Origin of the sequence: Kitasatospora sp. NPDC058190 (assembly GCF_042883685.1) — a bacterium.
Taxonomy (GTDB): domain Bacteria; phylum Actinomycetota; class Actinomycetes; order Streptomycetales; family Streptomycetaceae; genus Kitasatospora.
The window spans coordinates 57,012-112,105 of record NZ_JBHVVI010000018.1; the positions used below are offsets into that span (position 1 = coordinate 57,012).

Consider the following 55,094-nt stretch of genomic DNA (forward strand, 5'->3'; position numbering starts at 1 on the left):
GAAAGCCGCCGGACGCGGCGAGGCGTGACGCCTACCCTGGGGTGCTACTGGCGGACGCGCTCCGGGAGGCACAGTGCTGGACGTTCTGGTGACGACGGCAGCCGGTGCACTCTCCGCGAGCGCGGGCGTCCTGGTCGGCGGCATCGTCACGCGCCGCGCCCAGGACCGCCAGTGGTCACGCGACCAGCAGCTCGCCGCCTATCAGGAACTGCTCGGGCACTACGCCAGGTTCACCATGGAACTCCGGCGCGCCCACGGCGATCGGCGCGGCTGGGACTACGACTGGGGCGAGTGGAGCGCGGCCCTGATGCGCGCAAGCCTGATCGCCCCCGCCGAAGTCGCCGCCGAGATCGACAGGTTCGGCCACGCCGTCAACACCTTCCTCGACCAGGTGGCACGCACCCGGGACCCGCTGACCACCCCGCTCCACCCGGACGAGTTCGAACAGGCCCGGCAGGCACCCGCCGGAGCACAGGTGCGACTGGTCAACGCGATCCGCCGGTCACTGTCCGGTGATCGGCACGGCATCCCGTTCGCCATCGGGGGCTAGGAACAGACCGGCGGAGGCGCTCGGCGCCATCTGCCGGGAGTTCGGGGTGGCCGCTCCCCCACCGGACTGAACCGGGCCCATGTCAGTGCCGGTTGCGACGATGGCCGGCATGAGTGACTCCAGCCGGGCCATCGCCGATTACTGGAACGCGGCTTCGTCGGGTTTCGACGAGGAGCCGGATCACGGGTTGCGGTCGGCGCCGACGCGGGAGGCGTGGGCGCGGCGGGTCCGGGGGTGGTTGCCGTCGGATCCTTCGGATGTGCTTGATGTCGGGTGCGGGACGGGCTCGTTGGCTGAGCTGGTCGCGGCGGACGGGCATCGGGTGACCGGGGTGGATCTGGCGCCGCGGATGGTGGAGCAGGCCAAGGCGAAGCTCGCGGCGGCCCGGATGGCGGGGCGGTTCCTGGTGGGTGACGCGGCCGCGCCCCCGTTCCGGGCCGGCAGTTTCGACGTGCTGCTCTGCCGCCATCTGATCTGGACGCTCCCCGACCCCGAGCAGGCCCTGCGCTCCTGGGTGGCACTGCTGCGGCCCGGCGGGCGGCTGGTGCTGGTCGAGGGGCGGTGGCGCGAGGCGGGCGAGCAGACGGCGCCGTACGTCGCCGGCGCGGAGCACCTGCCGTGGGACGGCGGGGTCGGGTCGGAGGAACTCGCGGGGGCGGTAAGCCCGTTGGCGGCGGACGTGCGCGTCGAGCCGCTCAGCGGGGAGGCCGCCCTGTGGGGTGGCCCGGTCAACGACGAGCGCTACGCACTCATCGCACAGCTCTGACCTCCTCGGGCTCACGGCCCGACCACCTCGCCGTAGTCATCGCCGGGGAGCGGCCTGCCGAGTTCCGCCGCCGACCCGGGATCCGCCGCACCCCCGCGGCGGCGCGCCGTCGACGAGCACGCGGCGCGGCTCAGCGCGCGTCGCCGCTCCGCCGAGGTCGGCGACCAACTCCGCCGGTTCGTCGGCCGAGAGATGCCCGACCCCGGCGAAGGCAGCCTCAGGACGCGCCACTGCCGAAAGTCCCGTTGAGCGGGTTGGCGCGGAAGCAGGCGGCGCAGCGGAGGCGGGTGTAGATCGCCACCGTGCCCATGCAGACGTCCTCGCGGCCGTCCAGCGGCGACTTCGAATCGGCCGGCTTCCCGCAGTCCAGGCACGGACGGTGGGGGCGGGCGGCCACGGAGCAGGCACGGCAGACCAGGTGGGTCGGATGCTCGGCGTGCACGACGACAGGCTGCGGGCCGCCGTGCAACAGGTGGTCGCACCAGGTGCAGGACTCGTCCTGCTGCGCCGCCAGCATCCGGTCCCGGGTCTCCCGCTGCCACCTGGCCGCGTTCTGCAGCGGCACCTTCACCGGCGGACCCCACCCGGCGGCGGCGAGCCACTGGGCGCCCTCGGCGCCGGCCGCCCGCAACTGGTCGTCGACGGCGATGTCCCTGGGGGTCTTGCGCTTCATCGGGCTTCTCCTCCGGTACGGCGTCCCGATGGGATAACGCGGCCGGGCGGGTAGTGGACACGCGAACTACCGCACCGCTACGGACGCACGCCGTGCACCAGGGTGGGGACCATCGCCCGCCGGGCGGGGAACGCGACGGCAGGGGGCACCGACGGCGGCTCAGTCGAGGAGGGGTTCGGTGTCGCCGTGGGCGGCGAGGAGCTTGCGCAGCAGGGTGTCGAGCTGGGCGCGCTCGTCGGCGTCGAGGGCGGTGAGGATGCGTTCCTCGTTCCGGAGGTGGCCGGGCAGGGTGGCGTCGATGAGCTCCTTGCCGGCCGGGGTGAGGCGGACCAGGACGGCGCGGCGGTCGCCCGGGCAGGGCTTGCGTTCGACCAGGCCCTTGGCGGAGAGCTTGTCGACGCGGTTGGTGATGGCGCCGGAGGTGACCATGGCGGACTTGAGCAGGGCGCGGGCGTTGAGCTCGTAGGGCTCGCCGGAGCGGCGAAGGGTGGCCAGGACGTCGAACTCGGAGGAGTCCAGGCCGCAGCTGGCGAAGTACTCGCGCAGGGCGTTGTCGACCCGGACGTTCAGCCGCCGGAGTCGGCCGATCAGGGCCATGGCCTCCAGGTCCAGGCCGGGGTCGACCCTCCTCCACTGCTCGGCGATGTCGTCGACGGTGTCGCGCTGCTGCATGGTGCTCCGCCTCTCTGCGGCCGGTCGCTGTCGCAGTTATCTTAACATTCACATACTTGACGTTCACCGATCTCCGGGCGTAGAAATATCTCAACGTTCAGATAGTCAACGTTGAGGGGGACGCCATGGACCGCAAGCGCGCCACGATCGCCGCCACCGCCGCACTCGCCCCGGCCGCCTGGGGCACCACCTACCTGGTCACCACCCAGCTGCTCCCCGAAGGCCGCCCACTGCTGCTCGCCGCCCTGCGGGCGCTGCCGGCCGGGCTGCTCCTGCTGCTGATCGGCCGCAAACTGCCCAAGGGGCGCTGGTGGGGCCGCGCGGCGGTGCTCGGGATGCTCAACATCGGGCTGTTCTTCCCGCTGATGTTCGTCGGCGCGTACCGGCTGCCCGGCGGGGTCGCGGCCACCATCGGGGCGATCCAGCCGCTGCTGGTCGCCGGGTTCTCGATCGGCGTGCTCCGGGTACGGCCCGGGCGCCGGGCGCTGCTCGCCGGGCTGGCCGGAGTCGGCGGGGTGGCGCTGCTGGTGCTCAAGAGCGGGGCGGAGCTGGACGGCCTCGGGATCGCCGCGATGGTCGCGGGTGTCGCGCTGATGGCCATGGGCACCGTCCTCACCCGGCGCTGGGGCCGCCCGGAGGGCGCCACCATGGTCGACCTCACCGCCTGGCAGCTCCTCGCCGGATCGGTCTTCCTGGTCCCGCTCGCGGCACTGGTCGAGGGCGCGCCGCCGGCCCTGAGCGCCTCCAACCTGGCGGGCTTCGCCTACCTGGGGCTGTTCAGCACCGCGCTCGGGTACGTGCTGTGGTTCCGCGGCATCGAGCGCCTGGGCGCCGGGCCGGCCTCCTTCCTGGGGCTGATCAACCCGGTGGTGGCGACGGTCGGCGGCCTGGTCGTCCTCGGCCAGACCCTCACCCCGTGGCAGGTCCTGGGCCTGGTGCTGGCGCTCGGCGCCATGCTCGTCGGCCAGTCCCCGGCCCGACGGGCCGCCACGGCGGGCCGGGCGCCCGACTCGGTGCCCGCGGCCCGGGCGGCAGCGCCCCAGGTGGCAGGCGCCCGCTGACGGCCCCGCCCCTCAGCCCCGCCGGTCACGCGACCGGCGGGGCTGAGGCATGGGGCGCGGGGCGGCTCAGCCGGTGGCGCGGACGTAGATGTCGGCGGAGCCCGGCAGGCCGCCGGGGATGGTGGCGACGTAGATCCGGCGGACGCCGGCCGGGTGGACGGGGACGGCGGACGGGGTCCAACCGGGGGTCCGGGTAGCCGTCCAGGTGGGCGTGGACGGCGGGGCCGGGGTCGGGGAGGGGCCGCCCTCCCCGGCCCCGACCTTGGCGTCCGGCTCGGCCGAGGGTTCAGAGGGTGTGGAGGGCTCGGAGGGTTCATCGGACGCGTCGTCCGCGTCGGCGTCGGCGTCGGCACTCGCGTCGGCGGAGCCGCCGTCCGGCGGCTGCGCCGCGATGGCGATCGGGGCGGAGGTGGTCTCGGACGGGGACGCGACCACCGACGGAGCCGCGGAAGGGGACGCCGAAGGCTCCTCCTCCGGCGACTCCGGTGACTCCGGCGACTCCGGTGACTCCGGTGACTCCGGTGACTCCGGCAGCTCCGGCGCCTCCGCCGGCTCGTCCCCGCCCAGCGCCGCCGCCAGGTCCGGCGGCAGCGGAGCGGCCGGCCCGGGCGCCGGGAGGTCGTACGCCCGCAGGAAGTCGCCCAGCCCCGGGTCCTTGCCGCCCCCGAGCCGGTAGTGCAGGTACGCGACCGGCGCGCCGTCCGACGTCCGGGTGTAGACCGTGCTGACCGGCACGTAGTACCGCCCCGCGCCCGGGTGCTGGGAGGGGTGGAGGCCGGCCAGGCGCTCGGCGCGGTCGCGGTCGGTCTCCCGGCCGACCTGCCCGACGGTGAGCGCGTTGACGCCGCGCACCACGAGGGCGGCGGCGACGGACACGCCGAGCACCAGTCCGACGGCGACGGTGCGCCGCAGGACCGGGCGGCCGTGCAGGGCGGGCCAGGAGTCGGTCACCATCCGCTCGGGTGGGATGCCGTCCACGCTTTCTCGCTCCCCCTCGATCAGGACGTCCGATCGGAACATTCGACCAGGACGTCACACTCTGCTCGACGTGGGACCGTAGCCCAGAGTTCCTCAGCCCAGGTAGGCGGGGGCGACCGCGGCCTTGGTGACCAGCCGGGCGCTGCCGGAGCCGTCCGCCGGGACGGTCCACAGGTCGGCGCCGTAGTCCCCGGGCAGGGCGTAGAGCAGGGTGCCGTTGTCGGACCAGAGCGCCTGGTCGTCGATGTTGCGCTGCTCGGCGGTGGCGGTCTCGGTCATCGTGCCCAGGTCGAGGACGTAGAGCCGCCACGGGGAGTCGGCGGGCAGGCCGGGGACGCGCTTCTTGTACGCGATGCGGGTGCCGTCCGGGGAGAGCGAGGGGCACTCGACGTTGTCGTGCAGGGTGGTGAGGGTGCGGGCGGCGAGGTCGCCGCGGGCGAGGTGGGTCTGCCCGCCGGTGGCCACGGTGGCGTAGAAGGTGTTGTCGTCCGCGAAGGTGACGCCCCAGATGTTGATGTCGTGCGCCTGGTACGGGTGGCCGTCCTTGATGACGGTGAAGTCCTCCAGGTTCTCCCGCAGGTTCCAGTCCCGCACGTCCACGATCGAACTGCGGGTGGAGAAGTTGGTGCCCGCGTAGGAGTCGCCGCTGACGAAGACCGTCCAGGCGGCGAGGTGCCCGGACGGCGAGACCCGGGAGCGGGTGGGGATCCCGGCCGCGGGGAAGGAGCGCAGCTCGTGCAGGTGGTCGTCCAGGACGACGGCCCGGTAGGTGTCCTCCAGCGCGCCGTGCTGGGCCTGCAGGCAGATGCCGGTGCCTGCGGCGGCGTGGAAGCGCAGGCACTGGACGCCGGAGGCGGTGCGGGGGCCGTCCGGCCGGTCGGCGGGGACGGTGGTGATCTCGTCCCGGTGCGGGCCCCAGGCCATACTGCGGAACAGCAACTGACGCCCGCTGCCGGGCGCGTGCAGGGACACCTTCCCCGGGTTGACGACCGGTCCGCCGGCCTGGGTGCGGTCGCGCTCGGCGGTGCGGTCGGCCGCGTAGAGCACGGCTCCGGTGCCGACCGCGCCGAGCACCAGGACGGCGACCAGCAGCACGATCACTCTGGTGCGGTTCTGCAGGTTCACACGCTCTCCTCGTTCACGCGGTCTCCTCGGCGGCAACGGGTTCGGACGTACGCAGCACCACCGCGGCGCCACCCACGCACAGCGCCAGCGCCCCGGCCGACCAGGCCAGGGCGGTCGCACCGCCCACCACGCTCCACAGCGCGCCGAACAGCAGCGAGCAGGCGAACCGGGCGAGCGCCTGCCCGGTGCCGACCAGGGCCAGTCCGGCGCCGCGCTGTTCGGCGGGCACCGTGTCGGCCGCGGCGGCGGCGAGCACCCCGTCGGTGGCGGCGTAGAAGGAGCCGTGCAGCACCAGCACGCAGATCACCGCGGGCAGCCCGCGCAGCGGCGACAGCAGCAGCCCGTACGCGAGCAGCAGCACCCCGTGCCCGAGCAGGAAGAGCCGGCGGCGGCCGATCCGGTCGGCGAGCGAGCCGAACGGGACGGCCAGCAGCAGGAAGGCGGCGGCGGTGCCGAGCGGCAGCAGCGGGAACAGGCTGACGGACAGGCCGAGTCGGCGCTGGATCAGCAGGTAGAGGAAGGAGTCGCTGACGGTGGTGAGCCCGAGCAGCACGGCGCACAGGGTGAGCCGGCGCAGCCCGGGCAGGCGCAGCAGGGTGAGGCTGTCCCGCAGCGAGGGGGCCGACATCGACGGTGCGTCACCTTGCTGCCGGTTCGGCACGAACAGCAGCAGGATCAGCACGCCCAGCGCGGCGACGCAGGAGCTGACCGTGAACACCGCGTCGTAGCCGTGCCGTTCGCCGCCGTCGGCGAGCAGCGGGCCGCCCACGAGGCGCAGCACCAGGAAGGCGGTGAGCGGGCCGAGCAGGGCGCCGGCCGTGTCCATCGCCCGGTGCACGCCGAACGCCCGTCCGCGGTGGGCGGGTTCGGTGGCGAGCGAGATCATCGCGTCCCGCGGCGCGGTGCGCAGGCCCTTGCCGGTGCGGTCCACGGCGATGACGGCGCCGATCAGCGGCACGGTGTGGACGAACAGCAGCAGCGGCCGGCACAGCGCGGACAGCCCGTAGCCGACGGCCGCGACGGCCTTGTGACGGGCGGCCCCGTCGCGGCCGCGGCGGTCGGCGAGGTGGCCGCCGACGAGGCGCACGAGGGCGCTGAAACCGTTCTGGATGCCGTCGAGCAGCCCGAAGCCGAGCGGGGAGAGGCCGAGTCCGGTGAGCAGGTAGAGCGGCAGGACGGCACTGACCATCTCGGAGGAGATGTCGGTGACCATGCTGACGGCGCCGAGGGCGAGGACCGCCCCCGGCACGGCGCGCAGGGCGGCGCCCCGCCGCACCGGGCCGGTGGCCGGTGCGACGGGGGCCTTGGAGCTGCGGGAGTCCGCGACGTACACGGGCGTCAGTTCCAGATGCCCGCGATGTCCGCGGCACCGGCGGAGTTGCCGGCGTGGGCGTTGACCCCGGCCAGGTCCTCCAGGGTGTGCAGCACGTCGTAGTGGTTGTAGGTGGTGGCGGTGGAGCTGCCCGGGGCGACGTGGGCGCCGTAGACCAGGGTCGGGATGCGGTTGCCGGCCAGTCGGTTGTCCTCGTCGAAGGTCACCACCAGCAGGCTGTTGTTGCTCTTGGCCCACTGGGCGTACGCGTCGAGGTTGGTCTGCAGCCAGGAGTCGCCGGTGCCCACCGAACAGTCGTGCATGTCGTCGCACAGGTCCGGGATGACGAAGGAGACCTTGGGCAGGGTGGTGAAGTCGGTCGGGAACGCGTCCATGCCGTAGGCGGTGGAGGTGGGCACGTTGCCGAAGCCGAACCACGGGTTGTGCTTCTGGGCGTAGTTGCCGCTGCTGCAGTCGGTGGCACCGGGGGCGGGCAGGCCCTCGTTGTAGCTGGCCCAGGTCTGGTTGGCGGCGAGCAGCTCGGAGGCCAGGTTCGGCTCCTGCAGCGCGCCGACGTCCACGCAGCTGTCGTCGACGACGCCCTGGGCACTGCCGGAGAACAGCATGTAGTAGTTGGGCTGGCTGGGGTGGGTGAGCGCGTACGACTGGGTCAGCGTCGCGCCGCCGGCCGCCAGGGTGCCGTTGATGTACGGCGCCTTCGAGCTGCCGATGACCTGCGAGTACGCGTGGTTCTCCAGCATGACGACGACCACGTGGTCGGGCGACGGCAGGCCGGCGGCGGTGTCGGCGGCCGCGCTGCCGCCCGCGGCCCACAGGCCGAGCGAGCCGGCGACCAGGCCGAGGCCGGTGGCGAGGGCGGTGAGCGGACGGAGCTTGCGACGACGGGCGGGGCGCGGGCCGGCGGTGGGGGTGCCGGGGGTGCGGAGTCGTGCGAAGGCCATGGGGTCCTCCGTGTGTCGGGGCTTCCGGGGCGGGAGCGCCGAGAACAGTAGGATCGCGGCATGTCGTGTACCGCACAAGAGAAGTGAAGAACAGGCGAACAGCTGCGACGCGGTCCCCGTACGAAGCAACGGAGTCCGCGTCGGATCTCACACACGCCGCGATTGACCCGTTTCAGCCGCACGTGGTGGGATCGCGGGGGCCCGTCAACGTGGGGCCGGGGACGGCAAGGAGTGCGGTACGTGATCGGACTGGTCGCCATCTACGGGCCGGGCCGCCCGCTGACCGGCGAGTTGCAGGCCCTGTGGCCGGAGAGCAGCCATGCCTACTGGGCCTCGCGCGGCAACTGCTTCCAGGCGCCGGACGCGATGCGCTTCGCCCTCCGCCAGCACCGTCAGGTGATCGCCTTCGGCTCGCTCCCCACCGTCGTCGGACTGCTGACCGGCGGTCTGGTCCACCTCCCGCGCGGCGCCGACCTGCTCTGCGTGGACCCGGAGCGGCGCTGGGTGATCCCGCTGACCCACGGGGACGGCGCCGAGGAGCTGGCCCGGGAGGTGGCGGCCGCGCTCGGCGTCACCCCGGTGCTCACCTCGCCCCTGCCGCGAGCCGAGCCCCACGTGCCCGCCGCGCCCGCTCCGTCCCCGACCGTGCGGGCCGGTGCACCCGAGGACGCCCCGATCCTGCGGATCACCGACCAGGAGGACCCGGGCGACGGCGACCTGCTGGTCCGCCCGCGCACCCTGGTCGTCGGCATCGGCGCGGGCAGCGGCACCGGACCGGACGAGGCGATGCGGCTGCTGCTGGACACCCTCGAGGAGGCCGGGCTGGCCCGCGCCGCGGTGGCCCGGCTGGCCACCGTGACGGGCAAGGCGGACCATCCGGCGGTGCGCTGGGCGGCGCACTGCCTCGGCGACGTACCGGTGGACGAACACCCGGCGGCGGAACTGGCCCGACTGCCGGTGCCGACCCCGTCCGAGGCCGTCGGGGCCGCCGTCGGCACCGCGAGCGTCGCCGAGGCGGCCGCGCTGGCCAGTGCGCCCGGCGGTCAACTCGTCGTCACCAAGCGGAAGTCGGCGACGGCGACGGTGGCGATCGCCCGGGCGGCGGTGCGCGGACGGCTCGCGCTGATCGACCTCGGGCCGCAGGCGCACGACCGGCCGGGGGTGCACGACCGGGTGACGCCGGGCGCGCTGGGCGAACTGCGGCGCGCCTCCGCGGTGGTGGGCACGCCGGAGGCGGTCGAGGCGGTGGCCGGGCTGCTCCGGCCGGGGACCCGGCAGGTCGCGGTGCCGGAGCCCGGGACGGTACGGAACGCCCGCGGAGTGGTCCTGGACTGGGCCGGAGTCGCGACGGACGGCACCGGACAGGTGGTCGACCGCACCGGGGCGGCCGTCACGCTGGCCGCCCACGGGCACGCCGTCGTGCTGGTCGCCCTTGGAGACGGTACCGGGCTCGCCGTGCCGCCCGGCCCGTACGACGTTGTCCGAGCGCCCGGCCTGCCCGTCGAACAGTCAGGAGCCTCCGCATGACCGCCCCCGAACCCGACCTGCGCCACCACGGCGACGCCGAGGTGCGCGCCGACGGGCGCGACCTGGTCGACCTCGCGGTCAACGTCCGCACCGGCACGCCCCCGGCCTGGCTGCGCGAGCACCTGGCCGCCACCCTCGGCGACCTCGCCGCCTACCCCGACCAGAGCGCCGCCCGCGCCGCGGTGGCCGCCCGGCACGGGCGCCCGGTCGGGGAGGTGCTGCTCACCTCGGGGGCGGCGGAGGCCTTCGTGCTGCTCGCCCGCGTGGTGACGGCGCGCCACATCGCCGTGGTGCACCCGCAGTTCACCGAACCGGAGGCGGCGCTGCGGGACGCCGGGCACCGGGTGCACCGGGTGCTGCTCACCGCCGAGGACGGCTTCCGGCTCACCGCCGTCCCCGAGGAGGCGGACCTGGTCGTCCTCGGCAACCCGACCAACCCGACCTCCGTGCTGCACCCCGCCGAGGCCGTCGCCGCGCTCGCCCGCCCCGGGCGCACCCTGGTGGTGGACGAGGCCTTCATGGACACCGTCCCGGGCGAGCGGGAGTCCCTGGCCCCGGTCCGGGACCTGCCCGGCCGGGTCGTCGTCCTGCGCAGCCTCACCAAGACCTGGGGCCTGGCCGGGCTGCGGATCGGCTACGTGCTCGGACCGGCGCCGCTGATCGCCGCCCTCGGTGCCGCCCAGCCGCTCTGGCCGGTCTCCACCCCGGCCCTGGCCGCCGCCGAGATCTGCAGCGGCCCGGCGGCACTCGCCGAGGCGGAGCGTGCGGCCGCGGAACTGGCCCTCTGGCGCGCGCACCTGGTGAAGGGCCTGGCCGCCTTCCCGGCGCTGCGGATCCACGGCGAACCGGCCGCCTCCTTCGTCCTGGTCCGGCTGCCGGGCGCGACGGCCGTGCGCGAGCGGCTGCGCGAGCACGGCTTCGCCGTCCGACGCGGGGACACCTTCCCCGGGCTCGGCCAGGACTGGCTGCGGATCGCCGTCCGGGACGAGGAGACCACCGACCGCTTCCTCAACGCCCTGGACAAGGTGCTCAGTTCACCCTGACGCCGGCGCCGGTCAACCTGACGGCGTCGCCGGTCTCGATCCGGCCGGGCACCAGCACCTGGGCGTACACCCCGGCGCAGGGCAGCTCCGGCATGCCCTGCAACGGGACCAGCCGGTTCCGCTCGGCCGGAATCCGCAGCGCCCCGGTGCGGCGGGGCAGCGGGCCGTGCCGCAGGGTCGGGACGGCGCAGCGCGGGGTGGGCACCACGACCCGCAGTCGCAGCGTCGGGCCGATCGTCAACTCCCTCCCCACCCAGGCGTTCTCGACGAATCCCTCGCCCTCGGCGCGGATCACCAGGTTCGGCCGGTAGCGCTCGGCCTCGGCGTTGACGGCCGCCAGCGTCGAGCTGGTGATCAGGTGCAGCGGGGCGAAGTCGAAGAAGCCGCCCTCCGGCGCTGCCCGCCCCAACTCGCTGACGGTGAACGACACTTCCGCCTCGATGCCGCGCGCGAGCACCTCCTCCGGCACGGCCCGCTCGACCGTCGCGCCGGGCGGGCGCTCGGTGATCAGGGCGAGCTTGCGGCCGAACGTCTCGGACAGCTCCGTCTCGTCGGCGCCACGCCCGTCCGGGCCGGTGATCGCCACTTCGCCGTCCGCCGTGGCCGCCGCCGAGTACCGGAGCAGGCCCGCCCACAGCCGCGGGTGCTTGGCGCTCGCCACCCGCCCGGTCGCCAGGTCGAGCAGCGCCCGCTCCCGGTCCCCGGCCAGGCCCCGCCGGTCCACCTCGGCCGCCGAGAGCTCCTCCCCCAGCAGTGACTTCACCGGGTAGCGGCGCAGCCGCTCGACGATGCCGATCAGCACGCGTCCTCCGCCCACTCCCGCAGCGCCGCGAAGTGCAGCTCCCGCAGGCCGGCCCGGGGGTCGACCCACAGCGGCAGCGCCGGGGCCGGGTGGTTCGCCTCGATCCACTCGATGTCCTGCGGGCCGAGCTCGTCGTCCAGCCAGACGAACGGCCGCCCGGCCGCCCAGGCCACCAGCTCCCTGGTCTTCCAGTGCAGCCCGTCCGGATCCTCCCGGAACACCTCCGTCCAGGGTATGTACGGGAGTTCGGGCAGCCCGATGCGCGGCCCGATGAAGGTGTTCGCCTCGTCCATCCAGGTCGTCGCCCACGCCAGCTCGTACGGCAGCGCCAGCAACTCCGCCCCGTGCGCCGGGTTCAGCCACACCCGCAGCGGCTTCACCCGCCCTCTCGGCGTCGGCGCATTCCGCGCCACCCACGACTCGGGCAGCAGTCGGTGGGTGCCGTAGCCCTCGGGACGGCGGGTGTTCGGCGCGGCGTAGGGATTGAGCGGTCCGTCCACGTCGAGGAGGAGCAGCGGCTGCTGGGTCATGCCATGAATTGTCCGGCGACGACCGGGGATTGACCAGCGATTTGCCCTACCGCAGCCTGTCTACGCGGACGGTCGCTGCGGCCGGTGGACGGACAGGTCCGGGACGTTCACCACGATCGCCTCCTGCGTCGAGCGGGCGATCACGACCACGGCCTCCTCGGCCGGGTCCGGGTTCTCCTCACGGTGGGGGATGTTCGGCGGGACGAAGACGTAGTCGCCCGGAGCGGTGCGGATGCGCTCCTCCTCGCCGTTCTCGCCGAGGAAGACGAACTCGGGGTGACCGCTCACCACGTAGATCGCCGACTCCGAGTCGCCGTGATGGTGGTTGCCCGAGGACACCCCCGGCCCGACGTGCGTCTGCCCCATCCACAACCGCTCGGCACCGACGCTCTGCCCGCTGATCGCCGCCAGCCGGAGCATCCCCGAACTCTGGGTGGTGCCGGCGTGCAGCGCCCCGGCCGGAACGTGGTGCACCCGGGCGGCCGGGGGAAGGTCGGGGTGGAAGGCGTCGGTCACTGTCGGCTCCACGGCTCGCGGGCGGCCACCGGCAACGGAACGCCCTCTCCCGATCAGTATCCTCGGGGCCGATCCCCCGCGACACCCCGACCGCGATCACGAGCCGCACCAACTCGTGCCGGCATCACGGGGATACGGCCGACTCCGTCACCGGACCGAGGAGATCGCCGCAACGCCGTGCCGACCGCGCCGGCCACCTCGCCGAGGTCGAGGCCGAGGGCTGCCGGAACACCCGCAGGCCCTCCCCCGAGCGGGGGAGGGCCTGCGGGTGTGGGGGTTTCAGGGGCGGATCAGACCTGGCCGGCCTTCTCCAGAGCCTCGCAGCAGGTGTTGATCAGGAGGCGGGTGACGACGTAGGGGTCGATGTTGGCGTTCGGGCGACGGTCCTCGATGTAGCCCTTCTTCTCCACCTCGACCTGCCACGGGATGCGGACCGAGGCGCCGCGGTCGGAGACGCCGTAGCTGTAGACGTTCCACGGGGCGGTCTCGTGCTTGCCGGTCAGGCGGGACTGGATGTCGTCACCGTACTGGTTGACGTGCTCCAGCACCTTCTCCTGGGAGGCGCCGAGGGACTCGCAGGCGGTGATGATGGCGTCGTAGCCCTCGCGCATCGCCTTGGTGGAGAAGTTGGTGTGCGCACCCGCGCCGTTCCAGTCGCCACGGGCCGGCTTGGCGTCCAGGGTGGCGTCGATGCCGAACTCCTCGGCGGTGCGGTACAGCAGGTAGCGGGCGATCCACAGGTCGTCCGAGACGGTCAGCGCGTCGACCGGGCCGATCTGGAACTCCCACTGGCCGGGCATGACCTCGGCGTTGATGCCGCAGATGGCCAGGCCGGCGTCGATGCAGCGGTCGAGGTGCAGCTCGACGATCTCGCGGCCGAAGACCTCCTCGGCGCCGACGCCGCAGTAGTAGCCGCCCTGCGGGGCCGGGAAGCCACCCTCCGGGAAGCCGAGCGGGCGGGAGCCCTTGAAGAAGGTGTACTCCTGCTCGATGCCGAAGATCGACTCCTGCGCGGTGTACTTCTCCTCGACCTCACGCAGCAGGGCGCGGGTGTTGGACTCGTGCGGGGTACCGTCCGTCTCCAGGACCTCGCAGAGGACCAGGATGTTGTCACCGCCGCGGATCGGGTCCTTGACGACCTTCACCGGCTCCAGCACGCGGTCCGAGGCGTGGCCCTCGGCCTGGTTGGTCGAGGAACCGTCGAAGCCCCAGGTGGGGATCTTGTCGGCGTTGGGCAGGACGCGAGTCTTGGAACGGAGCTTCGCGGTCGGCTTGGTGCCGTCGATCCAGATGTACTCGGCCTTGATAGCCACGGCGTGTCCCTCGCAATGCTGGGTGGTGGATGCCCGCGTAGCGTCGCAAGCCGCCGTTTCCCGGTTGTTCCTCTCATGTAACGCGCATGTGAACCAACCGTCCGCGTTGGCACGGTCACAGTGCGGGAGTGCCGGGTGCGGCACTCCCGCCCTCAAGGGTGCCGGTGGGCCCGCTGCGGGCCTCGGTGCCCACCGGCCCGGCGCCGACCTCAGTGCCGACGGGCGTGCGCGGCCCGGCGGCGCCGGGTGGCCCAGAGCGCGGCCGCCCCGCCCGCGACCAGGGCGGCGGCCCCGGCGGCCAGCGGGCCGGTGGCACTGCTGCCGCCGGTGGTGGCGAGCTTCTGCGGCTTCTCCACCGCCGCCTGCGGCACGGCGGCCCGCGAGGTGGTGGCGTCGGCCACCGGCTGGGCGGCGGGCGCGCTGGTGGGCGCGGCACTCGGGGTGTCCGTGGCGGAGGGGGTGGCCGACGGTGCGGTGGGCTTCTCGCAGCTCACCGAGGCGACGGTGATCTTCCCGGTGACCTTGGCGACGTTCAGGTTCAGCGGGTTCACCTCCACCTGCACCTCCAGTGCCGAGGCGGCGGCGGTGCTCGTGGTGGTGGTCTTCTTGGAGAACTCCACCGACACGCTGCCGACCATCGGCACGTCGACCTTGGTCGGGCCGTACAGCCCGACGGTGACCGGCTTGCCCAGCACGCTCAGCTTGGCGGGCGCGACCACGTTCGCGGTCGGCTGCCCGTCGACCGGGCAGGTCACCTCGGCGCTCATCGCCTCCAGGCCGAGCAGCGCGGTGGCGGGCAGACCGGGGGCGTGCACGTCGGCGTTGACCAGCTTGACGGAGGCGGCGGTGCCCTTGGCGTCGGCGCGGGTGACGGACTTGCCGATGTCGGCCTTGACCAGCTCGACCGGGCCGGCCTGGTCGACCCCGTCCACCTTGGCGGTGAGCACCGATCCTCCCCCAGCCTCCGGCCGGGGGGACCCCCAGCTCTGCTCCGGCGTCTCCACCTTGTTGAGCGCGATGTTCACCGGGACGTCCACCGCCTTGTTCAACAGGCTGACGTCCAGGTCGAGTTCGGCGGTGACGGCGCGCGCCTTCCCGGGGGAGGGCGTGGCGGCCGGGGTCGGAGCGGCCTGAACGGGCCCGGCGGTGAGCAGTGTGCTCACCACCACGGCGGCGGATGCGGAAACGATTCGGCGAGAAGACATGGCGATACCCCCACACAGCTGAAACGATGAGCCGCCAGTCTTCTCGAACTATCCGTCACATGAGCAACACGGAACGTCATTTCACCCGTTGGAGTGAGTTTGACGCTCCGCGCCGACCACGGTCTGCTACGGCGGCAACTCCCCGGTGTTCAGCTCAGCGGCACGATCTCCGGGGCGCCGAGCCGTACCGCGTCCGCCGTCAGGTCGTCCGGCTGGTGCTGCGCCTCGCGCTCGGCCTCGACCCGCTTGAGGTAGTGGTCGACCTCGCGCTCGATCTGTTCCGGGCCCCAGCCGAGCGGGCCGGCCATCAGCTCGGCGACCAAGCGCGCGGAGTCCACGCCGCGGTCCCAGGTCTCGATCGAGATCCGGGTGCGCCGGGCCAGCACGTCGTCCAGGTGTCGGGCACCCTCGTGCGTGGCCGCGTAGACGACCTCGACCCGCAGGTAGTCGTCGGCGCTCGGCAGCGGCTCGCCGAGCGAGCGGTCCTCGGCGACCATCGCGAGCAGCTCGTGCACGAGCGAGCCGTACCGGCGCAGCAGGTGCTCGACCCGGGCGACGTGCAGGCCGGACTGCTCGGCAAGGGTGTGCCGGGCGTTCCAGATCGCGTGGTAGCCATCGGCGCCGATCAGCGGGACGTCCTGGGTGGTGCTCGGCGGGACCTTCTCGTCCAGGTTGCGCGCCGCCTCGTCCACCGCGTCCTTGGCCATCACCCGGTACGTCGTGAACTTGCCGCCCGCGACCACGACCAGACCTGGGACGGGGTGCGCGACCAGGTGCTCGCGGGAGAGCTTGCTGGTCTCGGCGGCCTCGCCCGCCAGCAGCGGCCGCAGCCCCGCGTAGACGCCCTCGACGTCCTCCGGCGTGAGCGGGGTCACCAGCACCTTGTTGACGTGTTCCAGCAGGTAGCTGACGTCGCTGGAGCTGACTGCCGGGTGGGCCTTGTCCAGGTCCCACGCGGTGTCGGTGGTGCCGACGATCCAGTGCCGGCCCCACGGGATGACGAAGAGCACGCTCTTCTCGGTGCGCAGGATCAGCCCGGTGCGGGAGTTGATCCGGTCGCGCGGCACCAGCAGGTGAACGCCCTTGGAGGCCCGGACGTGGAACTGGCCGCGGGTGCCGGCCATGCTCTGCGTGTCGTCGGTCCACACGCCGGTGGAGTTGATCACCTGCTTCGCCCGGACCTCGAACTCCTGCCCGCTCTCCAGGTCCCGGACCACCGCGCCGACGACCCGCTCGCCCTGCCGCAGGAACCTGGTGACCCGGCTGCGGTTGGCCACCAGCGCACCGTAACAGGCCGCCGTACGCACGATGTCGACGGTGATCCGGGCGTCGTCCACCTGCGCGTCCCAGTACTGGACGGCGCCGACCAGGGCGTCCGAGCGCAACGCCGGCGCCTCGCGCAGCGCCTGCCGCTTGAGCAGGTGCCGGTGGTGCGGCAGGCCGCGCGCGGTGCCGGAGGTGATCCCCATCGTGTCGTAGAGCAGCACGCCGGCGCCGACGTACGGCCGCTCCCAGATCCGGTGGGTCAGCGGGTAGAGGAACGGCACTGGGCGGACCAGGTGCGGGGCGAGCCGCTGGAGCAGCAGGCCGCGCTCCTTGAGAGCCTCGGCGACCAGGCGGAAGTCGAGCATCTCCAGGTAGCGCAGGCCGCCGTGGATCAGCTTGCTGGAGCGGCTGGAGGTGCCGGACGCCCAGTCGCGGGCCTCCACGAGTCCGACGCTCAGGCCCCGGGTGACCGCGTCGAGCGCCGAGCCCGCGCCGACCACGCCACCCCCGACCACCAGCACGTCGAGCTCGCGCTCAGCCATCCGGGCGAGCGCCTCGGCCCGGGCCTGCGGGGAAAGCGACACCGGCTTCACCATGGGTCAGCCCTTCTCTCTCGTTCAGGTGCTACTTGCTCTCGCGGAAGTGCTACTTGACGTCGACCCAGTCGAGGGTGCGCTGCACGGCCTTCTGCTCGTGGTCCCCTGGTCCACCGCTCCGACGAACTCTGGCATGGCTGCCGCCTCTGCTTCCGGGCTTCCGTTCCGCTTCCGCGTCCGCGTCCGCCGGGTGGGGCTGGTACTGCCGGCCGGTACGCCCACGACTCAGCCGATCGGATTGATCGGCTCGATCGGAGCCCGGCCGGGCTCCTCGGGCCCCTCGGCCCCGAGATGGGGAGTGACCAGGTAGCGGTACGCGACACCGCCGACCAGACAGCCGATCAGCGGGCCGACGATCGGCACCCAGAAGTACAGATGGCCGTACTGGTCCCGCCAGGCGTGCGAGTATCCGGTGAGGTAGCTGGCCAGGCGCGGTCCGAAGTCGCGGGCCGGGTTGATCGCGTAGCCCGCGTTGGTGCCCCAGGCCATGCCGATTCCCACCACGATGAGGCCGACGACGAGCGGGCCCAGGTTGGCTTCGGGCGGCGTGTTGAGCACGTCGCCCACCGCGAGCACCAGGAAGACCAGGACGGCGGTGCCGATGACCTGGTCGCGCAGCGCACCCCAGTCGCTGACCGGAGCCGTGCCGTTGCCCGGGAGGGTGGAGAAGACGCCCTGGGTCTTGAGGGTGTGGCCGGGATCGACCTTGTTGAGCACCTCGGTGTAGTTCCAGCGCACCAGCAGCGCCGCGACGAACGCCCCGGCGGTCTGTGCCAGCACGTACGGCAGCACCTTGCGCCACTCGAATCCCTTGAAGACGGCGAGCGCGACGGTGACCGCCGGATTGAGGTGGGCTCCGCTGATCCGAGCGGCCGTATAGATACCGAACGTGACACCGAGGCCCCAGCCCCAGGAGATGCTGTCGTGATTGCCGATGCCACCGGCGACCACCTGAGCCACCACGCCGACACCGAAGAGGATCAGGATCATCGTGCCGGCGAACTCCGCGCTGAGTTCGCCGAGCAGTCTTCGGGTGGAACCGTGCGTGGCCCTGCTCGCGCTCGACGCCTTTCCCGTGTTCTCCGCCATGGCATCCGATTCCCGTCGACCGGGGGCGCCCGTGAAGGCTGTACGCGACCCAGCCTCCGCGAGAACCGGCACGGTGGCCTGCGGAGACGGCCGTTCGAGCCACAGACGCTCGGGCCTGCCCCTACGGGGGGTGGCGACACGGACGATCGGGGCGCATCATCAGCTGCTGATCGCTCCTCATTCGACAGCGCACCGACGGCGATGACGTCGAGCCTGCTGGCGCGCCCCGCCCGATGGGACGGCCCGACTCCACCGGCCTAAGGAAGTCGCCAGTCCACCGGCTGCGCCCCCTGCCGCACCAGCAGCTCGTTCGCCCGGCTGAACGGCCGGGAGCCGAAGAAGCCGCCGTTCGCCGAGTACGGGCTCGGGTGCGCCGACTCGATCGCCGGGATCTCCCCCAGCAGCGGCCGCAGGTTACGGGCGTCGCGCCCCCACAGGATCGCCACCAGCGGGCCGCCGCGCGCCGCCAGCGCCCGGATCGCCTGCTCGGTGACCTCCTCCCAGCCCTTGCCCCGGTGCGCGGCCGGCTTGCGCGGCGCGGTGGTCAGCGCCCGGTTGAGCAACAGCACACCCTGATTGGTCCACGGGGTGAGGTCCCCGTTGGACGGCTGCGGCAGGCCGAGGTCGTTGCCGTACTCCTGGAAGATGTTGATCAGGCTCGCCGGGATCGGCCGCACCTCCGGCCCCACCGAGAAGCTGAGCCCGACGGCGTGGCCGGGGGTCGGGTACGGGTCCTGCCCGACGATCAGCACCCGTACGTCGGCGAACGGCTGCTGGAAGGCCCGCAGCACGTTCGGCCCGGACGGCAGGTAGGTACGGCCGGCGGCCAGTTCGGCGCGCAGGAAGTCGCCCATGGCGGCGACCCGCCCGGCGACCGGCTCCAGGGCGGTGGCCCAACCGGGCTCGACGATCTCGTTCAGTGGACGCGGTGCCATGGTCGTCACCCTATCGGCCCATACCGACAGAGCGTCACCACAAATGATCACCGCGAACGATCACCCCGTCGGCCGCCCCCGCAGCACCACCAGCCCCGGGTCCGCGAGCACCCGGACGTCCGCCCGGGGGTCCTCGTCGTACACCACGAAGTCCGCCGGGGCGCCCTCCGCCAGCCCCGGCCGCCCCAGCCACTCCCGCGCGCCCCAACTCGCCGCCGACAGCGCCTCGGCCGGGCTCAGCCCCGCCTTCACCAGCTCGGCCACCTCGTCCGCGACCAGCCCGTGCGCGAGCGAGCCGCCCGCGTCCGTGCCGACGAAGATCGGGATGCCGGCGTCGTGCGCGGCGCCCACCGTGTCGTACCGGCGCTCGTGCAGCCGCCGCATGTGCGCCGACCAGGCCGGGAACTTCTTCTCGCCGCCGGCCGCCAGCTCCGGGAAGGTGGTGATGTTGACCAGCGTCGGGACGATCGCCACCCCGCGCTCGGCGAAGGCCGGGATCAGCTCCTCGGTCAGTCCGGTGGCGTGCTCGACGCAGTCGATCCCGGCCGCCAGCAGGTCCGGCAGCGACTCGGCCGCGAAGCAGTGCGCGGTGACCCGCGCGCCCTCCTCGTGCGCCGCCGCGATCGCCTCGACCAGCGCGTCGCCGGGCCAGCAGGCGGCGAGGTCGCCGCGCTCGCGGTCGATCCAGTCGCCGACCAGCTTCACCCAGCCGTCCCCGCGCCGGGCCTCGGCCCGCACGTACGCGGCGAGGTCGCCGGGCTCGATCTCGTGCGCGTAGTTGCGGATGTAGCGGCGGGTGCGGGCGATGTGCCGCCCGGCACGGATGATCCGGGGCAGGTCCTCGCGCTCGTCGATCCAGCGGGTGTCGGCGGCCGAGCCGGCGTCGCGGATCAGCAGGGTGCCGGCGTCACGGTCGGTGAGCGCCTGCTTCTCGCTGGTCTCGGCGTCCACGGCGCCGTGCGCGTCCAGTCCCACGTGGCAGTGGGCGTCCACCAGGCCGGGCAGCACGAAGCCGGTCACCGTCCGGACGTCCCCGGCGGTCGGCGGGCGGGTGAAGGTCACCCGGCCGTCCACCACCCAGAGTTCGTCCCGGACCTCCTCCGGACCGACCAGCACCCGACCCCGGACGTGCAGCACCGCACCTTCGCTCATGGCCGCACTCTACCGACGGGGGCGCTCCGTGTAAGCAGTCAGAATGCGGCAGACTCGTTTCCGGCACCCACCCACCCTGCGAAAGGTTTCCCAGTGAGCCCCTTCCTCGACCTCCCCCCGCTCAGCGCCGCCGAGTTCGCGGCGATCGAGGACCAGGTGGCCGCGCTGCTGCACACCGAGGCCGACGTGATCGTGACCCAGGGTGAGGCGCTCCTTCCGCTGGAGGCCGCGATCCGCAGCGCCGCGCACCCGGGCTCCACCGCGCTGAACATCGTCACCGGTCCGTACGGGCAGACCTTCGGCAACTGGCTGCGCTCCTGCGGGGCCGAGGTCGTCGACCTCGCCGTGCCCTTCGACAGCGCGGTGAGCGCCGCGCAGGTGGCCGAGGCCCTGGACGCCAACCCGGCCGTCGACTTCGTCTCCCTGGTGCACGCCGAAGCCGCGACCGGCAACACCAACCCGGTCGCGGAGATCGCCGCCGTGGTCCGCGAGCACGGAGCGCTGCTGATGCTCGACGCGGTCGCCTCGGTCGCCGCCGAGCCGCTGCTCACCGACGAGTGGGGCGTCGACCTGTGCGTGATCGGCGGCCAGAAGGCGATGGGCGGCCCGGCCGGGGTCTCCGCCGTCTCCGTCTCCGAGCGCGCCTGGGAGCGGATCGCCGCCAACCCGGCCGCCCCGCGCCGCTCCTACCTCTCCCTCCTGGACTGGAAGGAGCGCTGGACCGACGCCGGTCGCGCCGTACTCCCGCACGCCCCGGCCCAGTTGGAGATGCTGGCGCTCGGCGCCTGCCTGGACCGGATCGCCGCCGACGGTCTGCCCGCCGTGATCGCCCGCCACCGCGCCGCCTCCGCCGCCACCCGGGCCGGCGTCCGAGCACTCGGCACCCTCACCCCGTACGTCCACGAGGACGCCCACGCGGCCCCGGTCGCCACCACCCTGCGCACCCCGGCCGGCCTGCACGCCGCCGAGCTCGCCGCCGCCCTCGACCCGGCCCTGCCGGTCCAGCCCGGCGGCGGCACCCTGGCCGCCGGGATGCTGCGGGTCAACCACTACGGCCCGGCGGCCTCGCTGGAGACCGTCGGCGCCTGCCTGACCGCCCTCGCGACGGCCACGAAGGCCGAGGCCGAGCCCGCTCTGCTGGCCGCCGAGGCCGCCTGGGCCGCGACCGTCCAGGCGTAGCGTCACGACGAAGCGGCCCTCCGATCGGGGGGCTGCTCCTCGTCCGAGCACTCAGTGCCCGCCCGCGTCCACCACCTCGACGCCGCGGATGTTCCGCTCGATGTCCTCGGCCGGCAGCGAGACGGACAGCGCCCAGTAGTAGACGAGCAGCGAGAACAGCGCCACGACCGCGATGTCCCACCACAGCGGCAGGTTCCCCCGGGCGCCCACGCCGAAGGTGCCCTGCCAGGAGATGATCCCCATCCCGACCAGGTAGACCGGCAGCCACTGCCCGGCCTTGAAGTCCATCCGCGGCGCATTGGGCGCCCCCTTCGACGCGGCGTACGCGGAGTACCCGCCGAGCAGCACGTACCCGATGATGATCGCCAGCCCCAGCCGCCACAGGGTGTCCCAGCCGGACCAGTAGATGATCAGGCTCGCCACCACGAATGCCAGCGGGGAGATGACCGTGCCGCCGGGCAGGTAGTACGAGCGCTCCATCCCCGGCAGCCGCCTGCGCAGCGCCCCGAAGGCCAGCGGCGCGCCCGCGTACATCAGCACGACGGCCGAGGTGATGAAGCCGACCAGCCGCTGCCAGCTCGGGAAGGGCAGGAAGCAGAGCACGCCGGCGACCCAGGCGATGACCAGGCCGAGCCAGGGCACCGAGTTGCGGTCGGTGTACTGCAGGGCGGGCGGCGCGTACCCGTTGCGGCTCAGGCCGTAGGTGACCCGGGAGCTGGAGGTGATGTAGACCAGCCCGGTGCCGGCCGGCGAGATGACGGCGTCGATGAAGAGGACCGTCGCCAGCCAGCCGAGGCCGATCAGCCTCGCGAGGCCCGCGAACGGGCCGCTGATGCCGGGGTAGTCCAGCTTGGCCCAGCCGCCCGCGAAGGCCGACGGCGGCAGGGCGCCGATGAACACCACCTGGAGCATCACGTAGACGATCGTGCCGATCACCACCGACCCGATGACGGCCCGGGGGATGTCCCGGCGGGGGTTGCGGCTCTCCCCCGCCCACTGGATGGCCTGCTCGAAGCCGAGCAGCGCGAAGATCACGCCGCTGGTGCTGATGGCCGCCAGCACGCCCTTGGCCTCGCCCGGCGCGAAGCCGTGGACGGTGAAGTTGGAGCCGTGGAACTCGGTGAGCCCGAGCGCGAAGATGGTCAGGATCGGGACGGCGACCTTCCATACGGTAGCCACGCTGTTGGTGTGGGCGAGAAGCCTCACCCCCAGGAAGTTGATCGCGACGAACACCCCGAGCAGCACGGCCGCGACGACGAACCCGGCACCGGTCAGCGTCAGGTCCTCGTTCAGGAGGCCGCGCGCCCAGGGCCAGTGCCGGGCGTAGTTGATCATCGCCTGCACTTCGATCGGCGCGATGGTCGCCGCCTGCAGCCAGGTGAACCAGCCGAACGACATCCCCGCGAACCCGCCGAAGGCGTAGTGCGGATACCGCGCCGTACCGCCCGCCACCGGGAACAGCCCGCCCAGCTCGGCGTGGATCAGCGCCAGCAGGATGATCGCCACCGCGCCGATGCCCCAGGACAACAGGGCGGCGGGCCCGGCCGCCACCGCCGCCTTCTGCGCCCCGAACAGCCAGCCCGAGCCGATGATCGCCCCGACCGAGGCCCAGAGCAGTCCGACGAGGCCGACCTCGCGCTTGAGCCCGGCCTGCCCCGTGGGGGGCGATGACGCGGTGTCGGGATGGGCCATGGCGCAGCCGCCTCTCGCCTCGGGGAAATCCCCCCGACAGTGCCGCAGCACCCGGGACTCCCCCGCGCTGAAACGCGCTCCGGCCCACCCCTGTCAGCCAGACGGAGGAAGTGGCCGACGGTGCCGCCCGGTCCCCCTTCGCAGCAATGCCACCGGTGTGTCGTCCTGCGCCTCGATCAGTTCCCCGTCGCGCCGCATGATCAGCGGATACGCCTCCGAGAAGTCGGCGGCAACGGCCACCGGCCGCCAGGCGCGCCCGTCCCACTCGACCACCAGCCGGGGAACGTCCTCGAACGGATGCAGCCCCCGCCGATCCTCGGGCGCGAGCACCAGCGCGTCCCGCGTCCCCTCCGGCCGATCCCGACCGGCCCGGGCGCCGTACCACTCCGCGAGCGACTCATCCTCGGGAAAGACCACGTCCTGATCCTCCAGCTCGAACCTCAGAACAAACCGCCCCGGCCGACGAGGCCGGGGCGGTTCATCCGCTGGGTCAGACTGCGCCGAACTCCCCACCTCGCACGGCGGAGACGAAGGCCGACCAGGCATCGGTCGGAAAGACCAGGGAGGGGCCCTCGGGGTCCTTCGAGTCACGGACGGGAACAGCGTCAGAGGCGACCAAGTTCCCTGCTACCTCCACGCAGTCGCCACCGTTGCTGCTGTACGAAGATTTGAACCACATGGGTTCATTCGCGGTCACGGTAGTCCTCCCTCAGCCGGCTGATCAGGGCCACGGACTCAGCTTGTGAGAGCACGAGGGCCTGTAGCTGATAGTAGGCCGTGAGTACCGGCAGCACTGCGCCGCTATCCCGCTCCAGGTGCCCCTGCTGCGCCGATTCCGCGTAGGAGATCAAGGACCGATCGGGAAGAGTGAGGATGTTCACCGGGAGGTCGAACGACCGCTCTTCGCCTATGGCATACGGAGCCACCTGGAGCATCGTGTTGGGCATCCCGGCGAACTCAACAAGCTGATCCAGCTGAGCTGCCATGACCGCAGGTCCGCCGACCGGCCGACGGATGCAGCTCTCATCCAGGACGACGTGGATCAACGGCGAGGGCTCCCGACGCATGGTGGCCTGTCGGCGCGCAAGGTAGGCCACCCGTTCATCAGCCTGACTCTGTGTGATGCTGCCTCGGCGGACCGCTCCCGCTGCGATGGCTGCTGCGTAGTCCGTGGTTTGGAGCAGACCCGGCACGATCCCGAGAGTGAACAGCCGCAGCTCCACGGCCTTCGACTCCCGAGCCACGTACTGCGGAAACCCTTCGAGGAGCGCCGAGGTCTTGAGATCGAGAGCCTTGCGGGCGAACACGCGGTCCCACCCAAACACCTTGTCAAGTTCCCGCGCGAGGCGCCGGGTTGGGGGACGTCGACCAGTTTCCACGGCCGACACATGCGTCGCGGAGTAGCCGATGGCACGGGCCAGATCTTCCTGGGTCCACCCCCGTGCTTCCCGTGAAGTGCGCAGAAACACGCCGAACTTCGCCGCAGGGCCCGCGTCGGGGTCCAGCTCAACCTTGTTCAAGGGCCTTGATCCCTATCTCTTCGAGCAGATTTGACAGCTTGAAGACCCCCTAAGCATAGAGGACAGTTTGCGCCCTGGGTAGTCGTCTCACTACAGAGAGGAATGGGCGTTGAAGCTGCAACGAACCCCGTCGGGCCAGCACGTCCCCCGACTCCGCGAGGCCGGTCCGGCCGCCTCGCGCAAGGGAGTTGAGGGAAACCCGAACCGCACCGAGCGCTTCCAGGTGGTGATCTACCTGGCCAAGACCAGTCCCGCCTTCCCCGAGTTGGAGATGCGCAGCTGCGAGGAGTACGCGCTCGCCTACGACTGGGAGGTGCCCCTGACCGTCGTGGACGACGAGATGGAGAAGTCCCCGGAGCAACGCCCCCTGCTCCTGGCCGCGTTGCAGACGGTCAAGGACAGGGGCGCCGGAGCGATCCTGGTCCCCTCCAGGGCGACCGTCTCCCCCATCGACGGCGAGTTCGACGAGTTCGCCGCCCAGGTCGAGAAGGCCGGCGGCTTCCTCCAGGTGGCCCGCCGATGAGCCAGCGATACGGGATCGTTCCCGCCGACACCCACGACGGAGCCTCGTACCCGGTCTGGGTCATCCGGGACCGTGAGACCGGCCACCTGGTGAAGGCTCTGCCACCCCGCCCCGAACCGCTGCGGTTCTACTCGTACGACCAGGCTGAGCGATGGGTACGTGCCAACGAGCAGCCTCACCCGGACCCGGAGGTCGCCTGATGGCCACCACCCTCTCCCGCAAGCGATACGAGATCCGTCTGATCAACTCCCGGAGCCCGCACTTCCTCCTGGTGGAGTGCTGGGGCCTGTGGGACCCGGACCAGCATCGGTACCTCCGAGTGCGAGGCAGCTCGGACCGAATCAGGCGCTTCTATACCCGCGCCGCCGCCGAGGCGTACCTCCGTCCCGCGCCCGGCAGCCCCCTGTAGCCGGGCACACGGCAGTCACCGCGCGGGCCCCGTCCTGGCGGGCAGGACGGATCCGCGCGACGGGGCAACCCGGGTCAGGCAGGCACCTCGGCGAGCGCGCGGAACTCGCGGGCGTGCTGGGCGGCGAGGTCGACGTTCTGCTCCGAGCCCCGGGCGTACTCGCCATAGATGCCCAGCATGCTGCCGTCGCCCCACAGGCAGAGCGCGCTGACCGTACTGCCGTCGGCACCGAAGGAGCCGCAGCGCATCACGCCGCCGCGCCCGCCCGGGTCCGTGTCGGCGAAGCCGGCGCGCAGCTCCGGCGTGGGGAGTTCCTTGGCCATCAGCTCCTCCAGATCCTTGGCCGGGTCGGCGGAGTGCTGCGGCATCGCACGGATGGTGATGTTGCGGACCTGGTCGGCGCTGATGTAGCTGGTGCCCACGGCCGAGGCGGGCAGGTCTCCCTTCGCGACGCCGCTGCGGATCAGCTTCACGGAGGCGGAGTCCGGGACGTCCGGCAGTCCTTGGAACTCGCTCGGCGGGCGGTACGTCCAGTCCGCCGCCGTCGCGACGGGGGCAGTGCTCGGTGCGGCGGCCGGGGTGCCGGTGCCGTCGGTGCAGGCCGCCGCCAGGGCGGCCAGGGCCACCAGCGCGACGGCTCTCGGAAGTCGATCATTCACCGGCATATCCGAGCAGGTCTGGACCACCCCGTGCAATCGTTTTCGGCCACCTCTCCCGGCACAGTTCCCGCAGCGTTCACCCGCCCGGCACCCGGAACTCATCGGGGGCAGGCAGGCTCCGGCTCAGCTGGTGAAGTTGGCTATACAACTCCACCTGAGACACCGCCGAGAAGGAGACCGTCCGTGACCGAGCTGCCGCCCTACTGGCTGCGCGACAACTGCCCGTGCGGCGAGTGCCGGGACCCGCGCAACGGGCAGAAGCTGTTCCAGATCAACGACCTGCCGTCGGACCTCACCATCGCGGCGAGCAAGGAGATCGACGGGAACCTGGAGGTGCTCTGGTCCGACGGGCACCGCTCCCGCTACCCGCTCACCTGGCTCCGCGAGGAGGCCGACGGCGACGGCCGCACCGAGCTGGACAAGCGGCTCTGGACGGCCGCCGACTTCGCCCGCGGCATCCCCGAGGCCGACTGGGCGACCTACCTCGCCGACCCCGCCGAGCAGGCCGCCGTCCTCGCCGCCGTCCGCCGCAGCGGCTTCGCCGTGCTGCGCGGGGTGCCGACCGTGGAGCGGCAGGTCCTCCGGGTGGCCGAGAGCTTCGGCTACGTCCGGGTCACCAACTACGGCGAGCTGTTCGACGTCCGGGTCGAGCCGGATCCGAACAACCTCGCGTTCACGGACAAGGCCATCGCCCCGCACACCGACAACCCCTACCGGGACCCGGTGCCGACCCTCCAGCTCCTGCACTGCCTGGAGAACTCGGCGACCGGCGGCGACTCCGGCCTGGTGGACGGCTTCAAGGCAGCGGCGATCCTCCGGGACGAGTCCCCCGAGGACTTCGAAACCCTCACCCGCACCCCCGTCCCCTTCGTCTTCCGCGACCGCCGCACCGAGCTGCGCGCCGACCGCCCGCTGATCGACGTGGACCCGCTCGGACGGATCCGCGAGGTGCGCTTCAACAACCGCTCGATCGGCACCCTGCGCGGTAGCGGAAGCGACCTGGAGGCCTTCTACGCGGCCTACCGCCGCTTCGCCGCGATCACCCTGCGCCCGGAGCTCCAGCTCACCTTCCGGCTCGACCCGGGCGACTGCCTGGTCTTCGACAACACCCGCCTGCTGCACGCCCGTACGGCCTTCGAGCAGGACGGTCGGCGCCACCTCCAGGGCTGCTACGCCGACCTCGACTCACTCGCCAGCACCCTCGCCGTGCTGAACCGCCGCACCGCCGCCCTGGACAACATCGCCGAGCTGTTCGCGGGCGAGGGCGCCGGGGAGTACCTGGGCGAGGCCGTAACCATGGCCGAGCACATGCTGCAGGCCGCCGCGGCGGCCGAGGCGGCGGGGGCGCCGGACCACCTGGTCGCCGCCGCGCTGCTGCACGACATCGGACACTTCCAGGGCGCCCTGCACGGACGGGACCTGATGCGCGGACAGGACAACCGGCACAGCGACACCGGCGCCGACTGGCTGGCGCAGTGGTTCGGCCCGGAGGTCACCGAGCCGGTCCGGCTGCACGTGGCCGCCAAGCGCTACCTGTGCGCGGTGGAGGACGGCTACCGCGCCCGGCTCTCCGAGGCCTCCGAGTACACCCTGCGGGTCCAGGGCGGTCCGATGGACGAGCGCGAGGCCGCCGCCTTCGCCGAGCTCCCGGGCGCCGCCGACGCGGTGGCCGTGCGCCGCTGGGACGAGCGGGCGAAGGAGCCCGGCGCGAACGCGCCGGACTTCGAGCACTACCGCCCGCTGCTCGCCGCGCTCATGCGCTAGCGCCAGTACGCGAAGCACGCCCGGGAACGGGGCCTCAGTCCATCTCCCGGGCGTGCCGCGAAAGCGCCGACGTGGCCAGCGAGTTGTGCACGCTGAAGGCGACCGTCCCGGGCAGGTAGCGGTCCTGGGACCACTCCACCGGCGTGCCGGTCGGGTCCGTCGTACGCCGCCGCTCGCGCAGCAGCGGGCCGCCCCGGCGGCAGCCGAGCAGCCGGGCGTCCTCCGCGTTGGCGGCGACGATGTCGATGGTGTGGTCGGCGTCGGTGAACAGGATGCCGTGCTCGCGCAGCACCTCGGTGTGCGAGACCACGTCCGGCGGCAGCTCGGCGACGATCTCGCCGACCCGCGGCGGGTAGATGGTGCGCTCGACCATCACCGGCGTGCCGGAGAGCGTGCGCAGCCGGACCGTCACGTACACCTCGGCGCCCGGCTCCAGGCGCAGCTGCTCGCGCTCGGCGGCGTCGGCCGGGCGCCGCACCAGGGAGTCCAGGATGCCGCCGGGCTCCTCGCCCATCGAGTACGCCCAATGGGTGAAGCTGAGCAGTTCGGAGAAGCTCTGCACCCGGGCGCCCCCGAGCACCACCCGGCGGGTGCCGCGACGGGAGGTGACCAGCCCGTCCGAGCGCAGGACGGCGAGCGCCTGGCGGACGGTGCCGCGGGAGACCCCGTACTGCTCGGCCAGCGTGCCCTCTGCGGGCAGCCGGCCCGCCTCGCCGTACGCGCCGGTGGTGATGGCCTCGCGCAGATCGGCGGCCACCTTGCGGTACAGGGCGCCGGCAGCGCGCTCGGCGGGGCGCCCGGGCTCTACTGCCACGTCAGTCAATGTCCCTCCTGGGGCGGTGTCCTGCGCAGCCGTACCGGCGCGGACAGCCCGACCATATCCCGCTGCGCATTCAGAGCATCGCACCGAACGGATCACGCTCCGATGGCCGGATTCCACCGTTCCCGCAGCCGACCCCGGTTCTGAGTCGTCCGTTCACCTTCCCGTCACCGAACTCCGGCGTACTTACCCCCGTCAGCGAAGTTGGCTAGTCAACTCGGACGGATCCGAACTCACCTCGGACGGCTCCGGACCGCCACTCGCCTGATCCCCCGATCAAGACACCCGCTTGCAGTTCCCCCTTCTCAGGAGACTGACCCGTGTCCGTGCACCGCGCCCGCACCGCCGCCTTCGCGGCCGTCCTGACCGCCGCCGCGCTGTCCCTCACCGCCTGCGGTTCCGCCGGCTCCTCCTCCGCGAAGTCCGGCGGCGACGCCGCGGGCGGCAAGAGCGCCAAGACCGCCACCTCCGTCGCCGACTTCGGCGGCATGGACGCCCTGGTCGCCGCCGCCAAGAAGGAAGGCAAGCTGCACGTCATCACGCTGCCGCGCGACTGGGCGAACTACGGCAAGCTGATGGACGACTTCAAGGCGAAGTACGGCATCGAGATCGAGGACGAGAACCCGGACGGCTCCAGCCAGGACGAGATCAACGCGGTCACCTCCCGCAAGGGCCAGGACCGCGCCCCCGACGTCGTCGACCTCGGCTCGGCCTTCGCGATCAGCGCCGGCAAGCAGGGCCTGCTGGCCCCCTACAAGGTGACCGACTTCGACAAGATCCCGGCCACCATGAAGGACGCCAACGGCCTGAGCTACAACGACTACGGCGGCTACATGTCGATCGGCTGCGACGCCAAGAAGGTGTCCGTCTGCCCGAAGACCTTCGCCGACCTGCTCAAGCCCGACTACAAGGGCATGGTCGCCCTGAACGGCAACCCGACCAAGGCCGGTGCCGCCTTCGGCGCCGTCTACGCGGCCGCGCTCGCCAACGGCGGCTCGCTGGACAACATCCAGCCCGGCATCGACTTCTTCGGCAAGGTCAAGCAGGCCGGCAACTTCAACCCGGTCGAGGTCACCCCGGCGACCATCGAGAAGGGCGAGACCCCGATCAGCATCGACTGGTCGTACCTGAACGCCGGCTACAGCGACAAGTTCAAGGACAAGGGCATCGACTGGCAGGTGGCCATCCCCTCGGACGGCTCCTACGCCCAGTACTACAACCAGGCGATCAACAAGGACGCCCCGCACCCGGCCGCCGCGCGCCTGTGGGAGGAGTACCTCTACAGCGCCCAGGGCCAGAACGGCTTCCTCGGCGGCTACGCCACCCCCGCCCTGTTCGACTCGATGAAGGCCGCCGGCACCCTGGACGCCGCCGCCTCCGCCAAGCTGCCGGCCGTCGAGAAGCCCTTCACCACCTTCCCCACCCAGGACCAGACGGACGCGGCCAAGAAGGTCGTGACCGAGAACTGGGCCAAGGCGATCGCGGGCTGACCTGAGATGACCACGGCTCCCACCCCGGTGCCGGCCACCGCCTCCGCCGCCCAGAGCGGCGGGGGCGCCACCGCCGGCCCCGTCACCCCCACCCCGGCCCCGGCCACCGCCGCCACCGCGGCGACCGCCAAGGCCCCCCGCCCGGCCAAGCGCCGGGCCGGCGGCAGCCGCGCCTGGCTCGCCGCCCTCCCCCTGCTGCTCTTCTTCGTGATCGGCTTCGGCCTGCCGGCCGTCGCGATCGCCATCGGCGCGTTCACCACCTCCTCGGACGCACCCGACGGCGGCGGCACCTTCACCATGGACAACCTCACCGGTTCCCTCCAGGGCGCGTACTGGACCGCCCTGTGGGGCAGCGTGAAGCTCTCGCTGCTGACCGCGCTGATCGCCACCGTGGTCGGCCTGCCGCTGGCCCAGGCCGTGGCGACCTCCCGCTTCCGGGCCTTCCGCGAGGCCGTGATGTCCGCCTCCGGCGTGCTCGCCAACTTCGGCGGCGTCCCGCTGGCCTTCATGTTCGTCGCCACCCTCGGCAACGCCGGTGAGGTCACCAAGAAGCTCGGCCTGACCAAGCACGGCTGGAACCTCTACACCTTCTCCGGCCTGTCGGTGGTCTACCTCTACTTCCTGGTCCCGCTGATGGTCATCACCATCACCCCGGCCCTGGAGGGCCTCAAGGCCCAGTGGCGCGAGGCCGCGTACAACAACGGCGCCACCTCGGTGCAGTACTGGCGGCACGTGGCACTGCCCGTCCTGCTGCCCTCGCTGCTCGGCGGCTTCGTGCTGCTGTTCGGCGCCTCCTTCGCCGCGTACGCCACCGCCGAGGCCATGGTGGGCAGTTCGGTGCCGCTGATCTCGATGCAGATCGGCGACGCGCTGTCCGGCAACGTCCTGGTCGGCCAGGGCAACCTCGCCCTCGCCCTCGGCCTCGACATGATCGTGGTCGCCTGCCTGGTGATGGCCCTGTACCTGCCCCTTCAGCGCCGGAGTGCCAAGTGGCTCGCCTGATCAATCGCATCCGTTTCGGCCGCGGCCTGGTCCTGCTGATCTGCGGGATCTACTTCGCGGTGCCGATGGCCGCCTCGCTGTGGTTCAGCATCGACGACAACAAGGGCGGCACCACCTTCCGCGCCTACACCGAACTGCTGAACGCCCCCGGGTTCACCGACAGCCTGGTGCTCAGCCTCGAACTGGCCGCCGTCACCGTCGCGGTGCTGCTGCTCCTGCTCGTCCCGGCGGTGCTCGCCGCCCGGCTCGGCGCGCCGAAGCTGGGCCCGGTGATCGAGGTGATGTGCTCGATGCCGCTGGTCGTCCCGGTCGTCGCGCTCACCACCGGCATCATCGGCGTGCTGCGCTGGGGCCCGGACTACCTGCAGGACACCCCGCTCTTCCAGACCATCGTGGCCATCCAGGACCCGAAGTTCCCGATCGTCCTGGTCATCGCGTACGTGCTGATGGCGCTGCCGTTCGCCTACCGGGCGATCGACGCCGGCCTGCGCGGCGTGGACGTGGTCACCCTGGTCGAGGCCGCCCGCAACTGCGGGGCCGGCTGGCTGCGCGCGGTGTTCACCGTCGTCCTGCCCAACCTGCGCAGCTCGCTGCTGAACGCCGCCGTGCTCACCGTCGCCCTGGTGCTCGGCGAGTTCACCACCGCCTCGATCCTCGGCTTCGCCCCCTTCTCGGTGTGGATCAACTCCAACGGCAAGAGCGACGGCCAGATGTCCGTCGCGGTCTCGATGCTCAGCCTGCTGATCGTCTGGCTCGTCCTGCTGCTGATGTCCGCCGTCGGCCGCGGCCGCAAGACCGCCCGGTCCTGAACCACCCCCCGCTTTCCAGGAGTCACCAGTCATGACCACGGCCACCGCCCCCGTCACCGGCGTCGCGCTCGCCCCGGGCAGCGCCACCGTCGAGTTCCGCTCGCTGCGCCGCTCCTTCGGCGCCACCACCGCGCTCGACGGCCTCGACCTGACCGTCCACCCCGGTGAGCTGGTCGCCCTGCTCGGCCCGTCCGGCTGCGGCAAGACCACCGCGCTGCGCATCCTGGCCGGCTTCGAGCAGCACGACTCGGGCGAGGTCCTGGTCGACGGCCAGGACATCACCTCGATCCCGGCGCACAAGCGCGACGCGGGCATGGTGTTCCAGTCGTACAGCCTCTTCCCGCACCTGACCGCGCTGGACAACATCGCCTTCGGGCTGCGGATGCGCGGCACCGGCAAGGCCGAACGCCGCAAGCGCGCCGAGGAGTTGCTGGAGCTGGTCGGCCTGCCGCACCGCGCCGGGCACTACCCGCACCAGATGTCCGGCGGTCAGCAGCAGCGCATCGCGCTGGCCCGCGCGCTCGCCCTGCAGCCGCGCGTGCTGCTGCTGGACGAGCCGCTGTCCGCGCTGGACGCCAAGGTCCGCCTCCAGCTGCGCGAGGAGATCCGGCGCCTGCAGCAGGAGTTGGGCATCACCACCCTGTTCGTCACCCACGACCAGGAGGAGGCGCTGTCGATGGCCGACCGGGTCGCGGTGCTGCGAGCCGGCAAGCTGGAGCAGTGCGCCACCCCGTCCGAGCTGTACGGCCGGCCGGCCACCGCCTTCGTCGCCGAGTTCGTCGGCACCATGAGCCGCATCCCGTGCACCCGCACCTCGGACGGCGTCGAGGTGCTCGGCCGCCGGCACGCGGTGGACGGCGCGATCCCGGCGGACGGCGACCTGCAGGTGCTGGTCCGCCCGGAGAACGTCACCCTCACCCCGTCCGAGAACGGCCCGGCGCTGGTGATCACCGCGTCCTTCCTGGGCGCCGTCACCCGGCTCACCGTCCGCCTGGACGACGGCACCGAGGTCAAGGCCGACCTGCCCACCGAGGCCGCCGCCGCCCTGCCGGCCGGCTCGCGCGCCGACCTCACGCTGCCGGAGCGCCCGGTGCTGGTGGACCGCCGTACCGCCTGAGCCCCCCGCTGCGGGAGAATCCCCTGCGAAGGGTCCCGCCGCCGAGGGTCTTCCACCGCCCCTGCACCGTCCGAAGAAGCCCGAAGGTACCGCCATGCCTGAAACCGCCATGCCCGAAACCGAGTCCGCACTCCCCTCCGCCGTCCTCTTCGACATGGACGGCACCCTGGTCGACACCGAGCAACTGTGGTGGCAGGCCGCCGCCGAGCTCGCCGAGGAGCTGGACCGCCCGCTCACCGACCAGGACGCCCCCGAGGTGCTCGGCCAGGCCGTCGAGCACACCGCCGCCCACCTGCACAAGGTCAGCGGCACCACCCTCGGCGAGGCCGAACTCGCCGCCCGGCTGGGCGAGTCCTTCGCCGCCAAGGTCGCCGCCGAGACGGTGCCGCGCCCCGGCGCGCTCGCCCTGCTGGCCGCGCTGCGCGAGGCCCGGGTGCCCACCGCACTGGTCTCCGCCTCCCCGCGCCGGGTGGTCGACCTGGTGCTCTCGGCGATCGGCCGCGACTGGTTCGAGGTCACCCTGGCCGCCGAGGACACCGCGCGCACCAAGCCCGCGCCCGACCCGTACCTGGCCGCCGCCGAGCGGCTGGGCCTGGAGCCGGCCGTCTGCGTCGCCGTCGAGGACACCCCGACCGGGGTCGCCTCCGCCACCGCGGCCGGCTGCGCCGTGCTCGCCGTTCCGTCCACCGCCGTCCCGATGCCGGACGGCGACCGGATCACCCTGCTGACCAGCCTGGAGCAGGTCGACCTCGCGTTGCTCGGGAAGCTCTGCGCCGCGCCGGCGGTTTGACAGCGACATGTCCTACCTCCTGCTCGCCCTCGCCATCATCAGCGAGGTCTGCGCCACCAGCTGCCTCAAACTCACCGAGGGGTTCACCCGCCTCTGGCCCAGCATCGGGGTCGGCATCGGCTACGCGCTCTCCTTCTTCCTGCTCGGCCGCGCCCTCAAGCACATACCGGTCTCGGTCGCGTACGCGGTCTGGTCGGGCGCCGGGACGGCGGCGGTCGCCGGGATCGGCGTGGTCGCCTTCGGGGAGTCGCTGGGCAGGCTGCAGTGGCTGGGGCTCGCGCTGGTGATCGTCGGGGTGGTCGTGCTCAACCTCAAGGGCAGTCACTGAACAGTCACTGACGAATCGTCACATCGCGTGCCACCGGGCCGGGGTGGGAAGTCGGACGCACCGACTTCCCGCCCCGGCCCGTTTGTTGCCGCAGAGCGCGGCATCTCGCGCTGCGGACGTCAACACCACGCCGTCAACACCACGCCGCCTCCGCGCAAGGATCCCGTGCGCATACGGGCCGAGGCCCGGCAGCGTGGATCGCCCACGCACCGACGGCGTTATGCTCGGCCGGTCCGACAACCGACGCATCGGGGGAGAAAATGGCCGATTTCACGGTCAGTCCCGAGTTCCTGGCCAAGCTCGCCAAGGACCTGAAGGACTGTGGCGACGAACTCGACCAGGGGCTGAAGGCGCTCAAGGAGGCGAGCCGCGACGGACTCGGCTTCGGCTTCCTGGAGGACGCCGGCAAGCACTTCCAGGAGAAGTGGGAGTACGGCCTCAAGAAGGTCCGCGAGTGCGTCAAGGTCCTCGACGACGGCCTGGACAAGGTCGCACAGTCCTACGACGGCACCGAGAAGAGCATCACCAAGGCCCTCACCCCGGCGGCGGGGCAGTCGTGACCGACCCCAAGCCCGACTGGTCCGGCCTCGGCTTCAACCCGGCCCCCGGCGACCCCGCCGCCGTGGCCGGCCTCAGCGGCAGCCTGCGCCGGGTCTCCCAGCACCTGACCGGCGTCCACACCACGCTCACCCAGATCTCGGACAACCAGGGCCAGTGGACCGGCGAGGCCGCCAAGTCCTTCGCCGCCCAGTTCGGCAAGCTCCCCGGCTACCTCCAGGACGCCGCCGACTCGATCACCGCCGCCTACCAGGCCCTCGACACCTGGTACCAGACGCTCAACGAACACCAGCCCAAGGCCGCCGAGTTGGCCCGCGCCGCGATCGCCGCCAAGCAGGGCAAGGAACAGGCCGAACAGGCCCACCGCACCGCGGCCGCCGCCCCCGACCTCGAACTGGCCGGCAAGAGCTTCCCCGACGACGCCTCCCTCGCCGCCGCCGAACAGCGCTACACCGCCGCCAAGAAGCACCTCGACGAGGCCACCAGGCTGGTCAACAGCGCCACTTCGACCCTCACCGGCCTGCAGAGCCAGGCCCACGAGCTCGCCGAAGGCCACAAGTCCGACGCCCGCAAGACCGCCACCGCCATCCGCAAGGCCGCCGACAGCAAGGCCCCACCGGAGCCGGGCTGGCTCAGCAAGGTCGGCAACTGGCTGAAGAACCACGGCGCCGACCTGCTGACGGTGGCCGCGGGCGTCTGCGGCGTGGCGGCGATCTTCTTCCCGGCGTTCGCCCTGCCCGCGATCCTGCTGAGCGTCGCGGCGGCGGGCGCGCACGCGACCCAGTACGCCGCCAAGGGCCAGCTGTGGCCACCGCAGAAGAACGTCGGCAACTGGCTGACCCTGGGCGGCGACATCCTCGGCGCGATCCCCGGGGTGGGGGTCGCCGCCAAGGGCATCACCGCCGTCCGCGAAGCGAGCGCCGCCGGTTCGGGCGTGCGCGGGGCCGTGGCGGCCGGGACGACCGAGGTCCGCACCGCCGCCCGCGCGGTCGACCCGGCCAACCCGATCTTCACCACCGCGATCGAGAAGCCCGGCGTCAAACTCGGGCTCTCCAAGGCCACCGCGATGAACGTCTCCGACGGCGTCCAGGCCGCCACCACCGCCGGGCTCAACGCCCCGACCGCGTACGCCCTCACCCAGGACAACCCGAGCGACGGCCTCACCAGTGCGGTCAGCTACACCACCGGCGCCAACAACCTCATCGGCTCGGGCGGCCTCGCGGCCGGCGGCGGCAAGGCCAACGCCATCGTCGGAACCGTGTCCACCGTCGGCAACCTGCTCGGCGTGGGCGGATGGGCGGCCGGCTATGGCCGTTGAGACCGCGTTTCCCCCGCTCTGGCTGACCTTGCCCGCGGGTTTCACCGCCGTCGACCTGGACGAGGACCTCGGCGACCGGATGGCCCGCGCCGCCGAAAGCCTGGACACCCTGTTCCCTGACACCCTCCCCGAGCAGAAGCTCGGCGTCGTGATCGCCGCCGAGACCGCCCTGCAGGCCCAGCTGCGCGAGGGCGCCGTCCACGTCTCCAGCTGCCTGGTCCGGGCCGAGGACGGCGAGCCGATCCACGGCATGCTCGCCGTCTTCGTCCGCCCGCAGGAGCTCGACCCGCGCGGCAGCTACCCCGACCGCGTCGCCGAGGAGTTGGCCGAGGCCTGGCCGGACGCCGACGTCGGCGTGGTGGACCTGCCCCTCGGCCGGGCCGCCCTCGCCGCACGGGAGTTGACCGTCCCGGTCCCGGGCGCGGTGTGGGGCGTGCCCGACTCCACCGTCAGCACGGTGCGTCAGCTCGAACTGCTGATCCCGCACCCGTGGAGCCCGCACGTGGTCGCCGCGGTCTTCACCACCGAGGACCTCGACTACTGGCCCGAGTGGCTACCGCTGCTCGCCGAGGCGTTCCGCGGCATCTCCTTCCACCCGCCCCGGGACGAGAGCCTCGACAACCTGCCGCCCGAGCAGTGGGACAACATCCGAAAGGCCTTCGGGTGACGGTCTCCCGAGACGATCGGACCACGCGCACCGGCAACGGCTGGCTCCGCCGTGCCCTCGCGCTCATCGGCATCCTGACCTGCCTGTTCATCGGCGTCGTCCTCGCGAACGTCTACGTCGGCAACCTCCTGGCCTTCGTCCTGGGATTCCTGTACCTCATGGCGGTGGGCGTCGGAGTCTCGAAGCTCGGAGCTCCCGGAAGCGACCCCGGGTTCAAGGCCTTCGGCGCCTCTCTGGCCCTGGCCTTCCTCGTCCTTCTGATGGCCACCGGAGCAGGTGCGGACGCCTGGCACAACATGGTGCTGTCCTCGGGCCGGGACGTGCATGCCGTGGTCGTCACCGAGCACGTCGAAAAGTCCTCGCGCGGATCGACGACGCGTACGTACACCCTCGTGTCGAGGGGCGAAGGAACCGTCCCGGGCGGGCCATTGAAGCCCGATTCCGAGCGGTTCAAGCCCGGCGACACGGTCACCGTCCGGATGGACCCGGCCGGCCGCGTCGCGCCCAAGCTCCCGGGTGAGGCCGACTCACCGGCCTCCCTCTGGCTCGCCATCGGGCTCAACGCAGGCTTCGCGCTCATCCTGCTCTGGTTCGCCCGGCCCGACCCACGCTCCCCCAACAGTCAGTCAAGTCCATCACTAGAGCACATAAAGTGATGGTCGTCACGCGAACCATCCACAACCCCAGCCCTCTGACCAGGCATCTCACCCCTCGCTGCTAATGACGCGACAAAAAGTACGGGGGATGACGCCATGGCAGATGACGCAGCGAAGGCCGGCGGGCCGGAGTTCAAGATCGCGCCGGGGGACCTGAAGGCCGCCGCGCCGACCTTCGAGACCCAGAGCAAGGCCCTCAAGGACGCGCTCGACAAGCTCAAGAAGAGCCTCACCGAGGACGGGGCCCCCTGGGGCAGCGACAAGCAGGGCAACGAGTTCGCGGCGGCCTACAACACCCCGCACGACCACGTGCTCTCCGCGCTCGACGTCCTGGTCAAGGGCATCAACAGCATCAACGAGGGGCTGCACGCCCACGCCGACAACCACACCGGCACCGACAACAAGGTCAAGAAGGACATGTCGGCATGACCGGCGCCCATTCCCGGCCGGGGGCGGCGGATGGGTGAGTCCACGGCGGCGAAGGCCGTCCAGAAGCTCACCGGCATGTGGTGGCCCGACGCCGACCCGGACAAGCTGCGCAATGTCGCGGACGCCTGGGAGGCGATGGCCACCGCCATCGACAACGTCACCGTCCCCACCAACCAGGCCGCCACGGCCATCGTCGCCAACAACCACGGCCCGGCCATCGACGCCTTCGGCAAGTTCTGGGGCCAGTACTACGGCGGCAAGGACAGCGCCGGCAAAGGCAAGGGCTGGCTCCCCGAAACCGCCGACGCCTGCCGCGCCCTCGCCAAGGCCCTGCGCGACTTCGCCACCGAGGTCGACAAGGCGATCAAGAAACTCGAAGAGGAAGCCGCGATCGTCGGCGCCACCCTGGTGGCCGGCACCGCCCTCGCCTTCTTCACCGCCGGGCTCTCCGAGGCCGCCGCCGGGGGCGCCGCCGCCGCCATCGTCGCCACCGCCGCCGGCCTCGGCGTCACCGTCTCCGAGACCATCGCCACCATCGCCGCCACCGTGCTGGTCGGCGCCGCGTTCGGTGCCGTCGAGGCCATCACCGTCGACCTCGCCGTCGCCCAGCCCATCCGCGTCGAACTCTTCGACGACGGCGGCTACAGCTTCAACGAGGCCGTCGACTCCGCCGAGACCGGCGGCATCATGGGCGGCGCCGGCGGCGGCCTCGGCGCCGGCGCCCGCGTCGTCTCCACCGCCGCCGAGAGCACCGAGAACGCCTCCGTCGCCCTGGCCGGCCTCGCCAAGGTCGCGGGCGCCGCCGACTCCATGCCCGGCCGGATGATCACCGGCGCCGGCCTCAGCTACGGCTACGACAGCGCGTTCGGGACCGGCCCGGTCATGCCGCTGGACCTCATCGTCGGCGCTGTCGGTGGCGCCGCTGCGCCCGGGAGCAAGGCGCCGAAGCGCCGCCCCGGCTTCACCGGCGCCGACGCGAACGGCTGGGAGGGCGGCAGTGGCGGCCGCCCGGAACCCTGGCTCTCGGACTCCGGGACGCCGTACGCCATCGACCCGAGCGGCACGCCGAACAAGAGGGCCGTGAAGGTCTACGAGGACTACAAGACCAGGACGGACGACGTGATCGAGGTCGCCAAGGAGACCAAAATCGATCCCCGGATCGTCGAGGTCGCCAAGGACAACCTCATGGTCAAGCGGCACGACGTCCCGGTGGGGCCGGGCGAGGAGAACATCCTGAAGGACGTCCATTTCGAACCGGACCCGGCGATCTCCACTCCGTGGAATGCCGCCGTGGGCGGATTCATCAAGGACACGAGCATTCCGCCACTACGCGGAACCATCGCCCACGAATATGTCGAGGCCAAGCTTCTCGAACTCGGCCTCCCGTATCTCAGCAGCCACCCGGACGCCTGGGACGGGAACGCACCGATCACTCACCCCGAGCATTTCGGCGCGCACAATCTGGCGCCGAGGAGCTACCACCCGGGGGAGGTGTCGGCGGACGGATCACTCGACCATTGGAAGCTCTTCGGGCTCACTCCGCCCACGGAGCCCGTTGCCGCAGACCTCTCCAATCTTGATATCGTGGTTGATGCCCTGATCCCCCAACTCCGCGCGAGAGGAATTATCCAGTGAGCGCGAATTCCGTTCAGTTGATGGTCGACCGCCTCAAGGCCATCGAGTGGATGGCCTACCAGGAGGGGCAGGAGAAGGCCTTTTCCCGCGCGGCGCTCATGAAGGAGTACCTCCGCCGGGCCGCACTCTGGCTCGACTCCTACGGGGACACCGACGAATGGCCTTTCTTCGACCTCGCGGCCATTGTGGCTCCGGCCGTCCGGGCCGACCCGGCGATGGTCTCCGATGTCGAGGATTTCGTCGAGGACGCCTCCGCCGGTTCCTGGCACGCCATCGAGTGCTCAGCGGCCGCCGTCCAGTGGGCCGCCCTGCGCGACGCCTCCGGGCCGGTGCTGCCCCCGCTGCCTGACCCCTTCGAGCCCCTGCTCCGCCTCTACGAACGCGGCGGCGCCGGCTTCTCCTACGCCAACGGCTTCCTCGACTTCGGCATGCTGATGGTCAAGCGCGGCAACTGGCGCAGCCATCTCTCCCCGGACCCCGTCGTCGACCTCGACGACAAGGCCCTCGACGCCCTCGACGAGAGGAGCTGGGCCGAATTCCACGCGCTGGCGGCCCGCACCAACCCCTCGACCGACAACGGCTGACCAACGCACGCACGAACACGCCCGCGCCGGACCGCCTGACAGCCTTCATGGGCGGCTCCGGCCGGGCCGGAGCCACCCACTGCGAACGAACACCGCGAGGCCTGTGAACAGTACGCACGCCCTCGCCGACCGACTGGCGAACGTCGACTGGGACCCTGCGGAGACGGACCCCCGGCTACGCGTCTCACTCATGAAGGAGTTCCTCCGACGCTCGGCGCTGTGGGCCCACCAGCTGGGTTCGGACACGTGGCCCTTTTTCGACCTGGCAGCGCTGATCGACCCGTCCGTTCGCGCCGACCCCGAGCTGGTCGAACAGGTCTCGAAGAGCTGCGAACTGCAGAGCACGGCCGTCCAGCAGAGCTGCGTGGGGGCATTGCACTTCGCCGCCCTCCAGGAATCCGGCCGGATCACGATCCAGTTGCCGAACCCCTATGAACCCATCGTCTCCCTCTTCGAGAATGGCGGTGGGTTCACCCTCGACGGAACCGGAATGATCGACATCGATGTCGCCGCGAGTATGAGCCGAGGCAGCCTGGCGGACTGGCTGGGGCGCGACACCGACCTCGTGACGCGCACGCATGAACGCCACTTCACCGATGCGCTCTTGGAGCGCCTGACCGCCATCAAGTGGACCAACCAGCAAGGCCGCAATGCGCATGTGGCCTCCCGGTCCCGGCTGATGGTCGAGTACCTGCGCCGGGCCTCGCTCTGGGCCGAGGTGCTGGGCGGTCCGCCGAAGTGGCCCATCTTCGACATCGCCGGGGCCCTCGCCCCAGAGGTCCGGGTGGACCCCGCTGTGGCCGAGCGGGTTGAGGAGTTCCTTATGGCGCACGTCGGCGGGATCGAGACCGAGAACGCGTGCCGCGCGGCCGTACGGTGGGCAACCCTGCGGGACACGCCCGACGTGCAACTCCCGGACCTACCCGACCCGTTCGAGCCTCTCATCCTCCTGTACGAGCGAGGCGGAGAAGTCATCGCCGACGAAAGCCGGGCCTTCAACTTCGGCGGCCGACGCGTCCAGATCAGGCCCTGGCGTGAGCACCACTCCCCGCAGCCCGCGACCACCCTCGACCCGACCACCCTGGACGCCCTGGACAACGAGGAAGCGCGTTGAGACCGCGGGCGGCTCCGGCCGAGCCGGAGCCGCCCACCGTCACGCCACCTCATACGGAACCCGTCAGGACCCCGTACGGGTCCCGTCAAGGCCGAACAGCCGCACACGGACCCCCCGTTACCGTCTCCCCGATACAGCGATCAGCGACACGGGGGTGTTCGATGGCCGACTTCACGGTCAGCCCGGAGTTCCTCGCCAAGCTCTGTCAGGACCTCAAGGGCTGCGGCGACGAACTCGACCAGGGATTGCAGGCGTTGAAGGGGGCGAGCCGCGACGGGCTCGGGTACGACTTCCTGGAGGACGCCGGCAAGCACTTCCAGGAGAAGTGGGAGTTCGGTCTCGGCAAGGTCCGCGAGTCCGTCAAGGTGCTGGTCGAGGGCCTGGAGAAGGTGCAGCGGGAGTACGACGGCACCGAGCAGAGCATCGTCAAGGCCCTGACCCCGCAGAGCGCCTGATGGCCGACCGGAAACCGACCTGGGACGGCCTCGGCTTCAACCCGGCACCGGGTGACCAGACCGCCGTGACCAATCTGAGCGCCACCCTGCGCCGGGTCGCCGGGCACCTGGGGAGCATCCACACCACCCTGTCGCAGATCTCCGACCACCAGGGCCAGTGGACCGGCAACGCAGCCGACAAGTTCGCCGAGAACTTCGGCAAGCTCCCCGACTACCTGCGGGACGCCTCCGACTCCATCACCACCGCCTACGGCGCGCTCGACACCTGGTACAAGGCGCTCACCGAACACCAGCCCAAGGCCGCCGAGTTGGAGCGCCAGGCGGTCGCCGCCCGGCAGCACGAGACCGAGGCCGACCAGGCGCACACGGCCGCCGCCGCCGATCCCGACCTCAAGCTGGCCGGTCAGAGCTTCCCCGACGACGCCTCCCTCGCCGCCGCCACGACCCGCTACAACGCGGCGAAGAAGCACCTCGACGAAGCGGCCGCCACCGTGCGCAGCGCCACGGAGGACCTGCAGCACCTCCAGAGCCAGGGCGCCACCCTGCAGACCACCCACAGCGGCGACGCCCACAAGGCGGCGGACGCCATCCGTAAGGCCGCCGACAGCAAGGCACCGCCGGAGCCCGGCTGGCTGGACAAGGTCGGCGACTGGTTCAAGAACCACGGCGCCGACCTGCTGACGGTCGCGGCGAGCATCGCCGGCGTCGCGGCGATCTTCTTCCCGCCCCTCGCCCTGGCCGCCGTCGCCCTGAGCCTCGCCGCGGCGGGCGCGCACGCGGCGCAGTACGGGGCGAAAGGGCTTTGGCCGCCGTCCTGGGACAAGGTCGGCAACTACCTGACCCTGTCCGGGGACATCCTCGGCGCCGTCCCGCTGCTGGGAGCAGCGGGCAAGGGCGGGCTCACCGCCATGAAGGTGGGCTTCAAGACGGGTGCCTCCGCGGGCGCCGAGGCAGGGGCCCGCGAAGTGGCCGGCGGGGTCGGCAAGGTCAAGTACCTCGACCCGCAGAACCCGCTCTTCCGGGTCACGGTCGAGAAGCCGGCCCTCAAGTTCGGGGTTCCCCTGGAGAAGGCCCAGAACCTCTCCGACGGGGTCCAGGCCGTCACCTCGCTCGCCCTGACCACACCGACCGCCATCGCCCTGGCGCACGACAACCCGAGCGACGACCTCAACAGCGCGGTGAACAACACCACCGGCGCCGCCAACGTCATGGGCGGCGCCGGCATGGCCTGGGGCGGCAGTACGCCGGCCAAGGTCGTCGGCGGCGTCCTCGCGGTGGGCAACGCCTTCGGGCTGTACGGATGGGCAACGGGCAATGGCCACTGACACCCCCTCGCTCTGGCTCTCCCTTCCGGACGGTTTCACCTCCGTCGACCTGACCGAGGACCTCGGCGATCGGATGGAGCGGATGGCCGACGGCCTGGACGCTGTCTTCGTCGACGCCACTCCCGAGCAGAAGCTCAGCCTCGTCGTCGCCGCCGAGGCCGCGCTCCAGGCCCAGTTGCGCGAGGGTGCCGTCCACCTCTCCGCCTGCGTGGCGCGAGCGTCGGACGGCGAACCGGTCCTCGGCATGTTCACCCTCTTCGTCCGGCCTGAGGAACTCGGTCCCCCGGGCAGCTACCCCCAGCGGGTCGCCGAACAACTCGCCGCCGCCTGGCCGGAGGCCGATGTCGGCGTGCTCGAACTGCCGCTCGGGCGCACGGCGGTGGCCGTCCGCGACGTACCGGTACCGGTACCCGGGGCGATCTACGGGGTGCCGGAGTCGACCGCCACCACCGTGCGCCAAACGGAGTTCCTGATCGCGCACCCGTGGAGCCCCCACGTGGTCGCGGCCGTCTTCACCACCGAGCAGGTCGAGTACTGGGAAGAATGGCTGTCGGCGGTCGCCGCCGCCGTCGACGGGATCTCCTTCCACCCGCCCCGCGACGAGGCACGGGACGACCTGCCGCCCGAGCAGTGGGACAAGATCCGGAAGGCCTTCGGTTGACGATCACCCAGTCCGACGAGGGCACGCGCGACGAGACCCGCCGCCTCCGTCGCGCGCTCATCCTCATCGCCGTTCTGACCTGCCTGTTCGTCGGCGTCGTCCTCGCCGACGTGTACGTGGGCGGCCTCCTCGCCTTCGGCGTGGGAATCGTGTACCTCGCGGTGATCGGCGTGGGTATCGCGAGCTTGCGCGAGCTCTCGTCCAAGGATCTGGGCGCCGTGGTGGGCATGGTGATCCTGATCCTTCTCATGGCCGGCGGGACGGGCGTCATCGCCGCCCACAACCTGATCCTGGGCTCGGGCAGGAACGTGGCCACCTCCGTCATGTTCGAGCACGTCGAGAAGTCGCTCAGGGGCGGGGAGAAGTGGACGTACACCCTCTTCCCGAAGCACCCGGACGAAGCTGTTCCCGGCGGGAATCTCCAGCTGGACTCCCATCGGTTCAAGCCCGGCGACACCGTCGTCGTCCGAGTGGACCCGGCCGGCCGGGTCGCGCCCAAGCTCCCCGGTGAGGCCGACTCCCCGGCAGCGCTGTGGGGGACCATCGGCCTCAACGCGGTGCTCGATGGCATCGTGCTCTGGGCGGCTCGCGAGCCCCGGCCGCCCCGCCCGCCCGGGCCGACCCGCCGGCGGCTCACCGAGCGCCGCAAGCGCGCCTGGGAGCGGTTCAGGCGTCTCACCGGGTGGCCGTTCGCCTTGGCCGCGTGCGTGCTCTCGGCGGCGTGGCTGGGCCTGTTCCAGCTCGCCCGGTTCGACCCCACCCTGACGATCATGACCGGGGTCGCCTACTTCTTCGTGATGTCGGGGTTCTTCGGCATGTTCGACGACGACAAGGCGCGGGTCGCGTTCCGCGGCCGGGTCGTCCTCTGGACCGTCCTCGCCACCGTCGCCGTCGGCGGCTACCTCTGCGCAACCACCTGACACCCGCCCCGAAGGCCGTCGCGATCCCGGCGTCGTCGATCGGCCCAGCGAACCTACCCCCGCGCCACCCGCGCCCGCAGGTAGTTGCGCCGCCCGAAGTTCGGCTCGTCCACCGCCGTCAGCTCCTCCACCTGGAACCGGTACAGCGCCGCCGCCCCGCCCCCGGTGAGGAACTGCCGCCGGACCTCCTCGTCCTGCGCGAAGGACGGGTAGCGCCCCTGGTACGCCGCCAGCGCGGCCTCCGCCTGCCGCCCCCAGGCCTCGCCGGCGCTCCCGGTCAGCTGCAGCCCGCGCAGCTGCTCGCCGAAGACCGGCGGCGGCAGGAAGACGGTGGCGGCGGCCCGGGCCTCCTCGGCGAGGTGGTGGCTGTGCCGGGTGGAGCGCTCGCTGACGAAGTACAGGACGAGGTCGTCGTCGTACGCGAAGAAGGCCAGGTTGGCGTGCGGCCCGTGCTCGTGGCCCGCGGTGGCCAGGGTGAGCACCATGGCCTCGGCGAGCAGCCCCTCGACGCCCTTGTGCAGCAGGTCGCCCGGCCAGTCCCCTTGCGTGATGTCGAGTCGGTACGGCATTCGGCACTCCCTCCGCTGGCACGCCCGGTGCCTTCGCGCCCCGGGCACGACTGAGCCGGGCGGGCGCCCCTTGGAAGGGGCCCCACGCCCGGCTCACATGCTCCACCCGCCGTCCGAAACCGGACAAGAGGCACAGCGGATGACGGACTCGGTACTGCCGCGCGCCGTCTCGGTGCTACCGCGTACTACCGCGCCCGGTGCGACGCGTACCCGCGGGCCACCACCGGCATCGCACCGGGGCCCAGCAGCGGACGCAGCGCGCCCGAGCGCATCCTGTCCACCAGCGGCCCGCAGCGCCCGGCCAGCGGCGCCAGCACCAGCGCGACCACGATGCCGACCAGCGCGCCGACCGCCACGTCGTGCGGGTAGTGCACGCCGACCCAGACCCGCGAGACGGCCATCAGCTCCGCGAAGACCGTGGCGACGACGCCGAGCCGCCAGCTGACGAACCAGAGCGAGATCGCGGCGGCGAAGGCGATCACCGAGTGGTTGCTCGGGAAGGACCAGTCAGCGCTGGTCGCGCTCGGGCAGGTCTCCAGCGAGATGCTGCCGCGGATCTGGTCGCAGGGCCTGAGCTCCTCGACCTGGCCCTTGAGGACGGAGTTGACGCCGTACGCGATGACCACGATCACCGGCGAGGCCAGCACCCTGGCCATCACCACGGAGTCGGCGCCGCGCGCCCGCCACCAGGCGTGGAGCATGAAGAGCGCGAACAGTCCGAGGCCGATCGCCGACCAGACCTTGATCACGTCGTTCAGCCAGTGCGGCGCCGACTGCACCCACCCGTTGACCCGGGTGTACAGGCTGCCGTCGATGCCACTGCCGTCGTAGACGGCCAGAGCCCGAGAGGACATCACACGTCACCTCCGTGACGGCGCGCCTTACGGGCGCGGAACAGTTCAAGAACAATGGGGAGCACGGAGACAACTACTACCAGACCGATGATCGGCAGCAGATATCGGTCGATGCTGGGAATCGAGGATCCGAGCCCGTACCCGGCCAGCACCACGCCGACCGTCCAGAGCGCACCGCCGGCCACCTGCCAGACGGTGAACGAGCGGACCGGCACCTCCAGCACGCCGCAGAGCGGGTTCAGCACCGTTCGGACCACCGGGATGAACCGGGCCAGCACGATCGCCTTGCCGTGCCCGTACTTACCCAGCAGCTCCTCGGCCCGCTCGACGCCCTCCAGCAGGCTCTTGCGCCTGGTGCGGCGCAGCAGCGCCCGGCCGCCGCGCCGACCGATCACGTAGCCGACCTGGGCCCCGAGCAGCGCCCCGACCAGGGCGGCGGGCAGCACCTGCCACAGGTGCAGCTGCGGGCCCTTGGTGGCGCCGGGCACGCAGAGCAGGCCCGCGGTGAACAGCAGCGAGTCGCCGGGCAGGAAGAAGCCGACCAGCAGGCCGGTCTCGGCGAACAGCACGACGGCGATGCCGAGCGCGCCGAAGGCGGCGAGCAGCGAGGACGCGTCCAACGGGTTCACCGCGAGGTGAACGGCCGCATCCGCGGGGAACTGAAGCAAGGCTGGCGGACCTCCCGTACGTTGGAGGGCGGTTCCCAGCGGAACCCGCCCCGACCGTCTACAGTGACGTAGACGGTCTACACGACTGTAGACGAATCCTGGAGGAAGCGCCGCCATGTCCGACGTACCGTCCGCCCGCCGGCCCGCCGGGGAGCTGGAGGCCGAGGTGCTGGCCGCCCTCTGGTCGGCCCGGCAGCCGATGACGCCGCAGGACGTCCAGACGGCGCTCGGCGGGGACCTCGCCCGCACCACCATCGCGACGATCCTGGCCCGGCTGCACGACAAGGGGACGGTCGAGCGCACCCGGGCCGGCCGCGCCTACGCCTACACCCCGACCGTCCAGGACACCGCGGGCCTGGCCGCCCGCCGGATGCACACCGAGCTGGGCCGCGAGGCCGACCGCTCCACCGTGCTCGCCCGCTTCGTCTCCGACCTCTCCGCCGAGGACGAGCAGCTGCTGCGCGAACTGCTCGGCGACGGCGCGCCCGGACCGTCGGGCGGACCGGGGGCCGGCACCCCGTGATGCTCGCCGTCTGGGCCCCGCTGCTGCTGCCCTTCCTCGCCGCCCCGCTGGCCCGCCGCCTCGCCGAGTCGCTGGCGCCCCGGGCCGCCGCCTGGCTGCTGGCCGGCACCGCCGTCGTCCTGGCCGGGGGCACCCTGTGCTCGCTCGGCCTGCTCGCCACCGCCGGGCTGCTCCAGCTGCCCCCGGTCGCCGCCCTCGGCCACCTCTCGCTGCCCTGGCTCACCACCGCCGCCCCGGACGCCCCGCTCGCGGCCGCCGCGGCCGCTCCCGTGCTCGCCGCGCTCACCGCGCTGGCGGTGCGCACCGCCCGCCGCCGCCGGCTGGACCTGCGGACCGCCCGGGCCGCCCTGCCCGCGCTCACCCCGCTCACCGCGTCGCCCGTCGACGCCGCCGACGCCGCCGCCGACGCCGACGCTGACCAGCATCCGGACATGCGCCCCCGGAGCGCCTCCATGCGCCGGGCGCGCGCCGCGCGATGGCTTCGGCCCGGCGAGAACCCGCTCACCGCCGTGCTGTCGCGGCCCGAGGACCACCCGCTCACCGTGCTGGACGACGACCGCGCCGACGCCTTTGCCCTGCCCGGCCGCCTGCACCGCCCCGGCCGGCCGGGCGAGCCCGGCCGGATCGTGGTCACCTCCGGCATGCTGCGCGCCCTCAGCGGGCCCGAGCGCTCCGCCCTGCTCGCCCACGAGCGCGCCCACCTGACCGCCCGCCACCACGTCTTCCTCGCCGTCGCCGAGCACGCCGCCGCCCTCCACCCGGCGCTCCGCCCGCTGCGCGAGCCCCTCGGGTACCACCTGGAGCGCTGGGCCGACGAAGTGGCAGCGGCCCGGGTCGGCGACCGCGCCGTGACCGCTCGCGCGGTCGGCCGGGCCGCCCTCGCCGCGAACCGTTCGCCCTGGCCGGCCCGGCCCCGGCTGGTCGCCGCCGCCCACTCCGGCCCGGTCCCCCGCCGGGTCGCGGCGCTGCTCCAGCCCCGCCCCGCCGCCACCCCCGGCACCCTGCTGCGGGCCGTCGCCCTGGCCCTGGCCGCCTGCCTGGCGCTGACCACCGGCGCCAGCCTGGAGGCCACCGCGGACCTGCACCACACCGTCGAGGCCGCCCAGCACGAACCCGGCGCGGAACGCTGAGGCGCCTCAGGACGGTCTCCGTACCGACCGGTCCGGCGACTTGGCGGACCCCATGCCCACAGGCCCACCGCACCCGTACGCTTTCGTCAGCGCGTCGACCCCGGCGCGCCCTCGAACGGCGGCGAGGAGCAACGCGAGTGCGGCAGACCGGACGGCAGTCCCGACGACCAGAGCGCCGCACCCCGCCGACCACGGCGGAGCTGGCCAAGGTCCACGACCGCACCCTCGCCGACGCCGCCGCCCGCGAACTCACCCTCCCCGAAAGCGGCGGGAGCGGCGGGACCGGTCTGCTCGAACCCCGCCCCGAGATCGGCGACTCCTGGGCCCGGCTGCGGCGCCTCGGCCTCGACCCCGACACCGGCGCCGCCACCGTCCTGCTCGGCCCCGCCGAACTGGAGCGGCGCCGCCGGGCCAGCGGGCTGGACACCGTCCTGCCGGTACTGCGCGAGACCCTGCTGGGACCGTCCGACCCGGCCCCGCTGATCCTCGCCGTCGCCGACGCCGAGGGCCACGTGCTCTGGCAGGACGGCGAACGCGGGCTGCGCCGCAGCGCCGACCGGATCGGCTTCGTCACCGGCGCCCGCTGGATCGAGGAGAGCGTCGGCACCAACGGCATCGCCGTCGCGCTGCGCGCCCAGCGCCCGATGCACGTCCACTCCGGCGAGCACTACCTGCGCAGCCACCACGCCTGGACCTGCGTGGCCGCGCCCGTGCACGACCCGGCCACCGGACGGCTGGTCGGCGCGATCAACCTCAGCGGCCCGGCGCACAACGTCCGCCCGTTCCTGCTCCAGCTCACCGCCACCGCCGCCCGGCTCGCCGAGACCGAACTGCGCGCCCACCGGCTGGAGGCGCTGAACCAGCTGCGCACCCTGGCCGCCCCGCTGCTCGCCCGGGTCGGCGGCCCGGCCCTGGTGGTGGACGCGGCCGGCTGGACCGCCGCCGCGGCCGGACTGCCACCACCCAGCCGGCTGCGCGTACCCAGCGAGGGCTGGGCCCCGGCGGCCGTGCACTGGGTGCCCGGCCTGGGCGAGTGCGTACTGGAACCGCTCGCGGACGGCTGGCTGGTGCGCCCGGTCCGCCCGCCCGAGGCGGACGGGTCCGGCACGGTGAGCGCCGAACAGGCCGCGGGCGCCCGGCTCCGGCTCGACCTGCGGCGCCCGGACCGCGCCGAACTGTTCGTCCGGGGCGCGGCCGACAGCTGGTCGCACCCGGTCAGCCCGCGCCACGCCGAACTGCTGCTCCTGCTGGCCACCTCGTGCGAGGGCAGCACCGCGGCCCAGCTCGCCGAGGCGCTGTTCGGCGACGCGGGGCGGACGGTGACGGTCCGGGCCGAGCTGTCCCGGCTGCGCCGCTACCTGGGCGGGTTGCTGGCCCACCGGCCGTACCGTTTCGCCGACTCGGTGCTGGTCACCGTCGAGGGGCCGGAGGACCCGTACGACCTGCTGCCCGCCTCCACCGCCCCGGCGGTCCGGCGGCTGCGGGCCGGGCTCGCGGCGGGCACGGTACGGCTGCCGGGCGCCGCGGCCCCCGTCCCGCCACAGCGCTCCACAGGATCCGCGGCAGGCGGTCCGGCCGGTACGGGCATCACCGGCGGTACGGGCGGTCCGGGCAGTACCGCCGGTGCTCAGCCGCCGCCCGCGAGCAGCGCGGCCAGCTGGTCGTCGGTCGGCCCGCAGTCGCGCTCCTCCTCGGCGGAGACCAGCGCGTAGGTGCGGTCCAGCCAGGCCTGCACCCGGGGCTTGGAGGCCTCCAACAGGGCGCTGCCGTGCGGGGATTCGAGCGCCAGGTGCAACGTCGAGCCGTGGCAGGGGCAGTAGGCCGGCCACAGCTTGACGTCGCCCTGGCCGCTCAGCGAGCGCAGGCCGTCACGCAGCAGGTCGCGCGAGAACACCCAGTCCGCCTCGTCCGGCCGCCCCAGATGGAAGGTCAGCAGCACCTCGTACGGATGCGAAGCTTCGAAGCGGAACCTGGTGCGCACCTCGCCGACCACCTCCTCGCCCAGCGAGATCCGCAGCATCAGCACCTCCTCCACCGCCGCCGGAGCGGCGGTGGAGCCGCCCCCATCGCCGCCCGTGGGGGTGGCGGCGAGGGGGGCACTGGAGGCTGCGGACAGCGGGTCGGGCGACATGACGGTCTCTCCGGGAACGGCGCGGGATACCACCAGCCTGCGCCACCGGCGACCGGACGGGCAAGGGTTGCAAGGGGGTTGCAATAACCCCCGTCCAGGCCGGACGCCCCTTACCGAACCGGCCGGACCGAACAGTCGGACGGACCGTCAACTTCCGCTCATCGAACGGACGTCCGGAAAATGGAGGGATATTGTCCGCGGTCCGGCCGCCCGCTGGTACACTCTCCCCCTCCCGGCGCGGGCCCGCGGCGGAACCGGTGCGAGCCGGCCGGATCCGGGCCGTGCGGCAGCGCGTGGGAGAATACGGCCGACGCGACGGCGACTTCGGGGAGGGAGGGGTCCGGTGGCTGCGCGCGAGGACACCGCGCGGGACGTGCGGCACGAGCCCGAGCGGCACGGTCGACACGGTCGGCCGCGCCCCTTCGGCGGCCGGTTCCGGCTGCCCACCCTGCGCTTCTCCGGCGCCGCCATGGCGATGTCCACCGTCGTCGGCATCAGCATCGCCACCACCCTCCTCCTCAACGAGCAGCAGGGCATCGGCCGGCGGGCCGGCGTGGCCCGGGTCGGCAGCACCCCGCCGCCCACCCCGAGCGCCACCGACCAGGCCGAGGCCGCCGCCGAGCGGACCCCGGCCACTCCCGCGCCGTCCGGCCACCCGCACGACTCCCGGCCCACCGGACACCCCTCGGCGCACCCGTCCGCCCCGGCGAACGCCGCCGCCACCGCGCCCCCGGCCAGGCTCCCGGCGGGCACGCCGATCCCGGTCACCCCCTCGACCGGTGGGCAGGCCTCGGCCGGACACGAGCCCCGGCCCTCGGCGGACACCCCCGGCACCGGCACCGCCGCCGGCCCCCCGCCCTCGGCGCAGCCGCCCACCCCCTCCGACGGACCGGCGGGCGGGCAGCCGCAGGCCGACCCGTCCGGCACCGGGCAGCCGGGCGGCGCGCCGTCGCCACAGCCGAGCGGCCCGCGGCCGGTCGCCCCGGCCCACCCCGCATCGGAGCAGCCGGTCCCGCCCGCACCGGCCCGCCCGGTGCCACCGCCCGCCGCCGCGGCCCCGGGCGACAACGGCGCCGCCCCCGGTGCCGTCGACTCCGCAAACTCGGCCAACTCGGCCAACCCGGCTGCCTCCACCGACTCCGCCGACGCGGAGGCCGACCGGGCCCTGACCGGCACCGGCCGGATCACCCCGCTCGGGCGCGACGGCCTCCGGCACGCACTGAACCTCGCCGTGGCCGAGCCGGTCACCGCACTGCAGGCCGAATTCCGGCTCGCCCCGGGCGAGTTGGCCCCCGGCAACAGTGCCGCCTGGACCGATCTTCCGGGCGCCGTGGTGACCGTCCAACAGGAGCGCGGCAGCCTGGTCTACCGCTTCACCACCCCGCCCGGGACGGACGTCGAGCCCGGCCACTACAGCTTCGCCGTACGCGGCACCCGGCCGACCGAACCGCTCGGCCCGGTGCGCAAGTCGGCTCCTGCGGAGAGCTGGAACGCCGCCGCCTTCGGCATCGACCACCCCCGGGCGGTCGCCGCGCTCGGCGGCTTCGGCCGGCTACTGCCGCTGCCCACCCAGCCGTTGGCACCCGCGCCCCACTGACCCACGACGCCGACCCACGACGCTGACCCGCCATCGGCCACCCCTCCCGTCGACTGATCCGATGTTCCGACGATCAGGCAGCTCAGCGCCGCAGCCGGGCTCATCCCCGCACCCCCGTTCGTTACTGTGGGCAGCACCCGGCCCGGCGGCCCCACCGGCCCCGGCCCGGGCCGTTCCGCACCCGAGGAGGAGTCCTTGTCCACCGTCCTGACCCAAGGCGGCAACGCACCGCTGACCGCCGCGCGGGTGACCGTCGAGGTCACCGCGCCCAAGGCGCTGGACGTCTCCGGCCTGCTGCTGACCGACACCGGCAAGGTCCGCTCGGACGCCGACTTCGTCTTCTTCAACGCCCCGCACGGGCCCGGCGTCAGCCTCCGCCCGGCCGCCGCCGGCGCGCCGGACGCGATCACCGTGGACACCCCGGCCGTCCCCGCCGACATCAGCAAGATCGTGATCACCGCCAGCCCGGCCGACCAGTCCTCCACCTTCGCCGGGATCGAGCCCACCGCCACCGTCCGGGACACCGACACCGGGGCCGTCCTGGTCACCTTCACCCCGCCCCGGCTGGGCCTGGAGACCGCGCTCATCGTGGTCGAGGTCTACCGGCGCAACGGGTCCTGGAAGGTGCGCGCGGTCGGTCAGGGCTACGCCGACGGCCTGGCGGGCATCGCCACCGACTTCGGCGTCAGCGTGGACGACTCCCCCGCCCCGACCGCCGCCCAGACCCCCGCCCCGGCCGCCGCCCACACCCAGGCCCCGATCTCACCGAGCGCGCCGACCGTCCAGATCACCTCCCCGGCCGCCCCGCCGCTGCCGCCCGTCCCCCCTGCACCACCGGCTCCGCCGGCGAGCCCCGCCTCGCCGGTCGACCCGCGGATCGCCCTCGCCACCGCCCCGCCGTTCCCCCCGGCCCCGCCCGCGCCGCCCGCCGCGCCCCCGACCCCGGCCGACCGCCCCAAGGTCACCCTGGACAAGGGCCGGGTCAACCTGGTCAAGGGCAGCTCCGTCTCCCTGGTGAAGAACGGCCGCCCCTTCCTCTCCTCGGTCCGGATGGCGCTCGGCTGGGAGTCCGCCGCCCGCGGCCGCGACATCGACCTGGACGCCTCCTGCCTGGCCTTCGACGCCCAGCACAAGCGGTTGGAGACGGCCTGGTTCATGAAGCTGAACATCTTCAACGGCGCGGTCGCCCACTCCGGCGACAACCTGGTCGGCGGTGACGGCGGCGACGACGAGGCGATCACCGTCCACCTGGAGGGCCTCCCGGCCGAGGTCCACGCGCTGGTCTTTGTGGTCAACTCCTTCTCCGGCCAGAAGTTCACCGAGGTGCGGAACGCCTACTGCCGCCTGGTGGACGTCCGGACCGAGGAGGAGCTGGTCCGCTTCGACCTCACCCACTCCGAGGCACACACCGGCGTGGTGATGTGCAAGCTGGTCCGCCGCCCCTCCGGCGAGTGGGAGATGACCGCGCTCGGCGAGTACGTCGACGGCAAGACCGCCCGGGCGATGATCGAGCCCTCCGCCGCCCTGCTCTAGGCGACAACGTCACGGGCACGCCCCCGATTTCACCCCTCTGAGGCATCAAGTCGTCCACGGATCGACTCGATTGACTCTCAGGGGGGTGAATCGCACTCTCCCCTGCACCCGTTGAGGAGAGACCGTGCCACGCTTCCCGTCCCGCCTCGCCGTTGCCGGCACCACCGTCGCGCTCGCCGCCGGTCTGATCACCCCCACCACCGCCCAGGCCGCCGCCAAGCCCGCCACCCGCGCCGGCGTGCTGCGGTGGGCCGCCCTCGGCGACAGCTACACCGCGGGCGTGATCGAGGCCACCGGCGACCTGACCGAGCCCAACGACGGCTGCGCCCGCACCACCGGCTCCTACCCCGAGCTCATCCGCCGCGACCTCGGCTCCCTGGTCGGCCTGCGCAACGTCAGCTGCAGCGGCGCCACCAGCCTCGACGTGTACGCGAACAAGCAGAACCCGCTCGGCCGCCCGCTCCCGCCGCTCGGCACCGACCCCAACGCGCCCTACCCGCCCGTCCCACCGCAGGTGGACGCCGTCGAGCGGGACACCGACGTGATCACCGTCGGGGTCGGCGGCAACGACCTCGGCTTCGGCGGGATCCTCAAGGACTGCATCGAGCTGGGCGCCGCCGCCCTCGGCCGGGGCACGCCCTGCAAGGACAAGTACGACGCCCAGCTGCCCGGCCGGCTCGCCGAACTGCGCACCGACTACTCCACCATGCTCGGCGCGCTGCGGATGAAGGCCCCGTCCGCCAGGATCCTCGCCGTCGGCTACCCGCACCTCTTCCCCGAGAACGCCAACCACTGCAGGTACGGCGACCTGCTGCAGTTCGCCACCTTCACCACCGGCGACCTCGCCTGGGCCCGTACCGCCATCCTGGAACCGCTCAACGCGGTCATCGCCCAGGACACCGCTGCCCGGGGCGACACCTTCGTGGACCTCTACCCCGCCACCACCGGGCACAGCGTCTGCGACGCCGACCACTGGCTGGACGGCGCACTGACCAGCATCCTCCCCCTCAAGTACGCCGTGGTGCACCCCAACGCCAAGGGCCAGGCCTTCGCCGCCACCCAGGTCGAGGCCGCCGTCCTCGGCGGCTGACCTTCGCACCGCGCGGGCCGGGCGCACCGTGCGGCCCGGGCGCCGAAATCCCGTTGCCCCGCCCGCCCGTCGGCGATCACCCTGGTCGGATGATCATTCGCGAAGCCACCCCCGAGGACTGGTCGGCCATCTGGCCCTTCTTCCGTACCATCGTCGCCGCCGGCGAGACCTTCCCCTACCCCCTGGACATGCCCTCGGAGTTGGGCCGGGAGTGGTGGATGCACTCCGCCCCCGACCACACCGTGGTCGCGGTGGACGAGGACGGACGCGTCCTCGGCACCGCCACCATGAACCGCAACCGCCCCGGCAACGGCTCGCACGTGGCCAGCGCCAGCTACATGGTCGACCCGGCCCACCACGGCCGCGGCATCGGGCGGGCCCTGGTCGAGTACTCCCTCGACTGGGCCCGCCGAGCCGGCTACCGCGCCATGCAGTTCAACGCCGTGGTCGCCAACAACCACCACGCCGTGAAGCTCTACCAGTCCCTCGGCTTCGAGATCGT

Annotated in this window: 60 protein-coding genes (1 of these 60 only partly in view); 35 read left to right on the forward strand and 25 right to left on the reverse strand. The window is 72.7% G+C overall.

Annotation, left to right across the window (positions count from 1 at the left end):
- Window positions 1–73: 73 nt before the first annotated feature.
- Window positions 74–550 carry a hypothetical protein gene (locus ACFVWU_RS11430; RefSeq protein WP_387618233.1) on the forward strand — a complete coding sequence of 159 codons (477 nt, stop codon included), beginning with the start codon at window positions 74–76 and terminating at the stop codon, window positions 548–550.
- 109 nt (window positions 551–659) lie between these two features.
- Window positions 660–1,316 carry a class I SAM-dependent methyltransferase gene (locus ACFVWU_RS11435; RefSeq protein ID WP_387618236.1) on the forward strand — a complete coding sequence of 219 codons (657 nt, stop codon included), beginning with the start codon at window positions 660–662 and terminating at the stop codon, window positions 1,314–1,316.
- A 217-nt stretch (window positions 1,317–1,533) separates the two neighbouring features.
- Here ACFVWU_RS11435 and ACFVWU_RS11440 read toward each other — a convergent pair whose 3' ends face one another.
- Window positions 1,534–1,989 carry a hypothetical protein gene (locus ACFVWU_RS11440; RefSeq protein WP_387618239.1) on the reverse strand — a complete coding sequence of 152 codons (456 nt, stop codon included), beginning with the start codon at window positions 1,987–1,989 and terminating at the stop codon, window positions 1,534–1,536.
- 159 nt (window positions 1,990–2,148) lie between these two features.
- On the reverse strand, window positions 2,149–2,661 hold the full coding sequence (locus ACFVWU_RS11445; protein WP_387618241.1) for a MarR family winged helix-turn-helix transcriptional regulator: 513 nt from the start codon (window positions 2,659–2,661) through the stop codon (window positions 2,149–2,151).
- Between the two features lie 125 nt (window positions 2,662–2,786).
- Between ACFVWU_RS11445 and ACFVWU_RS11450 the strand changes: the two genes are divergently transcribed.
- Window positions 2,787–3,722: an EamA family transporter gene (locus ACFVWU_RS11450; RefSeq protein WP_387618244.1), complete on the forward strand. Its 936-nt coding sequence runs from the start codon at window positions 2,787–2,789 to the stop codon at window positions 3,720–3,722.
- A gap of 66 nt (window positions 3,723–3,788) precedes the next feature.
- On the opposite strand, the gene ACFVWU_RS11455 is transcribed toward ACFVWU_RS11450, so the two are convergent.
- The 4 genes from ACFVWU_RS11455 to ACFVWU_RS11470 all read right to left on the reverse strand — a co-directional run bounded on the left by ACFVWU_RS11455 (window position 3,789) and on the right by ACFVWU_RS11470 (window position 8,099).
- A complete protein-coding gene (locus tag ACFVWU_RS11455; RefSeq protein ID WP_387618246.1) occupies window positions 3,789–4,700 on the reverse strand; it encodes a hypothetical protein in 912 nt (303 codons plus the stop codon).
- Window positions 4,701–4,793: 93 nt separating this feature from the next.
- Entirely contained in the window at window positions 4,794–5,819 is a 1,026-nt protein-coding gene (locus tag ACFVWU_RS11460) for a TolB family protein (protein WP_387618378.1), read from the reverse strand.
- 19 nt (window positions 5,820–5,838) lie between these two features.
- Window positions 5,839–7,158, reverse strand: a complete 1,320-nt coding sequence (locus ACFVWU_RS11465; RefSeq protein WP_387618249.1) for an MFS transporter — start codon at window positions 7,156–7,158, stop codon at window positions 5,839–5,841.
- Between the two features lie 5 nt (window positions 7,159–7,163).
- Window positions 7,164–8,099, reverse strand: coding sequence for an alkaline phosphatase family protein (locus ACFVWU_RS11470; RefSeq protein WP_387618251.1), 936 nt, complete (start codon window positions 8,097–8,099; stop codon window positions 7,164–7,166).
- A 240-nt stretch (window positions 8,100–8,339) separates the two neighbouring features.
- Here ACFVWU_RS11470 and ACFVWU_RS11475 point away from each other — a divergent pair, with 240 nt between their 5' ends.
- Both ACFVWU_RS11475 and cobC read left to right on the forward strand, forming a co-directional pair.
- Window positions 8,340–9,626, forward strand: coding sequence for a cobalamin biosynthesis protein (locus ACFVWU_RS11475; RefSeq protein WP_387618254.1), 1,287 nt, complete (start codon window positions 8,340–8,342; stop codon window positions 9,624–9,626).
- Entirely contained in the window at window positions 9,623–10,669 is a 1,047-nt protein-coding gene (cobC, locus tag ACFVWU_RS11480) for an Rv2231c family pyridoxal phosphate-dependent protein CobC (protein ID WP_387618257.1), read from the forward strand. Before ACFVWU_RS11475 ends, cobC begins: the two co-directional genes overlap by 4 nt.
- Here the strand turns inward: cobC and ACFVWU_RS11485 are convergent.
- The 9 genes from ACFVWU_RS11485 to ACFVWU_RS11525 all read right to left on the reverse strand — a co-directional run bounded on the left by ACFVWU_RS11485 (window position 10,656) and on the right by ACFVWU_RS11525 (window position 20,073).
- Window positions 10,656–11,471, reverse strand: a complete 816-nt coding sequence (locus tag ACFVWU_RS11485; RefSeq protein WP_387618260.1) for an MOSC domain-containing protein — start codon at window positions 11,469–11,471, stop codon at window positions 10,656–10,658. The two genes, cobC and ACFVWU_RS11485, sit on opposite strands and share 14 nt — an antisense overlap.
- A complete protein-coding gene (locus tag ACFVWU_RS11490; RefSeq protein WP_387618262.1) occupies window positions 11,465–12,001 on the reverse strand; it encodes a hypothetical protein in 537 nt (178 codons plus the stop codon). The genes ACFVWU_RS11485 and ACFVWU_RS11490 overlap by 7 nt, the downstream gene beginning before the upstream one ends.
- Window positions 12,002–12,061: 60 nt before the next feature.
- Entirely contained in the window at window positions 12,062–12,517 is a 456-nt protein-coding gene (locus tag ACFVWU_RS11495) for a cupin domain-containing protein (RefSeq protein ID WP_387618265.1), read from the reverse strand.
- Between the two features lie 290 nt (window positions 12,518–12,807).
- Window positions 12,808–13,830 (reverse strand): glutamine synthetase, encoded by a 1,023-nt coding sequence (gene glnII, locus ACFVWU_RS11500; RefSeq protein WP_380612239.1) that lies wholly within the window; start codon window positions 13,828–13,830, stop codon window positions 12,808–12,810.
- A gap of 209 nt (window positions 13,831–14,039) precedes the next feature.
- Window positions 14,040–15,035 carry an SCO1860 family LAETG-anchored protein gene (locus ACFVWU_RS11505; protein ID WP_387618268.1) on the reverse strand — a complete coding sequence of 332 codons (996 nt, stop codon included), beginning with the start codon at window positions 15,033–15,035 and terminating at the stop codon, window positions 14,040–14,042.
- A 149-nt stretch (window positions 15,036–15,184) separates the two neighbouring features.
- Window positions 15,185–16,897, reverse strand: coding sequence for a glycerol-3-phosphate dehydrogenase/oxidase (locus ACFVWU_RS11510; RefSeq protein WP_387618271.1), 1,713 nt, complete (start codon window positions 16,895–16,897; stop codon window positions 15,185–15,187).
- Between the two features lie 225 nt (window positions 16,898–17,122).
- Complete coding sequence (locus ACFVWU_RS11515; protein ID WP_387618273.1) at window positions 17,123–17,986, reverse strand: MIP/aquaporin family protein; 864 nt, start codon at window positions 17,984–17,986, stop codon at window positions 17,123–17,125.
- 257 nt (window positions 17,987–18,243) lie between these two features.
- Entirely contained in the window at window positions 18,244–18,921 is a 678-nt protein-coding gene (locus tag ACFVWU_RS11520; protein WP_387618276.1) for a uracil-DNA glycosylase, read from the reverse strand.
- A 60-nt stretch (window positions 18,922–18,981) separates the two neighbouring features.
- Window positions 18,982–20,073 carry an amidohydrolase family protein gene (locus tag ACFVWU_RS11525; protein ID WP_387618279.1) on the reverse strand — a complete coding sequence of 364 codons (1,092 nt, stop codon included), beginning with the start codon at window positions 20,071–20,073 and terminating at the stop codon, window positions 18,982–18,984.
- A 93-nt stretch (window positions 20,074–20,166) separates the two neighbouring features.
- Here ACFVWU_RS11525 and ACFVWU_RS11530 point away from each other — a divergent pair, with 93 nt between their 5' ends.
- A complete protein-coding gene (locus ACFVWU_RS11530; RefSeq protein WP_387618282.1) occupies window positions 20,167–21,252 on the forward strand; it encodes a pyridoxal-phosphate-dependent aminotransferase family protein in 1,086 nt (361 codons plus the stop codon).
- A gap of 51 nt (window positions 21,253–21,303) precedes the next feature.
- Here ACFVWU_RS11530 and ACFVWU_RS11535 read toward each other — a convergent pair whose 3' ends face one another.
- From ACFVWU_RS11535 to ACFVWU_RS11550, 4 genes are all read right to left on the reverse strand, one after another.
- On the reverse strand, window positions 21,304–22,944 hold the full coding sequence (locus tag ACFVWU_RS11535; protein WP_387618284.1) for an APC family permease: 1,641 nt from the start codon (window positions 22,942–22,944) through the stop codon (window positions 21,304–21,306).
- A 93-nt stretch (window positions 22,945–23,037) separates the two neighbouring features.
- Window positions 23,038–23,361, reverse strand: coding sequence for a DUF6087 family protein (locus ACFVWU_RS11540; RefSeq protein ID WP_387618287.1), 324 nt, complete (start codon window positions 23,359–23,361; stop codon window positions 23,038–23,040).
- 73 nt (window positions 23,362–23,434) lie between these two features.
- Entirely contained in the window at window positions 23,435–23,623 is a 189-nt protein-coding gene (locus ACFVWU_RS11545; RefSeq protein WP_387618381.1) for a DUF397 domain-containing protein, read from the reverse strand.
- Window positions 23,624–23,627: 4 nt separating this feature from the next.
- A complete protein-coding gene (locus tag ACFVWU_RS11550) occupies window positions 23,628–24,464 on the reverse strand; it encodes a Scr1 family TA system antitoxin-like transcriptional regulator (RefSeq protein ID WP_387618290.1) in 837 nt (278 codons plus the stop codon).
- A 109-nt stretch (window positions 24,465–24,573) separates the two neighbouring features.
- Between ACFVWU_RS11550 and ACFVWU_RS11555 the strand changes: the two genes are divergently transcribed.
- The 3 genes from ACFVWU_RS11555 to ACFVWU_RS11565 are packed head-to-tail and all read left to right on the forward strand — an operon-like array spanning window position 24,574 to window position 25,396.
- Window positions 24,574–24,987 carry a hypothetical protein gene (locus ACFVWU_RS11555; RefSeq protein WP_387618293.1) on the forward strand — a complete coding sequence of 138 codons (414 nt, stop codon included), beginning with the start codon at window positions 24,574–24,576 and terminating at the stop codon, window positions 24,985–24,987.
- Window positions 24,984–25,187 carry a hypothetical protein gene (locus tag ACFVWU_RS11560; RefSeq protein WP_387618295.1) on the forward strand — a complete coding sequence of 68 codons (204 nt, stop codon included), beginning with the start codon at window positions 24,984–24,986 and terminating at the stop codon, window positions 25,185–25,187. The genes ACFVWU_RS11555 and ACFVWU_RS11560 overlap by 4 nt, the downstream gene beginning before the upstream one ends.
- Window positions 25,187–25,396 carry a hypothetical protein gene (locus tag ACFVWU_RS11565; protein ID WP_387618298.1) on the forward strand — a complete coding sequence of 70 codons (210 nt, stop codon included), beginning with the start codon at window positions 25,187–25,189 and terminating at the stop codon, window positions 25,394–25,396. The genes ACFVWU_RS11560 and ACFVWU_RS11565 overlap by 1 nt, the downstream gene beginning before the upstream one ends.
- A 74-nt stretch (window positions 25,397–25,470) precedes the next feature.
- Here ACFVWU_RS11565 and ACFVWU_RS11570 read toward each other — a convergent pair whose 3' ends face one another.
- Complete coding sequence (locus tag ACFVWU_RS11570) at window positions 25,471–26,055, reverse strand: hypothetical protein (RefSeq protein WP_387618301.1); 585 nt, start codon at window positions 26,053–26,055, stop codon at window positions 25,471–25,473.
- Between the two features lie 183 nt (window positions 26,056–26,238).
- Between ACFVWU_RS11570 and ACFVWU_RS11575 the strand changes: the two genes are divergently transcribed.
- Window positions 26,239–27,819, forward strand: coding sequence for a phosphonate degradation HD-domain oxygenase (locus ACFVWU_RS11575; RefSeq protein ID WP_387618304.1), 1,581 nt, complete (start codon window positions 26,239–26,241; stop codon window positions 27,817–27,819).
- A 34-nt stretch (window positions 27,820–27,853) separates the two neighbouring features.
- Here ACFVWU_RS11575 and ACFVWU_RS11580 read toward each other — a convergent pair whose 3' ends face one another.
- Entirely contained in the window at window positions 27,854–28,633 is a 780-nt protein-coding gene (locus ACFVWU_RS11580) for a GntR family transcriptional regulator (RefSeq protein ID WP_380612227.1), read from the reverse strand.
- Window positions 28,634–28,959: 326 nt separating this feature from the next.
- Here ACFVWU_RS11580 and ACFVWU_RS11585 point away from each other — a divergent pair, with 326 nt between their 5' ends.
- From ACFVWU_RS11585 to ACFVWU_RS11670, 18 genes are all read left to right on the forward strand, one after another.
- Window positions 28,960–30,129 carry an ABC transporter substrate-binding protein gene (locus ACFVWU_RS11585; RefSeq protein ID WP_387618306.1) on the forward strand — a complete coding sequence of 390 codons (1,170 nt, stop codon included), beginning with the start codon at window positions 28,960–28,962 and terminating at the stop codon, window positions 30,127–30,129.
- 6 nt (window positions 30,130–30,135) lie between these two features.
- Entirely contained in the window at window positions 30,136–31,131 is a 996-nt protein-coding gene (locus tag ACFVWU_RS11590; protein ID WP_387618308.1) for an ABC transporter permease, read from the forward strand.
- The gene (locus ACFVWU_RS11595) at window positions 31,131–31,940 is read left to right on the forward strand and encodes an ABC transporter permease (RefSeq protein ID WP_380612306.1); all 810 of its coding nucleotides are present in this window, start codon (window positions 31,131–31,133) and stop codon (window positions 31,938–31,940) included. The genes ACFVWU_RS11590 and ACFVWU_RS11595 overlap by 1 nt, the downstream gene beginning before the upstream one ends.
- 31 nt (window positions 31,941–31,971) lie before the next feature.
- Complete coding sequence (locus ACFVWU_RS11600; RefSeq protein ID WP_387618311.1) at window positions 31,972–33,057, forward strand: ABC transporter ATP-binding protein; 1,086 nt, start codon at window positions 31,972–31,974, stop codon at window positions 33,055–33,057.
- 94 nt (window positions 33,058–33,151) lie between these two features.
- Complete coding sequence (locus ACFVWU_RS11605; RefSeq protein WP_387618314.1) at window positions 33,152–33,847, forward strand: HAD family hydrolase; 696 nt, start codon at window positions 33,152–33,154, stop codon at window positions 33,845–33,847.
- A gap of 7 nt (window positions 33,848–33,854) precedes the next feature.
- Window positions 33,855–34,175 carry a multidrug efflux SMR transporter gene (locus ACFVWU_RS11610; protein WP_355672618.1) on the forward strand — a complete coding sequence of 107 codons (321 nt, stop codon included), beginning with the start codon at window positions 33,855–33,857 and terminating at the stop codon, window positions 34,173–34,175.
- Window positions 34,176–34,435: 260 nt separating this feature from the next.
- A complete protein-coding gene (locus ACFVWU_RS11615) occupies window positions 34,436–34,735 on the forward strand; it encodes a hypothetical protein (protein ID WP_387618317.1) in 300 nt (99 codons plus the stop codon).
- Window positions 34,732–36,051: a putative T7SS-secreted protein gene (locus ACFVWU_RS11620; protein WP_387618319.1), complete on the forward strand. Its 1,320-nt coding sequence runs from the start codon at window positions 34,732–34,734 to the stop codon at window positions 36,049–36,051. The genes ACFVWU_RS11615 and ACFVWU_RS11620 overlap by 4 nt, the downstream gene beginning before the upstream one ends.
- Window positions 36,041–36,718 (forward strand): hypothetical protein, encoded by a 678-nt coding sequence (locus tag ACFVWU_RS11625; RefSeq protein WP_387618322.1) that lies wholly within the window; start codon window positions 36,041–36,043, stop codon window positions 36,716–36,718. Before ACFVWU_RS11620 ends, ACFVWU_RS11625 begins: the two co-directional genes overlap by 11 nt.
- A complete protein-coding gene (locus tag ACFVWU_RS11630) occupies window positions 36,715–37,374 on the forward strand; it encodes a hypothetical protein (protein WP_387618325.1) in 660 nt (219 codons plus the stop codon). The genes ACFVWU_RS11625 and ACFVWU_RS11630 overlap by 4 nt, the downstream gene beginning before the upstream one ends.
- A 96-nt stretch (window positions 37,375–37,470) precedes the next feature.
- Window positions 37,471–37,803 carry a WXG100 family type VII secretion target gene (locus ACFVWU_RS11635; protein WP_387618327.1) on the forward strand — a complete coding sequence of 111 codons (333 nt, stop codon included), beginning with the start codon at window positions 37,471–37,473 and terminating at the stop codon, window positions 37,801–37,803.
- A gap of 30 nt (window positions 37,804–37,833) precedes the next feature.
- Complete coding sequence (locus tag ACFVWU_RS11640; protein ID WP_387618329.1) at window positions 37,834–39,438, forward strand: hypothetical protein; 1,605 nt, start codon at window positions 37,834–37,836, stop codon at window positions 39,436–39,438.
- Window positions 39,435–40,022 (forward strand): hypothetical protein, encoded by a 588-nt coding sequence (locus ACFVWU_RS11645; RefSeq protein ID WP_387618331.1) that lies wholly within the window; start codon window positions 39,435–39,437, stop codon window positions 40,020–40,022. Before ACFVWU_RS11640 ends, ACFVWU_RS11645 begins: the two co-directional genes overlap by 4 nt.
- 190 nt (window positions 40,023–40,212) lie before the next feature.
- A complete protein-coding gene (locus tag ACFVWU_RS11650; RefSeq protein ID WP_387618334.1) occupies window positions 40,213–41,136 on the forward strand; it encodes a hypothetical protein in 924 nt (307 codons plus the stop codon).
- 161 nt (window positions 41,137–41,297) lie between these two features.
- Window positions 41,298–41,591 (forward strand): hypothetical protein, encoded by a 294-nt coding sequence (locus ACFVWU_RS11655; RefSeq protein ID WP_387618336.1) that lies wholly within the window; start codon window positions 41,298–41,300, stop codon window positions 41,589–41,591.
- Complete coding sequence (locus ACFVWU_RS11660) at window positions 41,591–42,916, forward strand: WXG100 family type VII secretion target (protein ID WP_387618339.1); 1,326 nt, start codon at window positions 41,591–41,593, stop codon at window positions 42,914–42,916. The genes ACFVWU_RS11655 and ACFVWU_RS11660 overlap by 1 nt, the downstream gene beginning before the upstream one ends.
- Window positions 42,906–43,577 carry a hypothetical protein gene (locus tag ACFVWU_RS11665; protein ID WP_387618342.1) on the forward strand — a complete coding sequence of 224 codons (672 nt, stop codon included), beginning with the start codon at window positions 42,906–42,908 and terminating at the stop codon, window positions 43,575–43,577. The genes ACFVWU_RS11660 and ACFVWU_RS11665 overlap by 11 nt, the downstream gene beginning before the upstream one ends.
- On the forward strand, window positions 43,574–44,497 hold the full coding sequence (locus ACFVWU_RS11670) for a hypothetical protein (protein WP_387618345.1): 924 nt from the start codon (window positions 43,574–43,576) through the stop codon (window positions 44,495–44,497). Before ACFVWU_RS11665 ends, ACFVWU_RS11670 begins: the two co-directional genes overlap by 4 nt.
- A 53-nt stretch (window positions 44,498–44,550) precedes the next feature.
- On the opposite strand, the gene ACFVWU_RS11675 is transcribed toward ACFVWU_RS11670, so the two are convergent.
- The 3 genes from ACFVWU_RS11675 to ACFVWU_RS11685 form a co-directional block, all read right to left on the reverse strand.
- Window positions 44,551–45,066 (reverse strand): pyridoxamine 5'-phosphate oxidase family protein, encoded by a 516-nt coding sequence (locus ACFVWU_RS11675; RefSeq protein WP_387618348.1) that lies wholly within the window; start codon window positions 45,064–45,066, stop codon window positions 44,551–44,553.
- Between the two features lie 185 nt (window positions 45,067–45,251).
- Window positions 45,252–45,920 carry a phosphatase PAP2 family protein gene (locus tag ACFVWU_RS11680; RefSeq protein ID WP_387618350.1) on the reverse strand — a complete coding sequence of 223 codons (669 nt, stop codon included), beginning with the start codon at window positions 45,918–45,920 and terminating at the stop codon, window positions 45,252–45,254.
- Complete coding sequence (locus ACFVWU_RS11685; protein WP_387618353.1) at window positions 45,920–46,588, reverse strand: DedA family protein; 669 nt, start codon at window positions 46,586–46,588, stop codon at window positions 45,920–45,922. Before ACFVWU_RS11685 ends, ACFVWU_RS11680 begins: the two co-directional genes overlap by 1 nt.
- Before the next feature lie 115 nt (window positions 46,589–46,703).
- Between ACFVWU_RS11685 and ACFVWU_RS11690 the strand changes: the two genes are divergently transcribed.
- The 3 genes from ACFVWU_RS11690 (at window position 46,704) to ACFVWU_RS11700 (ending at window position 49,953) form a co-directional block, all read left to right on the forward strand.
- On the forward strand, window positions 46,704–47,111 hold the full coding sequence (locus ACFVWU_RS11690) for a BlaI/MecI/CopY family transcriptional regulator (protein WP_380611122.1): 408 nt from the start codon (window positions 46,704–46,706) through the stop codon (window positions 47,109–47,111).
- Window positions 47,111–48,241: a M56 family metallopeptidase gene (locus ACFVWU_RS11695; RefSeq protein WP_387618356.1), complete on the forward strand. Its 1,131-nt coding sequence runs from the start codon at window positions 47,111–47,113 to the stop codon at window positions 48,239–48,241. The genes ACFVWU_RS11690 and ACFVWU_RS11695 overlap by 1 nt, the downstream gene beginning before the upstream one ends.
- A 137-nt stretch (window positions 48,242–48,378) precedes the next feature.
- Entirely contained in the window at window positions 48,379–49,953 is a 1,575-nt protein-coding gene (locus ACFVWU_RS11700) for a GAF domain-containing protein (RefSeq protein ID WP_387618359.1), read from the forward strand.
- On the opposite strand, the gene ACFVWU_RS11705 is transcribed toward ACFVWU_RS11700, so the two are convergent.
- A complete protein-coding gene (locus ACFVWU_RS11705) occupies window positions 49,869–50,372 on the reverse strand; it encodes an SsgA family sporulation/cell division regulator (RefSeq protein ID WP_387618362.1) in 504 nt (167 codons plus the stop codon). The genes ACFVWU_RS11700 and ACFVWU_RS11705 overlap by 85 nt on opposite strands.
- Window positions 50,373–50,715: 343 nt before the next feature.
- Between ACFVWU_RS11705 and ACFVWU_RS11710 the strand changes: the two genes are divergently transcribed.
- From ACFVWU_RS11710 to ACFVWU_RS11725, 4 genes are all read left to right on the forward strand, one after another.
- The gene (locus ACFVWU_RS11710) at window positions 50,716–51,969 is read left to right on the forward strand and encodes a hypothetical protein (protein ID WP_387618364.1); all 1,254 of its coding nucleotides are present in this window, start codon (window positions 50,716–50,718) and stop codon (window positions 51,967–51,969) included.
- A gap of 195 nt (window positions 51,970–52,164) precedes the next feature.
- A complete protein-coding gene (locus tag ACFVWU_RS11715; RefSeq protein ID WP_387618367.1) occupies window positions 52,165–53,502 on the forward strand; it encodes a TerD family protein in 1,338 nt (445 codons plus the stop codon).
- A gap of 124 nt (window positions 53,503–53,626) precedes the next feature.
- The gene (locus tag ACFVWU_RS11720; protein WP_387618370.1) at window positions 53,627–54,592 is read left to right on the forward strand and encodes an SGNH/GDSL hydrolase family protein; all 966 of its coding nucleotides are present in this window, start codon (window positions 53,627–53,629) and stop codon (window positions 54,590–54,592) included.
- An 89-nt stretch (window positions 54,593–54,681) separates the two neighbouring features.
- Window positions 54,682–55,094: the 5' portion of a GNAT family N-acetyltransferase gene (locus tag ACFVWU_RS11725; RefSeq protein ID WP_387618373.1), read on the forward strand. It continues 76 nt past the right edge of the window; 413 of the gene's 489 nt are visible here — the first part of the coding sequence; its start codon is at window positions 54,682–54,684; the stop codon falls past the right edge of the window.

Coding starts and splice junctions, on each gene's coding strand:
- ACFVWU_RS11435 (WP_387618236.1), top strand. CDS start 660: ATGAGTGACTCCAGCCGGGCCATCGCCGATTACTGGAACGCGGCTTCG.
- ACFVWU_RS11705 (WP_387618362.1), bottom strand. CDS start 50,372: ATGTCGCCCGACCCGCTGTCCGCAGCCTCCAGTGCCCCCCTCGCCGCC.
- cobC (WP_387618257.1), top strand. CDS start 9,623: ATGACCGCCCCCGAACCCGACCTGCGCCACCACGGCGACGCCGAGGTG.
- ACFVWU_RS11535 (WP_387618284.1), bottom strand. CDS start 22,944: ATGGCCCATCCCGACACCGCGTCATCGCCCCCCACGGGGCAGGCCGGG.
- ACFVWU_RS11665 (WP_387618342.1), top strand. CDS start 42,906: ATGGCCACTGACACCCCCTCGCTCTGGCTCTCCCTTCCGGACGGTTTC.
- ACFVWU_RS11565 (WP_387618298.1), top strand. CDS start 25,187: ATGGCCACCACCCTCTCCCGCAAGCGATACGAGATCCGTCTGATCAAC.
- ACFVWU_RS11635 (WP_387618327.1), top strand. CDS start 37,471: ATGGCAGATGACGCAGCGAAGGCCGGCGGGCCGGAGTTCAAGATCGCG.
- ACFVWU_RS11605 (WP_387618314.1), top strand. CDS start 33,152: ATGCCTGAAACCGCCATGCCCGAAACCGAGTCCGCACTCCCCTCCGCC.
- ACFVWU_RS11615 (WP_387618317.1), top strand. CDS start 34,436: ATGGCCGATTTCACGGTCAGTCCCGAGTTCCTGGCCAAGCTCGCCAAG.
- ACFVWU_RS11690 (WP_380611122.1), top strand. CDS start 46,704: ATGTCCGACGTACCGTCCGCCCGCCGGCCCGCCGGGGAGCTGGAGGCC.
- ACFVWU_RS11515 (WP_387618273.1), bottom strand. CDS start 17,986: ATGGCGGAGAACACGGGAAAGGCGTCGAGCGCGAGCAGGGCCACGCAC.
- ACFVWU_RS11505 (WP_387618268.1), bottom strand. CDS start 15,035: ATGTCTTCTCGCCGAATCGTTTCCGCATCCGCCGCCGTGGTGGTGAGC.
- ACFVWU_RS11655 (WP_387618336.1), top strand. CDS start 41,298: ATGGCCGACTTCACGGTCAGCCCGGAGTTCCTCGCCAAGCTCTGTCAG.
- ACFVWU_RS11520 (WP_387618276.1), bottom strand. CDS start 18,921: ATGGCACCGCGTCCACTGAACGAGATCGTCGAGCCCGGTTGGGCCACC.
- ACFVWU_RS11590 (WP_387618308.1), top strand. CDS start 30,136: ATGACCACGGCTCCCACCCCGGTGCCGGCCACCGCCTCCGCCGCCCAG.
- ACFVWU_RS11470 (WP_387618251.1), bottom strand. CDS start 8,099: ATGGCCTTCGCACGACTCCGCACCCCCGGCACCCCCACCGCCGGCCCG.
- ACFVWU_RS11510 (WP_387618271.1), bottom strand. CDS start 16,897: ATGGTGAAGCCGGTGTCGCTTTCCCCGCAGGCCCGGGCCGAGGCGCTC.
- ACFVWU_RS11450 (WP_387618244.1), top strand. CDS start 2,787: ATGGACCGCAAGCGCGCCACGATCGCCGCCACCGCCGCACTCGCCCCG.
- ACFVWU_RS11610 (WP_355672618.1), top strand. CDS start 33,855: ATGTCCTACCTCCTGCTCGCCCTCGCCATCATCAGCGAGGTCTGCGCC.
- ACFVWU_RS11625 (WP_387618322.1), top strand. CDS start 36,041: ATGGCCGTTGAGACCGCGTTTCCCCCGCTCTGGCTGACCTTGCCCGCG.
- ACFVWU_RS11675 (WP_387618348.1), bottom strand. CDS start 45,066: ATGCCGTACCGACTCGACATCACGCAAGGGGACTGGCCGGGCGACCTG.
- ACFVWU_RS11640 (WP_387618329.1), top strand. CDS start 37,834: ATGGGTGAGTCCACGGCGGCGAAGGCCGTCCAGAAGCTCACCGGCATG.
- ACFVWU_RS11525 (WP_387618279.1), bottom strand. CDS start 20,073: ATGAGCGAAGGTGCGGTGCTGCACGTCCGGGGTCGGGTGCTGGTCGGT.
- ACFVWU_RS11660 (WP_387618339.1), top strand. CDS start 41,591: ATGGCCGACCGGAAACCGACCTGGGACGGCCTCGGCTTCAACCCGGCA.
- ACFVWU_RS11560 (WP_387618295.1), top strand. CDS start 24,984: ATGAGCCAGCGATACGGGATCGTTCCCGCCGACACCCACGACGGAGCC.
- ACFVWU_RS11490 (WP_387618262.1), bottom strand. CDS start 12,001: ATGACCCAGCAGCCGCTGCTCCTCCTCGACGTGGACGGACCGCTCAAT.
- ACFVWU_RS11695 (WP_387618356.1), top strand. CDS start 47,111: ATGCTCGCCGTCTGGGCCCCGCTGCTGCTGCCCTTCCTCGCCGCCCCG.
- ACFVWU_RS11680 (WP_387618350.1), bottom strand. CDS start 45,920: ATGTCCTCTCGGGCTCTGGCCGTCTACGACGGCAGTGGCATCGACGGC.
- ACFVWU_RS11600 (WP_387618311.1), top strand. CDS start 31,972: ATGACCACGGCCACCGCCCCCGTCACCGGCGTCGCGCTCGCCCCGGGC.
- ACFVWU_RS11650 (WP_387618334.1), top strand. CDS start 40,213: ATGAAGGAGTTCCTCCGACGCTCGGCGCTGTGGGCCCACCAGCTGGGT.
- ACFVWU_RS11445 (WP_387618241.1), bottom strand. CDS start 2,661: ATGCAGCAGCGCGACACCGTCGACGACATCGCCGAGCAGTGGAGGAGG.
- ACFVWU_RS11440 (WP_387618239.1), bottom strand. CDS start 1,989: ATGAAGCGCAAGACCCCCAGGGACATCGCCGTCGACGACCAGTTGCGG.
- ACFVWU_RS11545 (WP_387618381.1), bottom strand. CDS start 23,623: ATGTGGTTCAAATCTTCGTACAGCAGCAACGGTGGCGACTGCGTGGAG.